This is a genomic window from Klebsiella sp. K-Nf6 (assembly GCF_002806655.1).
Taxonomy (GTDB): Bacteria; Pseudomonadota; Gammaproteobacteria; order Enterobacterales; family Enterobacteriaceae; genus Klebsiella; species Klebsiella variicola.
In genome coordinates this window covers 1-57671 of record NZ_PIBN01000004.1, presented here as the reverse complement: position 1 = coordinate 57671, position 57671 = coordinate 1, and the positions used below count along the sequence as shown (strand labels likewise).

Genomic DNA, 57671 nt, shown 5'->3' with positions numbered 1-57671 from the left:
TAATGACCGCCCCGAGCTCCGCGGCCTGAACCAGCAATCGCAGATGGCCGAGATGGAACGGCGTTTCCCGCACGCAGAGCACCAGCGGACGACGCTCCTTCAGCACGACATCGGCCGCCCGCGTCAGCAGGCCATCCGTATAGCTATGGACAATGCCAGAGAGCGTTTTCATTGAGCAGGGTAAAATCACCATCCCGGCGGTTTTAAACGAACCGGAAGAGATACTGGCGGCGATATCGCGGGCGTCATGCACCACATCGGCCAGCGCCTGCACGTCGCGCACGCTGAAGTCGGTCTCGAGGGCCAGCGTTTGCCGCGCCGCCTGGCTGAGGATCAGATGGGTTTCAATCTCCGGCACACCCCGCAGCACCTGCAGCATCCGCACGCCATAGATAGCGCCGCTGGCGCCAGAAATGCCAATAATCAGTCGTTTCACGTTCTGTTACCCCTTGCGCGTGTGCCGCAGACTTTGCCGGATTATAGCCTCTGGCGCAACCATTGAGGCACCACCAATGGGATAAAAAAAGGCCCGCCGTCCCTCAGGAACGGCAGGCCCGCGATGCGCGAAGGGGTTAACCCTCGTTGTGCATCTCCAGATTTTCGACTTCGTTCTGCAGCTGTACCGCTTTGGCATCATCGTTACGCAGGGAGTCAAGGTAGTCGAGGTACTGTTGGTCGACATCCCGGGTGACGTACACGCCGTTGAACACCGAGCATTCAAACTGTTGAATATCCGGGTTCTCCGCGCGCACCGCGTCGATCAAATCGTTGAGATCCTGGAAAATCAGGCCATCGGCGCCGATGATCTGGCGGATCTCATCCACTTCGCGGCCATGGGCGATCAGTTCGTTGGCGGTCGGCATATCGATACCGTACACGTTCGGGAAACGAATTTCCGGCGCAGCGGAGGCCAGATAAACCTTTTTCGCCCCCGCTTCGCGCGCCATCTCAATGATCTGCTCAGAGGTGGTGCCGCGTACAATGGAATCATCGACCAGCAGCACGTTCTTATCGCGGAATTCCGCACGGTTGGCGTTGAGCTTACGACGAACAGATTTACGACGCAGCTGCTGACCCGGCATGATAAACGTCCGGCCGACGTAGCGGTTCTTCACGAAGCCCTGACGATAAGGCTTGTCGAGAATGCGGGCGATTTCCAGAGCGATGTCGCAGGAGGTCTCCGGGATCGGGATAACGACGTCAATATCCAGATCTTCCCACTCACGGGCAATCTTTTCGCCCAGCTTAGTCCCCATGTTGACGCGGGCGCTGTAGACGGAAATTTTGTCGATAAACGAGTCCGGGCGGGCAAAATAGACGTACTCGAACAGGCACGGGTTGCTGACCGGATTATCGGCACACTGACGGGTAAACAGCTGGCCTTTCTCGGTAATATAGACCGCTTCGCCCGGTGCGACATCGCGCAGGAATTCAAAACCAAGCGTATCGAGCGCCACGCTTTCAGACGCCACCATATACTCGGTGCGGCCGTCGCCAACGTCACGTTTACCCAGCACCAGCGGACGAATGCCGTTGGGGTCGCGGAAGGCCACCATGCCATGACCGATAATCATCGCCACGCACGCATACGCGCCGCGGATCTGGCGGTTGGTCGCCGCAATCGCAGCGAAGATGTTGTCCGCTTCCAGCGGGTAGTGGCGGAAGTTATCCAGCTCGCTGGCGAAAATATTGAGGAGGATTTCGGAATCAGAGGTGGTATTGATGTGGCGGCGTTTTTCTTCAAACAGCTTTTTACGCAGCTCGTGTGCGTTAGTCAGGTTGCCGTTATGCGCCAATGTGATGCCATACGGCGAGTTAACGTAAAACGGCTGCGCCTCGGAGGCGCTGGAGCTGCCCGCCGTAGGATAACGCACGTGGCCAATACCCATATTGCCCTGCATACGCTGCATGTGGCGGGCTTCGAATACGTCGCTTACCAGCCCGTTAGCCTTACGCAACCGGAAGCAGTTGTTGGCATCAATGGTGATGATGCCAGCGGCATCCTGTCCACGGTGCTGGAGCACCGTTAGCGCATCATAAATCGACTGGTTAACCGGCATAACACCGGCGATACCGACAATACCGCACATACGTCTTTTCCTCGTTCAGCAACGACCCAAAGTCTATACTTTAGGCAAGAAACTTGACGAGCTTTGCAGGTATTCAAAAAACCATCTGATGACGGGGGTAAAATAGGGAATAAACTGCGACTGATGCCAGTCATCGCTCTTCGCCATCCCGGTAAAAGTGTCAAGGAAGAACAAGATAGCGGCGATGATCAGCACCCCACGTAGCGCGCCGAAGCAGATCCCCAATACCCTGTCGGTACCTGACAAACCGGTCTTCTCCACCAGCTGACCTATCACATAGTTCACGATAGCGCCAACGATGAGCGTCACGATAAACAGCGCCGCAATAGCAATCCCATTTCGAACCCGTTCATCCTCAAAGCCCGTAAACCAGACAGACAGGTCAGCGTAGTAATGGCTGGCGACATAAAACGCGCAACCCCACGTCACTAACGATAAAGCTTCGCGAACAAAGCCGCGGATCAGGCTGACCAGGCAAGAAAGACCCAGCACCGCCATAATGGCGTAATCAATCCAGACCATATACGTCCCACGATTTACGCCCTGTCGTCCAGTTCGGGGCGCATTCTAACAGAAAAAGAAAACGTTTGCGTAGGGATTTCCATGCCCTACAGAAATAAAAATGGCGCTGAAAAAACATTCAACGCCAGACTGCCTTTCGCCTCTTCAGGGCGGCTGAGACAGGGTTTGCGGGGCGTTTCTCCCCGCAACGTTCTCTCCGCATTGCGAAAAAAACAATCAGTTTGGGGTGAAGCCCATCACGACCCCGCTGAGTCCGGAGATCTGTTGCAGATCGCCCAGTTGGCCTTTCAGCTTGTCTTTTGATGCATCCGGGCCGACGAGGATGCGGGTAATTTTACCCTGTACCGGCGTCGAAGGCGACGTATAGACTTTGAAACCCGAGGCCCGTAGTTTACCGACAATCTCATTCACTTTATCGGCGTTCTTCAACGCGCCCAGTTGAACCACATAGGCTTTGCCGGTCGGCGCCGGCAGGGCCGCCTGCTGCTGCTGCTGTGGCTGTTGCTGTTGCGGCTTAGCCGGCTGCGGCGTTGGCGTCGCGGCCTGCTGTTGCGGCTGTGGCTGTGGTTTCGGCTGCGGCTTGGGTTGCGGTTTCGCGGCCACCACCGGCTCCTGAACGTCATCGAAGCTGTTGCTGTTCACCGGAATACGCGACGGATCTAACGATGGCGCGGCGGCATCGCCCGCCCGCACCTCTTCCGCCGCCCCTTCCGGCGGTTGCGAAGGCAACGCCTGGGTCGCCGCTGGCAACATATCCGGTTCATCGCGATCGCCCGGTTTCGGCACCAGTGGGATCGCGGCAAACTCATCCTGGTAATGCTTTTTCTGCCCGTCCAGCAGCCCTGGCAGGATAATCACCCCCAGAGCCACCAGCACGATTGTCCCGACTAAACGGTTCTGAAACTTACTCGCCACCGATTCTCCCCGCGTCTATCTCTTCCATTACCTGCGCTACGGTGTGAAATGAACCACACACCAGCACGGTATCTTCCACTTTAGCGTCAGCCATGGCCGCATGCCACGCCTGCGCCACGCTGGTATAGACTGTGCCGCCACGCAAATGTTCCACCAGTTGCTCCGCCGTCGCTCCGCGCGGGCCTTCCAGCGGCGCACAGTACCAGGCATCGACTTCCGGGGCCAGATTGGCCAGCGTGCCGGCAATGTCTTTATCATGCAGCATACCAATAACCGCCAGCACGCGTCCCGTTTTCGCTAACGTTTTGAGACGCCCGGCGAGATAGGCCGCCGCGTGTGGGTTATGCGCTACATCGAGGATCACCCGCGGGGCGTCGCTGATTATCTGAAAGCGTCCCGGCAGCATCGCATCGCGGATCCCATCGCGGAGGATAGTCTCATCGACAGCAAGCCCGCTGGCGCGCAGCGCCGCCACGGCCGTCGCCGCATTCGGCAACGGCACCTGAGGCAGCGGCAGGCAGCTTAACGCCCCGGCCCCGTCGTGGAAGGACCATGTTTCGCCCTCCACCTCATAGCGCCAGTCGACGCCGCGGCGCTGGAGCAGCGCGCCTTTCTCGCTGGCCACGTCGGCAATGGTGTGCGGCATATCCGGCTCACCCACCACCGCCGGTTTACCGGCACGAAAGATACCCGCTTTTTCCCGGCCGATACTTTCGCGATCCGGCCCCAGCCAGTCGGTATGATCGAGGGCGATGCTGGTGACCACCGCCACGTCAGCATCCACGATGTTAGTGGCGTCGAGACGGCCACCCAGCCCGACCTCAAGGATCACCACGTCCAGCTGCGCCTGCTTAAACAGCCACAGCGCCGAGAGCGTGCCGTACTCAAAATAGGTCAACGATATGTCACCGCGCGCCGCTTCGATTTCAGCAAACGAGGCCGTATGCGCCGCCTCCGGTAGTTCAGCTCCCTGAATGCGCACGCGTTCGGTGTAGCGCACCAGGTGCGGGGAGCTGTAAACCCCCACTTTATAGCCAGCCGCCATCAGGACGGTTTCCAGGGTACGGCAGGTGGTGCCTTTGCCATTGGTGCCAGCAACCGTAAAGACAAACGGCGCCGGTTTGACGATAGCCATCTGCCCGGCGACCTCGCTGACGCGCGCCAGCCCCAGGTCGATGGTTTTACTGTGCAGATGTTCCAGATAAGAAAGCCACGTAGCCAGGGGCGACGTGGCCTGAGGAATAGGATCTTTTTCCATGATGCCCGCAAGAATTGACGGTTAACGCGTATGAATAAAAAAGGGCAGCGCCGCCAGGCCCTGCCCTCTGCTTTATCAGGCCTCTGGTTCCTGATCCGGTGCCGGCGGCACCACCACGCCTTCATTAGGCGCTTCCGAAGCGGGAACCGGCGCCGGCAGGTTCATCAGCTTCGCCAGAATGCTGGCCAGCTTGAGACGCATTTCCGGGCGGCGAACGATCATATCAATCGCCCCTTTTTCAATCAGGAACTCGCTGCGCTGGAATCCCGGCGGCAGCTTCTCGCGTACGGTCTGCTCAATCACGCGAGGACCGGCAAAGCCGATCAGCGCTTTCGGCTCGGCAATGTTCAGATCGCCCAGCATCGCAAAGCTCGCCGATACGCCGCCCATGGTCGGGTCGGTCAGCACGGAGATGTACGGTAATCCGCGCTCCTGCATTTTTGCCAGCGCGGCGGAGGTTTTCGCCATCTGCATCAGCGACATCAGCGCTTCCTGCATACGGGCACCGCCGGAGGCGGAGAAACAGATCAGCGGGCAGTTGTCTTCCAGCGCCTGCTCCACCGCGCGCACAAAGCGTGCACCGACGACGGAACCCATCGAGCCCCCCATAAAGGAGAACTCAAAGGCGGCGGCAACCACCGGCATCTCATAGAGCGTACCTTTCATCACCACCAGCGCGTCTTTCTCGCCCGTCTCTTTCTGAGCGGACGCCAGGCGGTCTTTGTATTTTTTTGAATCGCGGAACTTCAGCACATCTTTTGGCTCAAGTTCGCTACCCAGTTCTACCAGAGAACCTTCATCCAACAGGCTATGCAGGCGATTACGCGCCGACATGCGCATATGGTGATCGCACTTAGGACAAACCTCCAGGTTGCGCTCCAGCTCGGCGCGGTAGAGTACCTGACCGCAGCTGTCGCACTTGGTCCATACACCCTCAGGAATGCTCGCCTTGCGGGTGGGAGTGATGTTGCTTTTAATTCGTTCAATCCAGCTCATTGATAACCTTTCTGCCTGAACCTGGTCGATGCCAGTTTTGTCGTAAGGGGCGCATAATGCCATTTTTGCCTCTTACAGACCATGAATGTTGCACATTAAATCATATCATCCCGGAACATGGGATAAAAAAGTGGTCAAACCGCTGCGCGTGACGACACATGGCCGTCACGCGCAGCGCAGGGCGAGCTACTTCGCCTGCTTTGACGCCGCCCGCTTATGGCGGATGATTTCAATCACGCCGGGCAGGACGGAGAGGACGATGATCGCCACAATCAGCAGCTTCAGGTTCTCCTGCACCACCGGCAGATCGCCAAACAGATAGCCGGCGTAGGTGAACAACAACACCCACAGCAGCGCCCCGACCACGTTATAGGCTGCAAAATGACGATAGGACATATGCCCCATTCCCGCCACAAACGGCGCGAAGGTTCGGACTATCGGCACAAAGCGCGCCAGGATAATGGTTTTTCCGCCGTGACGTTCATAGAAGCTATGGGTTTTATCCAGATAGCTACGACGGAAAATCTTCGAGTTCGGATTACTGAACAGCTTCTCGCCGAACAGTCGGCCAATAGTGTAGTTAACCGCATCGCCGACGATAGCCGCGATAATCATCAGCAATACCATCAGGTGAACATTGAGATCGTTGGTCGGCAGCGCCGAGAGCGCGCCCGCCACGAACAGCAGTGAATCGCCCGGCAGGAACGGCGTCACCACCAGCCCGGTTTCGCAGAACAGAATCAAAAACAGAATGGCATAAACCCAGACGCCGTACTGGGCAACCAGTTCGGCAAGGTGCACATCAATATGCAGGATGAAATCAATTAAAAAGTGAATCAAGTCCATATTTGTCTTTACCCTTAATGACCCTATTAGTCCGCCAGAAACAGCGGGCCCATTGGCAGCACCGGTAAATCATAGTGGGCCGGGTAATCAACCGACACCAGATACAACCCTTCCGCTTTTGCCGTTGCCGCAGCGAGCGTCCTGTCTTTTGCTGCCAGCAGTTCTGCCATCCAGCTCTCCGGCTGGTTTCCGGCGCCGACTTCCATCAGGCTGCCCACAATATTCCTGACCATATGATGTACAAAGGCGTTTGCTTTGATATCCACCACCACATAAGCACCGTAGCGGGTAACGTTAATATGCATCACGTTTCGCCACGGGGTGCGCGACTGACACTGCACCGCGCGAAACGAGGTAAAGTCATTCTCCCCCAGCAGACACTGCGCAGCGCGCTGCATACGCTCGGCGTCGAGCGGCTGGTGAAAATGCGTGACGCCCTGGCTCAACACCGCCGGGCGCAGGCGATGATTATAGATAACGTAACGATAGCGTCGCGCTGTGGCGCTGAACCGGGCGTGAAAATCCGCCGGCACATGTTTAACCCAACGCACCGCGATGTCACCAGGTAAATTCGCATTTACCCCCAGCGTCCAGGCGGCATCTTTACGCTGCGCCCGGGTTTCGAAATGCACCACCTGGCCGGTGCCATGGACACCGGCGTCGGTGCGACCGGCGCAAAATACGCTTACCGGTTCGTTAGCCACCTGCGACAACGCCTTTTCCAGCTTCTCCTGCACGCTGCGCACTTCGTTTTGCCGCTGCCAGCCATAATATTTGCTGCCGTCGTACTCGATGCCCAGCGCGATTTTAAAGATCGGCTGCTGCTCCATCTCAGACATCAGTACAGGTACTCCTCAATCAGCTTCTCGGCGATCTTCACCGCCATCAGCGCGCCACCGAAGCGGACGTTATCCGCGACGGACCAGAACTGAATCTGCTCCGGCATGCCGTAATCGTTATGCACACAGCCGATGGAGAGACGGGCATTGCCGGAAGCGTCGCCAACCTGAGTTGGGAATTCGCCCTCTTCAGAAAGCTCAATTTCTTCGCCGCGAGTAAAGGCGTCGCGCGCCTCTTCCGCTGCCAGCGGACGCATCGCTTCAAAGTTCACCATCTGCGCATGGCCGTAGAAGACCGGCGACTGAACGACGCTGGCGGAAATCATCAGCCCGTCATCCTGAAGGATTTTGCGCGCTTCATCGACGATACGCCGCTCTTCGCGCACGCTCCCTTCACGATCCGGCAGCAGCGGTAGCATATTAAATGCCAGCTGGCGGCCAAAGAAATCGTCTTCATCAACGGGGATCCCGTTCAGCAGCTTGGCGCTCTGCCCTGCCAGCGCATCCACCGCTTTTTTCCCGTGTCCCGAAGCGGAGAGCAGGTTGGTGACGCTGATGCGCGACAATCCGCCCTGATCGATAAGCGGCTTGAGTGCCGTCAGCAGCTGGCTGGTCAGACTATTGGGCACCGCGATCAGGTTGCGATTGCGGTAGTCGCCCAGAACGAACGGGTTCACGTCCGGCACCACCAGCGGCACGTCCGGCTCCAGCGCGAACAGGCCGCTGAGATCGATAACCAGACACCCGGCGTTAGTGGCGTCTTCGATATACGCCGCGCTGGCTTCGACGCCGGCAGCGAAGAAGGCCAGCTGGGCCTGGGTCCAGTCAAACTCGGCGGCGTCCTTGACGATCACCGACTTGCCACCAAAACGCAGATGTTCGCCCGCGCTTTCATTGCGCGCCAGAGCAAAAATCTCCCCCACCGGGAACTGGCGTTCAGCAAGAGTTTCGAGCAGGGCTTCGCCTACGGCGCCCGTTGCGCCCAGTACGGCAATATTCCAGCCTTCAGACATGGTGGTTTACTCCAGAAATAAAGCGGCCCTGCCGGAGTATCCGGCAGAGGCATTAAGAAGACATTAACGAACAGGATGATGCACAGCGTTAAAACCGAGCTGACGCAACAGCGTCGCCGCCTGCGCATCGCTGCACTGTACATACAGCGAAGACCATTCGCGGCGTTCCTGATAGTTTTTACGCAGCTTGTCGAATTCACCGGCGACGCCCGCCACCTTCCGCAGCGGCGCATCATCGCGGCGCACATCATACACCAAATGGACCAGTCTTTTCAGCGTCGGCTGATCGAGCGGGCCATGCAGGGTGATGCGGCCAAATTCCGGCGCCGGCAGCAGGGTATCCAGTGCCACCTGCTGCGGATGGCCGATAAAGGCGCTGTAGGCTTCAAAAACCTGCGTCGTCCCGCGCGCTTTCCCTTCGAGGGTGTAGCCGGCAATATGCGCGGTACCGATATCCACTCGCTTGAGAAGCGCAACGTTAAGATCCGGCTCCGGCTCCCAGACGTCCAGCACCACGCTCAGTGGCTGGCCGGCTTCCAGCCGTTTCAGCAGCGCGGCGTTATCCACCACCGGCCCGCGGCAGGCGTTAATTAAAATCGTTCCAGGCTTCAGTCGGCTAATCAGCGCTTCATCCGCCAGATGCAGGGTTTTATACGGCCCTTCTTTATACAGCGGGGTATGGAAGGTCAGTACATCGGCTTCCTGGACCAGGGCATCGAGGGAGCGGAAATCGCCTTCGTCTCCGCGATCGGCGCGCGGCGGATCGCAGAGCAGGGTTTTGATCCCCAGCGCTTCCAGCCGTTTTTGCAACCGTCCGCCGACGTTGCCGACGCCAACGATCCCGACGGTGCGATCGCGCAGCGCGAAGCCGTCGCGTTCGGCCAGCATCAGCAGCGATGAAAAGACGTACTCCACCACCGCAATGGCATTGCAGCCGGGCGCCGCGGAGAAACCAATCCCTGCCTGCTGCAGCCACGCCTGATCGACGTGATCGGTGCCTGCGGTAGCGGTGCCGACGAACTTAATGGCCTTGCCGGAGAGCAATGCTTCATTGACCCGGGTGACCGATCGCACCATTAAGGCATCCGCATCGGTCAGGGCATCGGCCGGAACCGGACGGCCTGGAACCGCTTGCACATCGCCTAAACGGCTAAAAAGATCACGGGCATAGGGCATATTTTCATCAACGAGGATTTTCACAGTTCAGTACCTGTCTGAGAACGAGAGTTAACCGGGGAAGTGTGCCATAATCTGGCCGCCAGGCATACTCATCACCTGGTTCCAGCACCGCGATATCGAAAGGATGAATCATGACGCACCCCCTTGCAGATATGCCAGACCGTCCTCCGGGGCGAGGTCCATCAGGCACTGCCGCCACCGGCGAACCTTCGCTTTCCATGCAGCAACGCACCGTCCTGGAGCGACTGATCACGCGCCTGGTGGCGCTGACCTCGCAGCAGAATGCGGAAGTGTGGGCCTGCGTCAAGCATGACCTTGGACTGAAAGGCGACACCCCCCTGCTGGCCCGCCATTTCAACGCCGCGGAGACGAGTCTCAATCAGCGTTTAACCATGGCTCAGGACAATCATCATCATCGCCAGACGCTGGCACAGCTCAGCGATCTGCTGGGTCAAGGCAATAACCGTCAGGCGGTCAGCGATTATATTCGTCAACATTATGGGCAAACGGCGCTGCATGCGCTAAGCCAGCCGCAGCTGGAGAACATTCTGCACCTGCTGCAGCGCGGCCAGCTATCGATCCCGCAACCGCAGCAGCGTCCCGCGACCCTGCGCCCGCTCTTGCCGGCGGAGCACAACACGCTTAATCAGCTGGTGACTAAGCTGGCGGCTGCCACCGGCGAACCGAGCAAGCTGATTTGGCAGTCCATGCTGGAACTTTGCGGTGTCAAATCCGGAGAGCTGATCCCGGCGACGCACTTCACGCCGCTTTCATACTGGCTTCAGGCGCGGCAAACGCTGAGTGCACAAAGCTCGCCCACGCTCACCTCGCTGCAGGGAGCGCTCAAGCAGCCGCTGGAGGCCGCAGAGTGGCAAAAGATTGTCGACTTTGCGCGTCGCAGCTGGCAGGTCACCCCGCAGACGACGCTGAGCCCAGCGCAGATCCTGGCGCTGTTGAATAAGGTGTTTGTGCTGCGGGTAGCCCGCGCTCAGGAGACGTTGGCCATCCCGCAGGAAAAGCCCGCGCCGAAACGAGCGTGGGCCGCTAAGCCGTGGCAGCTGGCGCTGGGCGGTGTATTGATCCTGCTCCTTCTGCTGTGGTGGCTGCTGTAGCCCACGTCGCAGGAAAACGCGCCCGCCTCATGCGGGCGCCCGTTAAGTGATTTGCCGGTTACCACCACACCTCGGCCTGAACGCCAACCATAAACTCATCTTTGCTTTCGTCGTTGAACGCAAACTGCGACAACTGGTTATCGAGAATATTGATATACGTTCCATAGAAGCGAATTTCAGGACGTGACCCCAGCAGGCTCGGCCCAACCTTCAGCGCATGGTACAGCGTCGTTTTATACGCTGACTCCTTCAGATCGTCGCCCTGACGGGTGTTGTTTTTCTGGGTAAACCACCCCAGCTCGACCCCGGTCTGGTTCCAGGTGTCCCATATCCAGGCTGGGCGGATCACCGCGCGCAGGCTGTCGAAATCGCTGTGCGCCCCGCTTTCATAGCTATACACATCATTGCCATGGGCCCACACCAGTGAATTCGCCATGATAATGCGATCGGCGAGATACATTTCCCCCTGCGAGATCAGACGCCAGGCCACGCCGTTGGTATGATCGCCATAGTAATAGCGTCCGCTGGCCATGGAGTTACTGGCGCCGGAGAAGTTGGCGAAACTGCTGGCGTACGAGTTGTTCGCCACCTGCAGCGTAAATTCGTTAAAGCCCTTGCGCTCCAGCTCCTGACGAATAATGGCGGTGGCCATCCAGGTATCTTTGAACCGGAAGTAGCTGTTGTTATCCTCGTTTCTCTCCTGCTCGTCATTTTTATTCGCGAATGCATATTTGCCCATTAGCGACAGAGACCCCGACTGCCACAGGGGAATATTGCGATAGCGCAGGTCGACTGAGTTGGTGTTCATCTGAGTGGTTTGTGTGAAATCTCGTGAATATACGTCGACGTCGTTCCTGCTGATGGACGCATCCAGCTGGCCAACCCCCAGCGCCCAGTTCTGGATCCCGACCCCGGCCGCAACGTCGGTGGTCAGTGACTTCCAGTCCAGCATCTGAATTTCATACTCGGGCAGTTTATGTTTGCCGACCCAGAAATCCGCCTCTGGCGCGAACGGCAGGAAACCTTTGGTGGTCAGGTAAATATCACTAAACTGCAAAATGCTGTCGGTATCCTGGCCAGCAAACCAGGCGTCGTTATACTGCTCGCCGACGTTACCGTCGTACGTCACAACGGCATTCGCCGTTTTGCCATCCTGGTTATAGACCCGCTGATTCAACGTTAAGTCGAACCAGCCACTCATTTCATTACCGAAACGACCCAGCGAGCCGGGGGCGTAGGTCTGCGACGATCCGTGATTTGATGTTCCCCAGCCGGAACGGAAGTACCCCTGGTAGCTAAAGCCAATATCATCTTTAACAAATTTACTGATGTCCTTCAGGGTGACGCTTTCCAGTTTCGGCTTCTGGCCTTCGGTATCAATAACCGCCACCTGCTGAGTGGCTTTCACCTGCACCGGGGCCGCTTTTTTACTCAGTTCATTATTTTCATTGGCTATATTTTCCGCCACCGGCGACGTTGTTGTTGGATAACCCGTCGTGACATGACGTTTTTCATTCTCCTTAATACTTTTTTGTAATTCGGCCACCTTACCTTTATAGGTCGATAATTGTGATTGCGTTTTTTGTAGCTCTTTTTTATTCGCCGACAGTTCAGACTCCAGTAATTCCAGACGCTGTTCAATGGTTAATTTAGCCGCCATCACATCACTTGTCGAAATAGCCAGCAGTACCGATAAAGACAATAAGCTCACCTTCAATTGACTTGAATACATAGGGTACCTTTACATATTGTTATAATTGGCCTTCAGCCAGAACGGCTGAAGGCGGGTAAATCAGGCAGAGCGCTCCTGGCGCAGGGCAATAATTTCTTTGGCTAAATCCTGGCACAGCATCGCGGTCATTAAGTGATCCTGGGCGTGCACCAGAATAAGGTTAACGGTGATTTTTCCGCAGCCTTCGTCCTGACCTATCAACGCCGTTTGGATCTTATGCGCTGCCCGACAGGCCGCTTCCGAGCTGGCCATCAAATCCGCTGCCCGCCCCCATTCCCGCTGCCGGGAGGCGGCAATCGCCTCCATGGCGTCTGATCGCGCCTGACCAGCATAAATCAGCAACTCCATGACCGTACTTTCATCTGCAAACATCGCCATCCTCCTGGTCGGTCGCCGCCGCGGTATTGACCTTGTTAGCGGCAATCACAAACGGTAAGTAAATGAGTGTTGAAACCGCGAGGCACAGAATGCCGACAAACAGCGCCAGCCAGTTGCCGCCGGTGCCAAAGAAGGCGATAAGCGGCCCGGGCGTGGTCCAGGGTACGGCGTAAGCAATCGGTGGAATAAACTCCATGCTAATAAAGAAATAACCGATCAGTGAATTCACAAATGGCACCAGAATAAACGGGATCACCAGGATGGGGTTAAGCACAATCGGCAGGCCAAACATCACCGGTTCATTGATGTTAAACAGGCCCGGCACGAAGGCCATTTTTGCCAGGTCACGGTAATCTTTGCGTCGGGAGGCGATAAAGATGGCCAGTAACAGGCCCAGCGTCATACCCGACCCGCCGCAGTTAGCAAACGCATCGTTGATGCCGGTCCAGGTAATGGGGTACGGCGCTCCCCAGGTGCTGCCATGCGAGGCGGCATAGGAGAGATTTTCGAGGTTAGCTTCCGAGAAGATGGTCTCGCGGATGGCGGCCACGGTATTCGGCCCATGGATCCCCAACACCCAGAGGAAATTCGCCACCAGTCCCAGCACCAGAACGGTCACAATGTTGGTCCCCATATCCTTCAGCGGAGCCTGAATAAGGGTATAAATCAGATCGTTAAGACCATTCGGCGAAATACGCGTCAACAGATAGTTGAGGATCGAAAAGAAGATCATCACGAAGAAAATCGGCAACAACACCTTAAAGGAACGCGCCACCGCCGGCGGCACCGCAGCCGGCATCGTGATGGTCACCCTTGGGTTGCGCGCCAGGCGGCAAAAGACTTCGCTGGAAATCAGCGCGACGATAATCGCCACAAACAACCCCTGCGGGCCAAGATATTTGGTCGCCAGATAGGCCTGACCATCGATGATGGTATAAGGCGTGTACACCACAAAAAAGGCGCCGATCGCCGTCAGGCCGCACAGGAGATCGTCCTGCTGATAGCTGATCGCCATATTGCGCGCCACCAGAAAGGTGATCAATATCGCCATGATATTGACCGAACCGTTCATTACCGGGGTGAAAATCTGCTGCGCCTCCGCGAGATGGGGGAATATCGACCCTAAATGCAGAATACTGGCGATAAATCCGTCAGGCGACAAAATAGCAAAGTTGATAAGAATAATCAGCGAACTGGCCATGACGATGGGAAACGAAAGAATAAACGCATCGCGAATCGCTGAAACGTGGATCTGAGAATTTAACTTAATTGCGACAGGCACGAGGATTTTTTCCATGCCACGCTCAAAGGTATCCATGAAACTCATGACGAACCCTTATTCATAATAATTTATTAACGTCATCGTGTTTTTTAGCCGCAGCAGCCCAGGGCAGCAACGAAAGTACCCACACGATAACGGGGATAAATGAGAAAACTATCGGTTTGCCAATAATACCAGCGCACTTTCCAAGACGGCTTTACCGTCCATTTGCCCATAATATTTCATGTCAATCACCGCCACCGGCATTTTCCCCTGGGCCACCTCTTCTATTTCCTTTTTTTGAAAACGGACCTGAGGCCCTAAAAGGACGACATCTACTTCATTGTTCTTAATTTTTTCTTTAGCTTCAGAAATGGCCAGCGCATTGATATTAACCTGAGCCTGAATATTTCCAGCCTGCTCCTGCATTCTTTTCACCAGCATACTGGTCGACATTCCCGCCGCACACACTAACAATATATTTTGCATTACCCCTTCCTGTTTTACTGATGACCTCAATTGACGAGCACTTTAATAATTGTTAATTTTCTTAACCGCGGTTTTGATCACAGTTAGCCATCCTGAAGTGGTGCAGAAGCAAAGCAAAAAATGAACGTCTTGCCCTATATTTAACAACATACGATAGCAAGGCCATGTTTCCAAAGGGATTATGGAGGTTCAAAAGTGGTGTACAAAAATATCGTCAATTTGCTTAAAAACAAAATTAATAGCCCGTTCTACAACATTGGCGATCTTCTGCCGGCCGAAAAAGAGTTGGCAGAACTTTATGATGTTTCACGCAATACGTTACGTAAAGCGCTGAAAACGCTGGAAGAGGATGGTTTAATCGAACGCCGACATGGCTCAGGAACATGGATTAGAAATAAGCATTTCCAGGCGTCGGTGACGCATTTAGACAGTTTTACCGAAATTGCCCGTAATCAGGGAAAAACGCCCTCCAGCCAGATCCTCAAATTTGAGTTACAGCCAGCGTCGGAGGAAATTGCCCGTGGACTGCAATTGCAGCATGGCGAAGCGGTATATTATGCTAAAAGATTGCGTTTTATCGATAATATCGCCATGCAATTAGAGGAAACCTGGCTCTCCGCGACCCGTTTTCCCGATCTGACCATCGCGCATATGAAGAAATCGAAGTTTTCATATATAGAAAACGAATGCGGAGTAAGAATAAATGGATGTTACGAAGCAATAGTGCCGGTACTCCCAACGCCTGAGCTGGCAACTCTCCTGCATATCAGCGCCAAAGATCCGATTATCCGCATGCAGACGCAGGCGATTGATGAACACCACCAGCCTATCGATTACTCCATTCTGTATACTAATATGTTCGAATTCCAGGTGAAGTATTACCTGCCGCGGCAGACGGCGTCCGGCCTGCCCGCGGGCAAGGCCGGACAATAACCTAACCCTGGCGGCGGAAAGAGACGAGGGTGACGATAATCCCCAGCGCCGCGCAGAGAGCGCCAGCAAGGAACACCGACGAGTAGCCCAGCGAGGTCGCCAGCAGGCCGGTTAGCGGCCCGGTCAGGCCATAGGAGATATCCTGAAAGGCCGCATAGCCGCCGAGCGCGGTGCCGCGCACCTGCGCCGGGACGCGCTTCACCACCTCCACGCCGAGTGAAGGGAAAATCAGTGAGCAACCGCATCCCGTTAGCGCCGCGCCAGCCAGCGCCAGCCAGGCATTCGGCGCCAGCCCCAGCAGCGTCAGACCAACCGCCTCTATCAGTAACGAAACCATCGCCACCCTGACGCCGCCAAACCGGTCCGGCATCCAGCCAAACAGAATACGCATCAGCACAAAGGCACCGCCAAACGCCGTCAGGGTAAAGCCGGCCATCGGCCAGTTATGACTGGCGAAATAGAGGGAAACGAAGGTGCCGATCACCGCAAAACCAACGCCCTGCAGGCCCAGACCAATGCCTGGCCGCCAGATCATGCCGATGACGCCCCATAATGAAGGGCGCTCGCCACCGTGAGCCGCCACTTTGCGTACGGTACCGTTAATGAGCCAGGCGACGAGAGGTAATCCCATGGTGACGCAGGCCAGCACCGCCACGCCAAAATGGCTATAGATCAATAATCCCAGTGGGGCGCCCACCGCCAGCGAGCCATACATCGCCATGCCGTTCCATGACATCACTTTGCCGGAGCGGGCCGGCCCCACCAGCCCCATCCCCCAGCTCAGGTTACCGGTCAGCAACTGGCTTTCGCCAAATCCGAGGATCAAGCGCCCCAGCAGCAGCAGGCCAAGCCTGGCGAGCACCGGCAGCGGCAACAGCGCAGCGGCCAGCCATGCCGCGCCGGCCAGGGCACAGGCCAGCATCCCTTGCAGGACGGAGCGTTTAGCGCCGTACTGGTCTGCCAGGCGCCCGGCGTAGCCGCGGGTCAGAACGGTGGCGAGGAACTGGATCCCTACCGCCACGCCAACCACGGTGTTGCCAAACCCCAGCTCCTGATGGACAAACAGCGGGATCACTGGCAGCGGCAAACCAACGGTCATGTAGGTCAAAAAGACGGCAAACGTAATACGGAAGAGCGAAAAATTCGCTGAGGAATGGGATGTTGTTTCAGTAACTGCGGACATGCATTACTCCAGATTCGCAGAGTAAGGCGAGCAAAGCGACACGCCCCCTCCACCTGATTCTCAGGGTTAAGGCGCGTTGGTTGACGTTAAACGCTTACGCATTAGTGGAGAGACTAATGGATCCGCCAGCAGTTTGCCTGCAGGCCCTTACCCTGTCAAGATAACAAAAAAGGGGAGCCGGTGGCTCCCCTCTGCACTTCGCATGCTGATTAATCGTTGTATTTACGCATCACCAGCGTGGCGTTGGTGCCGCCGAAGCCGAAGCTGTTGGACATCACAGTGGTCAGCTTAGCGTCAGTCGGCTTGGTGACGATGTTCAGGCCAGCAGCCTGCTCGTCCAGCTCTTCGACGTTGATGCTCGGCGCGATAAAGCCGTGCTCCAGCATCAGCAGGGAGTAGATGGCTTCCTGTACGCCCGCCGCGCCCAGCGAGTGACCGGTCATCGCTTTGGTTGCAGAGATAGCCGGGCTGTTGTCGCCGAACACTTCACGGATAGCACCCAGCTCTTTCACGTCGCCGACCGGAGTAGACGTACCGTGGGAGTTCAGGTAGTCAATCGGGGTATCAACGCCGTGCATCGCCATCTGCATGCAGCGCACTGCGCCTTCGCCAGACGGGGCTACCATGTCCGCGCCATCGGAGGTTGCGCCGTAACCGACGATTTCGGCATAGATGTGCGCGCCACGCGCCAGGGCGTGTTCCAGTTCTTCCACGACGACCATACCGCCGCCGCCGGCGATAACGAAGCCATCACGGTTCGCATCATAGGTACGGGACGCTTTTTCCGGGGTGTCGTTGTATTTGGTGGACAGTGCGCCCATGGCGTCGAATTCACAAGCCATTTCCCAGCACAGCTCTTCGCCGCCGCCGGCAAAGACGATATCCTGTTTGCCCAGTTGGATCTGCTCTACCGCGTTACCGATGCAGTGGGCGGAAGTGGCGCAGGCCGAGCTGATGGAGTAGTTAACGCCGTGGATTTTGAACGGCGTGGCGAGGCAGGCGGAAACGCCGGAAGCCATCGCTTTGGTGACCACATACGGGCCCACGGCTTTCAGACCACGCGGGCTACGCATGGCATCAGCGCCGAAGACCTGGAATTTCGGGGAGCCGCCGCCGGAGCCTGCAATCAGGCCAACACGCGGGTTGCTCTGGTATGCTTCCGGCGCCAGACCTGCGTCTGCAACGGCCTGTTCCATGGACAGGTAAGCATAGATGGAAGCGTCGCTCATAAAGCGCACTACTTTGCGGTCAATGAGGCCAGTGGTATCCAGTTTGACGTTGCCCCATACGTGGCTGCGCATCCCTGAATCTTTAAGCTCCTGAGAGAAAGTGATCCCTGAACGTCCTTCACGCAGAGATGCCAGGACTTCCTGCTGGTTATTACCGATGCTGGAAACGATGCCCAAGCCAGTAATCACTGCACGTTTCATTCAATACCTCTGTAAGTCGCACTATTTTAAGTTTCGTGTCGCACGATAGCGTACACTTGTACGCCGAACAAGTCCGATCAGACAATTTATGTATAAATTTGCGCCCTCAGGCACACATCGTTAAGATCGTGCTACGCCTTGTAATTCGAGTAACTTACGTGAAACAAAACGTCATACAACCAGCCAACCTGGAATTCAACGCTGAGGGTACACCTGTTTCCCGAGATTTCGACGATGTTTACTTTTCCAATGACAATGGTCTGGAAGAGACGCGCTACGTTTTTCTCGGTGGAAATCACCTGCCGGAGCGCTTCGCCAGCCACTCTCGGCCACTGTTTATCGTCGCGGAGAGCGGCTTCGGCACCGGTCTCAATTTCCTGACCCTCTGGCAGGCGTTTGACGTTTTTGTTCGTGATAACCCGGACGTTACCCTGCAAAGGTTACATTTCATCAGTTTTGAAAAATATCCACTGAAGGCTGAAGATCTCCGCCTGGCGCACCAGCGCTGGCCAGAGCTGGCTCCGTGGGCGGAGCAACTGCAGGCGCAATGGCCGTCGGCCTTCGCCGGATGCCATCGTCTTCTGCTCGACGGTGGACGGGTGACGCTCGATCTGTGGTTTGGCGATATCAACGAGCTGACCAGGGAACTGGATGATTCACTAAACCAGCAGGTGGACGCCTGGTTTCTTGACGGCTTTGCCCCGGCCAAAAATCCCGATATGTGGACTCAGGATCTGTTTAACGCCATGGCACGCCTGGCGCGGCCTGGAGGGACACTGGCTACCTTCACTTCCGCTGGTTTTGTCCGTCGCGGTTTGCAGGAGGCCGGCTTTACCATGCGTAAAAGCAAAGGCTTCGGCCGCAAACGGGAGATGTTGGCCGGAGAGATGGCGCAAGCGCTGAGCTTTCCTGCGCGCGCGCCCTGGTTCGCTCGCAGGAGCAGCGATGCCCGCGAGGCAGCCATCATCGGTGGAGGGATCGCCAGCGCCCTGCTCTCCCTCGCGTTGCTGCGCCGAGGCTGGCAGGTGACCCTCTACTGCGCCGACGACGCCCCGGCGCAGGGCGCCTCCGGCAATCGCCAGGGTGCGCTGTATCCGCTGTTAAGCCAGCACGATCCGGCGCTGGCGCGCTTTTTCCCTGCGGCCTTTACTTTCGCCCGCCGAATGTATGACGCGCTGCCGGTGATGTTCGATCATCAATGGTGCGGCGTCACCCAGCTCGGCTGGGATGAAAAAAGCGCGCACAAAATCGCCCAGATGCTGGCGCTGAATTTACCCCCGGACATCGCCTGCGCGGTGACGGCGGAACAGGTTGTCGGGCTGACCGGCGTCGATACCGGCTGCGGCGGCATCACCTATCCGGCCGGCGGCTGGCTGTGCCCGCAGCAGCTCACCGCCGAGCTGCTGGCGCTGGCGGCAACTCGCGGCCTGCACGTGCGCTATGGTTATCACGTCGAAACACTCAGCATGGAGGGCGATGGCTGGCTGCTCAATCAGCAGCAGCATCATCAGGCGGTGGTGCTGGCCAACGGCCACAGCATCGCGGATTTTGCGCAAACCGCCCAGCTGCCGGTCTACCCTGTTGGCGGCCAGGTCAGTCATATACCTACCACCCCGCAGCTTTCCGCCCTGTGCCAGGTGCTGTGCTACGATGGCTACCTGACGCCGCAGAATCCGCACAATCAGCAGCACTGCATTGGCGCCAGCTACCATCGCGGGAAGACCGACACCACCTTCAGCGAGGAAGATCAGCAGCACAACCGGCAACGGTTGATCGACTGCTTCCCGGACGCGGACTGGACGCAGGACGTGGATATCAGCGCCAATGATGCCCGCTGCGGTGTACGCTGCGCCACCCGCGATCACCTGCCAATGGTCGGTAACGTGCCGGACTATCAGGCAATATTGACGCAATACGCCAGCCTCCACGAACAGCAGGATAACGCCGGTCGCGCGCCGGTCTGTCACAACCTGTTTATGCTTGGCGCGCTCGGATCGCGGGGTCTCTGCACCGCGCCGTTAAGCGCTGAGCTGCTGGCGGCGCAGATGAGCGCTGAACCGCTGCCGCTGGATAGCGATACCCTGGCGGCGCTGAATCCGAATCGTCTGTGGGTGAGAAAACTGCTGAAGGGAAAAGCGGTGAAATAAAACCATGAGGGCAGGCAATTTCCCGGGTACGGCTGACGCCTGACCCGGGCTACAACATGGCTCAGGCCTGATTTTTCGCCTGTTGATACAGGTTATGCCACATCCCCTGCACCAGAATTTGGTCCGGCGGCGACAATTCGCCAGCGCTGATGGCCTTCTCCAGGCTCTGGCTGACCTTACTGTTTACCGCTTCAGCAGAATGCTCGCCCTCCCCTTCCAGCTCAGCCACCGCCAGCGTCAGGTGGCCGCGCAGATAACCGCCGGCAAACAGTTCATCATCACTGGCGTGGTCTACCATGTTGTCAATCAGCGCCAGAATGCGTGATTCAAACTCCGCGATCATCATCTTACCTCTTGTCATGTAATGTGTGGCCTTAGTGCAGGTCTTCCGGCCACGGAAAGTGTTCCGCCGTCAATGTCGGCGTTTGATAATAATGTTGCAATGCGCGAATAAAACGCGCCGGACGTTCGGGGAGCCCTTGTTCAAGCAAAGTCATCACCCGAGCATGGACCCGGCGCTGGAAGGCGATGCGATCGGGCTCAACGTCTCCTTCCAGATTGTCACAGCTGACGTTAAACGGAAATCCCGCCGCCACGCAGAACAGCCACTCATAGGCCTGCGGTTTCACCTCGACGTCCTCAAACTGGCTTTGAGTCATTGCATCGCGGCCGTCCGGGCAGTACCAGTAGCCAAAATCGACTTGTTCGCGGCGCGCTTTGCCGGCGACACACCAGTGAGAAATCTCGTGCAGGGCGCTGGCAAAGAAACCGTGCGCAAACACGATACGGTGATAGAGCGTGTCGTCATCGGCCGGAAGGTAGATCGGTTCATCGTCGCCTTTTACCAGGCGAGTATTAAATTCTTCGGCAAAGCAGCTGTCGAAAAGGTCAATCAACTGCTGATAATGGTGTTGCTGTTGCATTAATGAATTCCCAACCACTGCAAAATCTCAGCCCCGTGGCTGTCATAGAGAAGCTTCGCGCTCATCACCGCCGAGACGATAACGATCATCGGCCGGATCAGCGACTGCCCTTTACTCAGCACCAGCCGGGAGCCGGCGCGAGCGCCAATAAACTGGCCGGCCATCATCACAAAGCCGGTGGCCCAGATGACCTTCCCGCCGATGATAAACAGCAGCAGACCGCCGACGTTTGAGGTCGCGTTCAGCAGCTTGGCATGGGCCGTCGACTTCGCCAGGTTAAATCCGGCCAGGGTGACAAAAGCCAGTGCATAAAACGAACCGGCGCCGGGGCCAAAAAAGCCGTCGTAGAATCCTACGCTGCCGCCAGCAACCAGCGCAAACGGCAGACCGTACAGCCGACGCTGCCGGTCCGCTTCGCCCAGTTTCGGCATCAGCAGAAAATAGAGACCGATGCCGATCACCAGCAACGGCAGGATCTGCTTAAGAATATCGGACTGGACGTGCTGGACCAGCAGCGCACCAGCGGTTGAGCCGATAAAGGTCATCAGAATATTCAGCTTCTGATCGGCGAGGCTGACTACCTTACGGCGGACAAAATAGAGGGTCGCCGATAGCGACCCGCCGCAGGCCTGCAGCTTATTGGTCGCCAGCGCCTGCGCCGGCGGCATGCCTGCCGCCATCAACGCCGGAACGGTCAGTAACCCCCCGCCTCCGGCCAGTGAGTCAATAAAACCGGCCAGGATGGCGACAAAGAAGAGTACCACCAGCACCAACGGCGATACGGCAAACAACTCGATAAAACTATCCATTACAGCACATGCTCATCCAGTAGCGCCTGGCAGGAAGGCGGCAGCGGCGGCGGCGTCTTCTTCACAGGGGGGGTAGACCCGGGTTTAGGTGGTTCGAACCAGCTTTGTAGCTCCGCCCCGCAGCCATCTCCAGCCGGCGGCGGCGCCTGCTCTTCACATTCAAGGCTCCCTGCCGGACAGCGCAGACGAACATGCATATGGGCGCGATGCTGGAACCAGGGACGGACTTTACGCAACCACTGACGGTCGCTGCCCGCGTCCAGGCACAGCTGCTGTTTAATCGCCGGGTTGACGAAAATACGGGTGACCTCGCTATCTTCCGCCGCCAGCTTGATCAGCTGGCTGATTTGCGGGCTCCACAGCGACGGCACCACGTGCTTGCCGTCGCTGGCGACCAGATCCAGCGCCTGCGGCTTCAACAGCTGAGACGATGTCCAGCGCGTTTGCGGCAGCTGGAGGAAAATATCGACATCCAGGCCCGTCTGGTGACTGGCGTGACCGCCGTTAAAGCGCCCGCCCGCCGGCATCCCCATGTCGCCAATCAGCACGGTTCCCATTCCTTTATTGTGCACCTGATTACTCAGGCGCTGAATAAACTGAACCAGATCCGGATGACCGAAGTAGCGACGCTGATCGGTACGCATCACCTGATAGCCGGTGGCGCTCAGAGGGAGCGCCTCGGCGCCCACGATACAGCCATTGGAAAATGCGCCGATTGACTGGGCACTGCCGCCGATCGGCTGGGATATTTTCTGCCACGGCGTCGCGGCCAGGGTACCGGCGCTGGCCAGCAGCGCGAGCAGTGCGATAACGGTGTTTTTCATGGTTACCAGCGTGGAATTGTCGTCGTCACATCGCCATTCTGCGCGCGCTGACGCATAAAGTGATCCATCAGGACGATCGCCAGCATCGCCTCAGCGATCGGTACGGCGCGAATGCCGACACACGGATCGTGACGCCCTTTGGTGATCATCTCCACTTCTTCGCCAAAGCGGTTAATCGTATGACCGGGAACGGTAATACTGGAGGTAGGTTTCAGCGCGATATGGGCAACGATCTGCTGTCCGCTGCTGATGCCGCCAAGAATGCCGCCGGCGTGGTTGCTCTGGAATCCATCTTTGGTGATTTCATCGCGGTTTTCGCTGCCGCGCAGCTTCACCACGTCGAAGCCGTCGCCAATTTCCACCCCTTTCACGGCGTTGATACTCATCAGCGCGTGGGCGATATCGGCATCCAGGCGATCGAAGACCGGCTCGCCGAGGCCCGGCGGTACGCCGTCAGCCACCACCGTCACTTTCGCGCCAATGGAGTCACCCTCTTTTTTCAGGCCGCGCATCAGTTCATCCAGAGCGTCGATTTTATCCGGGTCCGGGCAGAAGAACGGATTCTGCTCGACCTGATCCCAGTCTTTGATGGCCAGCGGAATATCACCCATCTGCGTCAGGCAGCCGCGAATGACAATGCCGAACTTCGCGGCGAGGAATTTTTTGGCAATCGCCCCGGCCGCCACGCGCATCGCCGTTTCACGGGCGGAGGAACGACCGCCGCCGCGATAGTCACGCAGACCATACTTTTGCTCGTAGGTGTAATCGGCATGGCCCGGACGGAACAGATCTTTGATCGCGCCGTAATCCTGCGAACGCTGATCGGTGTTCTCAATCAGCAGACCGATACTGGTCCCGGTAGTAACGCCTTCGAAGACGCCGGAAAGAATTTTGACCTGATCCGGCTCGCGACGCTGCGTGGTGTAACGCGAGGTGCCCGGGCGACGACGATCGAGGTCGTGCTGCAGGTCGGCTTCGGTCAGCGGGATGCCCGGCGGCACGCCGTCGACGATGCAGCCCAGCGCCAGGCCGTGCGATTCGCCAAAGGTAGTGACGCGAAAGAGTTGTCCAATTGTATTTCCTGCCATCACGGCTCCAATCTTTTTCGTTATGTTGGCGTGTTGTTTTTTTAGTCTTTATAAATACCGAAGTGCGCGCGGGCGTCAATCAGCTGCTGTTTGGTCAGCATAAAGACGCCGTCGCCGCCGTTATCAAACTCAAGCCAGGTAAACGGCACGTCCGGATATTGCTCCATCAGATGTACCATGCTGTTACCGACTTCACAAATCAGAATCCCGTCATCGCTGAGATAATCCGGCGCGTTGCCGAGGATGCGGCGCGTCAGCTTCAGGCCGTCGCTACCAGAGGCCAGACCCAGCACGGGCTCATGCTCATACTCTTCCGGCAGATCGGCCATATCCTCTTCGTCCACGTACGGCGGATTGGTGACGATCAGATCGTACTGCAGCTTCGGCAGATCGCGGAACAGGTCGGAGCGGATCGGCGTAACCTGATGGATCAGCCCGTGGGACTCAACGTTGTGCTCGGCGACGGCCAGCGCGTCCGGGGAAATATCCACGGCGTCGACTTCGGCTTCCGGGAAAGCATAGGCGCAGGCGATGGCGATGCAGCCGCTGCCGGTGCACATATCAAGGATATGCTGCGGCTTATGGTTAATCAGCCCGGCAAACTGATTGTTGATCAGTTCGCCAATCGGGGAGCGCGGGACCAGCACCCGCTCATCGACGTAAAACTCATGCCCGCAGAACCACGCTTTGTTGGTCAGATAGGCGACGGGAATGCGCTCGTTCACGCGGCGGATCACCCGCTCAACGATGCGGTGTTTCTCGCTGGAGGTCAGACGCGCAGTCCGCATATCTTCCGGGATATCCAGCGGCAGGTAGAGCGACGGCAGCACCAGCTGTACTGCCTCGTCCCACGGGTTATCAGTCCCGTGACCGTACCAGATATTAGCAGCACTGAAACGGCTTACCGCCCAGCGCAGCATGTCCTGAATGGTATGCAGCTCATTGACTGCCTCATCAACAAAAATTTTATCCACGACAACCTCCAGGGCACACTCTGCTATAAATTCGGCGGCTAGTGTGCCATGAAGACGGCGATAAATCAGCATTCTTGCGTAGGGTGGCTGGGGAAAAAACAGGTTTTCCTTGCCCGAAGGGATATTGAGTCGGGTAAACTAGCGCAAAGTATTAATGAGAGCGGACAATGAAAAAGAAGACATCGCTAAGCGAGGAGGATCAGGCGCTGTTCCGTCAGCTGATGACCGGCACGCGAAAGATCAAGCAGGACACCATCGTTCACCGCCCGCAGCGCAAGAAAATCACCGAGGTTGCCCCGAAGCGTTTGCTGCAGGAACAGGCCGATAACAGCCACTATTTCTCCGATGAGTTTCAGCCGCTACTGAATACCGAAGGCTCAACGAAATATGTCCGCCCCGACGTCAGCCATTTTGAGCTGAAAAAGCTGCGCCGAGGGGATTATTCGCCGGAACTGTTTCTCGATCTGCATGGGCTCACCCAGCAGCAGGCCAAACAGGAGCTGGGCGCGCTGATTGCCGCCTGCCGCCGCGAACATGTGTTTTGCGCCTGTGTGATGCACGGGCACGGCAAACATATTCTCAAACAGCAAACCCCGCTGTGGCTGGCGCAACACCCGCATATTATGGCGTTTCACCAGGCACCAAAAGAGTACGGCGGTGACGCCGCACTGCTGATACTGATTGAGGTAGAGGAGTGGCAACCGCCGGAGCTGCCTTAACGGCGGGCTCCGGGGCCGTCAGATGGCGTTGGCCATCTTGAGATTGCAGGGGCTTTTCTGCCAGAGGTATTCACCCTTGCCGTCGGCGTCCAGCGTCACGCAGGCGATAGCCGAGGTGGTGAACATCGGAGGCGTTTCCCCCGGACACAGCTCTGAGACCAGGTACCCCACCAGCGGCAGGTGGGAGACGACCAGCGCCGTCGCCACGCCTTCATTCGCCAGCGCCTGCAGATAGGCGCTAACCAGGCCTACGTCGCCGCACGGCGTGAGTTCCGGCATCACGTCGACATGTTTCGGCAGGTTCATGCACTCCCCAACAATATCCAGCGTCTGTTCTGCACGCAGATAGGGACTGACAAGAACGCGCTCAATATCCACTTTTTGACCTTTCAGCCAGGTTGCCATCTGACGAGACTCATCACAACCGCATACGGTTAATGGACGAACTGAGTCGCTGGCTGCATCGAGGGCAGCGTCGCCGTGACGCATAATAAAAACTTGCATATTGCACCGCTTTTGTTAACCAGAAGCACCGTAGTTTGGCCTGCGAAGACAATACGCAGGTGACCCGGTGGCCGGGCATTGTGCCTGATCCATTCAACGAATGAAACGCTGTTTTTTACCTCAATGGCGTAAGTATAGTCAATCATTGTTTACAAAACAGCCAATCAACAGCGTCATCCGCAGCCGGATTTATCTTCTTTGACCACAACTTAGGTCAGCCGTTCATCCGCTGGCCAAAAGGTTGTCCCCTGTTCGGCCATGCGTAATAAAGTGTCACAGGGTGTAAAACGTGGGCCGTACTGGGCGGCCAGGCGCTGCAGGATCGCGGCTACTTCACCCGCGCCGATAGTATCCATATACCGGAACGGGCCGCCAAGAAATGGCGGAAACCCTATACCAAAGACGGCGCCGATATCGCCATCGCGCGCGCTACGGATAATCTGCTCATCAAAGCAGCGCGCCGCCTCGTTAAGCATCATCATCACACAGCGTTCCGCCACCTGCTGCGCGGAGAGCCGCGACTGGGGGCGGTCGATGCCGAGCAGCGGATAGACTGCCGGGTCGGGCCGTTTTTTGCTTTTACGCCCTTTTGTCTCATAAAGATAGAAACCACGATTATTTTTTCTACCTTTGCGATCGTCCTTCAAAATCGCGTCAATGATGTTTGCAGGTGGGCTAAAACGTTCTCCAAACGCGCTCTCCAGTACGGGGATAATTTTGGTGCCGGTATCGATACCAACCTCATCCAGTAGCTGGATTGGCCCTACCGGGAAACCGAATTTAACCAAGGCCTTATCAATCTCTTCAACCGGTTCGCCCTCCACCAGCAGGCGCATCGCTTCATTGATATAGGGCGCGAGGATGCGGTTCACATAGAAGCCCGCTTTATCCCCCACCACAATCGGCGTTTTCCCCTGACGTTTAGCCAGTTGCACCACGGTGGCGATAGCCTGCGGATCGGTTCCCTTATGCGGGATCACTTCAACCAGCGGCATTTTTTCCACCGGACTGAAGAAATGCAGGCCGATCACCCGCTCGGGGCGACGGGCCTGGGCGGCAATATCGCCTATCGGTAACGATGAGGTGTTCGACGCAAAGATGGTCTGCGGCCCACTGTATTGCTCCACTTCGCTGACCATCCGCTGCTTCAGGGCCAGGTCCTCAAATACCGCCTCGATCACCACGTCGCGATGAGCAAAGCCCTGATAGTCGGTGGCGCCGGAGATCAGCGCCATCTGGCGATCGCGCTCGCTGGGACGCAGTCGACGCTGGCGGACCTGTTTATTCAGCAGATCCCAGCTGTACTTTAAGGCATGGTTAATGCCACGCGACTGGATATCTTTAATGCGCACCGGCAGCCCGCCCTTACAGGCGGTCACATAGGCGATCCCCCCGCCCATCAGGCCGCCGCCCAGCACCGCAATGCTCGTCAGCGGTCCGGGCTCGGCTTCGGCGCCACGGTCTTTTTTCAGATCGGTACTGGCAAAAAAGATCGAACGCAGCGCTTGCGACTGCGGGGTCATCGCCAGTTCGCCAAACGCGCGAGCTTCTTCGGCGTAACCGCTGCTGCAACCGTGGGCCAGGCCATTCTCGACAACCTGCAGAATTCGCTTCACCGCCGGATAGTTCCCCTGGGTCTTGCGCTGCGTTTGTTTGCCGACGAAATGGAATAACAGATGGCGGCCCAAAGGCCCCGCCAGCACGCGTTCGCGTACGGGCATATCCCGACTGGCCGGTCGCCCCTTCAGCGCCAGCTCCACCGCCGCCTGCAATAAAATCGCCTGCGGAACCACCTCGTCTACCAGACCGGCCTTCAGCGCCTGGCGCGCACGCAGCTGCCTGCCGGTAAGCATCATATCCAGCGCTGTACTGACGCCAATCAGCCGCGGTAAACGCTGCGTTCCCCCGGAGCCCGGCAGCAGGCCAAGCTGCACTTCCGGCAAACCGAGACGGGTTTTTTCGTCATCGCTACAGATCCGGCCATGACAGGCCAGCGCCAGTTCCAGACCGCCGCCAAGGCAGGCGCCGTGGATGGCGGCAATCACCGGGATCGACAAGCCATGGATCTCAGCCATAATCTGCTGTCCCTGGCGCGCCAGCGCTTCCGCTTCCTGCGCGCTGCGGCAGCGGGCAATCATGTTAATGTCTGCGCCGGCGATAAAGTTATCCGCTTTGGCGGAAATAAACACCACGCCGCGCACCGACTTATCATCACGAATCTGGCGTATCAGCCCCCGCACCTGATTGCCGAACTCGGCTTTCAGGGTATTCATTTTCTCATCCGGGGCATCGATGGTGATCACCGCGATCTTGTCCGCACGGACCTCAAGCTTAAAAGCGGAAACAGCATCCATTATTCAGCCTCCACGATCATCGCCGCACCCAGACCACCTGCCGCGCAGGCCGTCACCAGACCGAATCCCCCGCCCCGTCGCCGCAGCTCATGCAGCGTCTGGGTGATCATCCGCGCGCCGGTGGCAGCAAAAGGATGACCGTAAGCAATAGATCCGCCGAGGACGTTAAACTTGCTCTCATCCACCTCACCGGTGGCCTGCGAGCGTCCCAGCACTTCACGAGCAAAGCGCTCGCTTGCCAGACACTGGAGATTGGCCAGCGTCTGCGCAGCAAAAGCTTCGTGCATATCAATAAGCGTCAGATCCGCCAGCGTCAGACCTGCCCGCTCCAGCGCCAGCGGCGTGGACCATGCGGGACCCAGCAGCATATCCTGCCAGACGTCGATGGCGGTAAAGGCATAGCTGCGCAGATAACCCAGCGGCGTCAGACCCAGCTCTTTGGCCCTGGACTCGGTCATCAGGATCACCGCCGCCGCGCCGTCCGTCAGCGGCGTGCTGTTGGCTGCGGTGACGGTGCCATGTTTGCGGTCAAAGGCAGGGCGTAACTTTTGGTAATCTGCGAGGGTTGAATTTTTACGAATATTGTTGTCCTGCTCCAGCGGCTCGCGGAAAGGGGGCGCGTAGGCCGTCATCACCTCAGCTGACAACTTTCCCTCTTCCCAGGCTTTGGCCGCCAGCTGGTGCGAACGATGCGCCAGCGCATCCTGTTGTTCCCGGGTGATGCCCCAACTTTTCGCCATCTGTTCCGCGGTATCGCCCATCCGCAAACCGGTTGAATATTCCGCCACCGCCGGGGGGACCGGCAGCAGGTCGCGCGGCCGCAGACGGGAAAACAGCTTCAGCTTTTGGCTCAGCGTGCGGGCTTTATTGGCATCCACCAGCGTGCGGGCCAGTGTTTTACTGACCCCAATGGGCAATACAGAAGAGGAGTCGGCGCCGCCGGCGATACCGGCGCGGATGCTGCCGGCCATCAGGCTTTCAGCAACATTCGCCACGGCCTGGAAGCTGGTGGCGCAGGCGCGACTGACGCTATAGGCATCGGTGTGCACGCTCATTCCAGTGCCGAGCACGATTTCCCGGGCGATATTCGGCGCCTCCGGCATCTGCACCACCTGGCCAAAAACCAGTTGCTCAATGACGTCCGCGGGAATGTCACTCCGGGCGAGCATTTCGCCAACCACCATTTTCCCTAAATCAACGGCCGGAACGCCATGAAAAACCGTCGCCTGGCGCGCAAATGGCGTGCGTAACCCCCTGACAATGGCAATGCGATCGCCCTGACGGGTGATAAGCGGTAATGCCTGACTCATAACGCTCCCCTGTTAAGCAAAACAACCAAGTGGTCTGACCTGATAACAGTCTTAACTAATTTTTTACATTAAGCCAATCGGGGAAGCGAAAAATTGCGAGCCAAAACACATTGAACAGAAAGGTAACGCCCCTTCTACGGGGCGTTAAACGGAGGGATTAACGTAATCCTAACTGGAAGATCAGCGATTCGGCTTCGCAGCTAAAAATAAAATCGATATCCAGCTGTACGCCGCCGTCAACATCGGTGAAGGTCGGGTTGATTTTGCACGGTTCAGATTGCACATTACGCGCTTTCTCGCTCAGCGCAGCGAGCGTTTGCTCCGCTTCCGCGCGGTTGGCGAACACGCGGCTGTATGAGGCGGTGCAGTCGGTGTTGTCCACAATGGTACCAACATCCATACAGCAGCATACCGGGGTTTCATCAGCGCTACATTTACTCATCGTAGATTTCCTCTGTATAGGCACCTTCGGCGCCAGACAAATAATGTGCCTATTTTACGCCCTGCCCCCGGTGAGCCTCCAGCCGAGAATCACCATCACCGCGTTAAGTGACAGAAATCACACTTAAAAATGATCTAAAACAAAAATCACCCTCTCTGGCTCTTACTCCCCCCGACAATTTTGCCAGCTGGATCGCGTTTCTGTTATCACAATTGAAAAACTTCATAAACAAACTTGCAACAACTCATCTGGTCAGACCTATACTCAGCGCACTGGTCTGATTTCTCTGTTGTAACACAGACCCTACACTTCCGCGCTTCTGTTACGGCATGTAACATAGTTTAAAAAAAAATAACTCAATGAGGTTATGGGCATGAGCCAGAAAACCCGCTTTACCCAATCTGCCCTTGCAGTGGCTGTAGCACTTGTTTCCACCCAGGCCTGGTCAGCAGGCTTCCAGCTCAACGAATTCTCTTCATCAGGGCTGGGTCGGGCCTATTCCGGTGAAGGGGCTATCGCAGACGATGCAGGCAATGCCAGTCGTAACCCGGCATTGATTATGATGTTTGACCGTCCAACTATGTCGGCGGGCGCCGTTTTTGTTGACCCGGGTGTCAATGTCTCCGGCACCTCTCCCACCGGCAAGAGCCTGAATGCGGACAATATCGCCCCGACGGCGTGGGTACCCAACTTCCACTTTGTCGCGCCGATTAACGATCAATTCGGTTGGGGGGCATCCATTACCTCTAACTACGGCCTGGCAACGGAATACAACGACGACTATGCGGCTGGCAGCATGGGCGGTAAAACCGACCTGACCACCGCTAACTTCAACCTGAGCGGCGCCTACCGTCTCGACAGCAACTGGAGCTTTGGCTTAGGTTTTGACGCGGTCTACGCCAAGGCGAAGATCGAGCGCTATGCAGGTGACCTGGGTCAGATTGTCGCAGGCTCTGGCGCGCTGCCGCCAGCGCTGGCAGGCCAGGTGGCGAAGATCCCTGCCGACACGCAGATCGCCCATCTTAACGGTAACGCCTGGGGCTTTGGCTGGAACGCCGGTATTCTCTATGAGCTGGATAAGAACAACCGCTACGGTTTTACCTACCGTTCCGAGGTGAAGATCGACTTCGACGGTAACTACCGCAGCAGCCTGCCGGCGGCCTATAACCAAATCCTCGGCAACTTCGGTCTGCCAGCGGGCACTAACGGCCAGACCACCGGCGGTTCACTGACCCTTAACCTGCCGGAAATGTGGGAGCTGTCGGGCTATAACCGCGTGGCGCCGCAGTGGGCGGTCCACTATAGCCTGACCTACACCAGCTGGAGTCAGTTCCAGGAGCTGAAAGCCACCGGCAGCAACGGCCAGACGCTGTTCTATAAAGAGGAAGGCTTTAAGGATGCCTACCGCATCGCGCTGGGGACCACTTATTATTACGACGATAACTGGACCTTCCGCACCGGTATCGCCTTCGATGACAGCCCGGTGCCGGCCAACAACCGCTCCATCTCCATTCCTGACCAGGATCGCCTGTGGCTGAGCGCGGGTACCACTTACGCGTTCAACAAGGATGCGTCGGTTGACGTCGGTCTTTCCTATATGCACGGCCAGCACGTTGAAATTAAGGAAGGTCCGTATACCTTCCGTTCCGAAGGGACCGCCTGGCTGTACGGCGCCAACTTCAACTACCGCTTCTGATAAGCCGCGCGCAACAAAAAAGGGTGAACAACATGTTCACCCTTTTTTTATCGTTCGCAGATTACTGGGAATCGATGTCTTTCAGTTCATCCTGAATAGCCTGGGCATTCGGGTTGTCCGCCGGGGTCAGCTTACCGCCGTTGGCGATAAAGTCATGACGCTGGAAGTAAGCTTCACGCACCAAAATGTAAGGATCGGAAGACTGACGCAGCAGACCGTCGGAATCCAACAGCTGAGCACGCGTTTCAATCCCTTCGACAGCCCATTTGCCAATCGACATCGGCCAGGTCAACCAGGAGAGCACCGGGTACAGGCCATCGGCCATATCGCCACCTTCATCGCGCAGCGTAAAGCTGCCGTAGAATGGCAGTTGCACATACGGACCATAGCCGACGCCATAATGGCCGAGCGTGCTGCCGAAACGATGCGGTTCAACGCGCTGCAGCTGCGGATTCGCCATGCCCGCGACATCGATCAGACCGCCCATCCCGAGGATGGTGTTCAGGAAGAAACGGGTAAAGTGCACCATACCTTTATAGGGGTCGCCCTGCAGGAAGGAGTTCACCATTACCGCCGGCTCTTCCAGGTTGCTGGTGAAGTTGCTTAAACCATTGCGCGCCGGCTGCGGGACATAGTCACGCCATGCCACTGCCACCGGGCGAAGCACGTAAGGGTCAACCACGTTAAAGTTGAAATTGAACATCGTGCGGTTAAACCCTTCTAACGGGTCTGAACGCCCCTGCGGCTGATCGCCAGAGCTGGAACTGGCACATCCCACCAGCAATGTGGCGCCAAGCGCAAGCGCCGACAGGCGATAATTCATAGGTGTCTCCCTGGTTTTTATGGCTATCGCGAGTTGCCATCCATGACGGAAAGACAACGTTTCCGCCCGTATAGATGTGAGCGATTGTAACAGCACGTTGAACGATGTCTATATCACCCAAGTTGTTGATTTGATCATAGCCTGGGAATAACGAGATCGCGGGGCTCCTATTCTACCGGAGCAACAAAAATCTGACGTTACCATTTTTGCGATTTCAGAGTATGCCCAGCCAGACGGCAGGGAAAGCCGCTACGCTATAACTATATAGATTGATAGCGAGGGCCACGAAATGGATGAACTAGACGATAACAAATTAAAACCAGCGGATGACGAGCGAGAAGTCGAAAGTGAAGAAAAACAGCGCGGAGAGGAAATAGAAGTGGATGAAGATCGCCTGCCCTCGCGGGCGATGGCCATCCATGAACATATTCGCCAGGAAGGGGAAAAAGAGATGGAGCGCGATGCGCTGGCACTGCTGTGGTCAGCCATTGCGGCCGGTCTGTCGATGGGCGCCTCCCTGCTGGCAAAAGGCATTTTTCACGTCAAACTAGAGGGGCTCCCGGGCGGGTTTTTACTGGAAAATCTCGGGTATACCTTCGGCTTTATTATCGTGATCATGGCCCGCCAGCAGCTGTTCACGGAAAATACGGTTACCGCCGTACTGCCGGTGATGCACAATCCCACCCCAGGTAACGTCGGTTTGCTGATGCGGTTATGGTCGGTGGTGCTGGCTGGCAACCTCATCGGTACCGCAGTGGCCGCATGGGCCTTCAATTTTATGCCCGTCTTTGATGAACCCACTCGTCAGGCCTTTGTCAGCATCGCCGAAGACGTAATGAAAAACAGCCCGACGGAGATGTTCGCTAATGCGATTATTTCCGGCTGGCTGGTCGCCACTATGGTCTGGATGTTTCCTGTCGCCGGTGCGGCCAAGATCGTGGTGATTATTCTCATGACCTGGCTTATCGCCCTGGCGGATACGACTCATATTGTGGTGGGATCGGTCGAGATCTTTTATCTGGTGTTTAACGGAAGTCTGCCCTGGAGCGACTTCATCTGGCCGTTCGCCCTGCCGACGCTGGCGGGAAATATCTGCGGCGGGACCTTCATCTTCGCGCTGCTGAGCCATGCGCAGATCCGTAACGATATGAGCAGCAAGCGAAAAGCGGAAGCCCGCGCCCAGGCTGCGGAGAACGCCAAAAACGCCGACCGGGCATAAAAAAGCGCCCTGAGTGGCGAGGGTTTAAGCAGTCAGACGGTATGGCTCTTACTCAGGCGGGCAAAAAACGCTATACTCGCACCGCCTTGTCCCCTTAGTTAAATGGATATAACGAGCCCCTCCTAAGGGCTAGTTGCAGGTTCGATTCCTGCAGGGGACACCATATAAACGTTGCCCGCTATTTCCCCACCATTACCTAAACGCCAGCCATGGCATATTCTTCTCGCCATCATAATTTGCCGAAATTATCCACGTGTGGATTAGCCAGGACAGGAAGGGGCGCCCCAGTCAATCACACAGACAATAAACCGACAAGAACGCGCTTTCTGCGTACAATACCCTTTGGCTTACGCCTTACTTAATAAGCCACTATCCCATTGCAACCTTCTCTGGACGATACAGGAGCCAGGCGTTGATATGAAACAGATTACCCTCAGCGATATGCAGCAGCAGAGCGAAGCGGCGGCCAGTGCCCCGCGCTTGCGTGCCCATCGCAATTTTCATCCCGAACTAAATGACCCGGTACAACGCCTCGCTATTGCGATGGAACCCGGCACCTATATCCGTCCGCACCGGCACAGACATACTTTCGAACTTTTGCTGCCGCTGAAAGGACGCTTTGTGGTACTGAATTTTGATGATAATGGCGTAGTCACCCGCCGGGTGGTGCTGGGTGAAACCTGTACAGCGCTGGAAATGGAAGCCGGTACCTGGCATACGGTGCTCTCACTCGACCCGGGCGGGATGGTTTTTGAAGTTAAGCAAGGTGCTTATCAGCCGCTTGCCGAAGTTGACACCATGGCCTGGGCGCCTGCCGAAGGCCAACCGGGCACCGCAGAGATGATGGCATGGTATGCCATCGCGCAGCCGGGTGACCGTTTCCTGCCAACGCCGCAATAGCATCAGGTATATCAAACAGATGCCACAGTCGTCTGTTTGATTCTCCCCAGCCGGCCATAAAGTTTGTCGAATTGACCGCTACTTTCTTCACACTTCGCGCATACTCACCTTCCGCATTCCTGCTAAAAAGAGAGAAATGGTTATAGTCAGTAAACTATTTTTCTCTACGAATAAGAGATGATAAGATAACGGGATAAAGTAAATACCTGGCAGAACAATAACAGTAGTCAATTTATCGATATATTATTCTCAATGTGAATGGATTTTATTAATCAGCTAAAGGACGTCAGCGGAAAGAATAAATCATTGTAATCGGCTCACTGTTGCTGACCATGACAATTTATTTTTCATCGACATACAATCTTTATGAATATAACAGAACGGAACATCTGGAAGCTAAATAATTTACCGCCAATGGAGTATTGCTCTCTTGCCCGGGCGCAAAAATTATTAAACTGCGAACTTGAAGACATTCTTCACTGGCATGATATTGGCGCGATCAATCTCTGTCTGAAACTCAACCCGACGCGGGGAACCTTAAAAATAGCCGTCCTTTCTCACCAGGAAAAAGACGTGACCGCCGCGCTAAATCCGCTTGCCGCCGAGGCTGTGGAGACTTTCTGGTCACCCCACTCCCATATCCGCAGCATTCTGCGGCTTGATGGCGATATTCCGATAATGGAAACATTACGCGGAAATACGGTGACGCAGTTTAACGTAAAAGTGTCCGCCTCCGGACTTTGGCACCCACATTGTCGGAATTTAATGGCGCTACTGGAGGCGCCTGATGATATTCTTTACGAAAACAGACTCAGCATGATGCTGCCCGACAAACCGTTTGTCTATTGTCATTTCATTCCGGATGCAGACGAATACTCTGCTATATCATTGAACCGAATCTATATCACCAACCAGGCCATTGAGAAAATATATGCTCACAGTATTAGCGCCCGGCCTATGGACGTGACAAAAAATTCGTTGCAGGAACAAACCAGTTACATCCATCAGGAATTAACCGTCCTGCCGCAAAATGAGGTGTTGCTGGAATTTATCCATTATCTTATTCAGTCTCATACCGTATTTAATGAGAAGTTGCAGAATATGGCCGAGCCAGACAAGACTCAGCTCTTTCATCACGTACTGGAAAGGCTCAAAGAAGAGGGCATGCTCCGGGAGAATACCCTGCCCGATGAGGCCGATATCCTCAGCGAAGCCGATCGTTAGTCCAGGCTCGCCGGCAAGTGACGCAGGTCCTCATACAGGGGCCTGGCGGTTTTCCAGCTCAAGCGTTACCGCTATCTCCCGCGCCAGCGCGATGAATTCGCGCGCCGCAGCGCTCTGCCACGCCCCCTGGCGCTGGAGCAAACAGGCCGTTCGCTGCAGCAGCGCGGGTTTAAGCTCAATAGCCACGAGGTCATCATACTGTCCGGCGATCGCCGCCGGCAGTAGCGTCGCGAGCGGCGTGCCGCGAATAACCGTTAGCACGGCGCCGATCGAATTCGCCTCCATCCGCACGTCAGGTTCGAGCCGATGACGGCGACAATAGCGGTCGATCTGCTCCCGGGTGGCAAACTCGCTGCTCAGCAGGATCAGGGGCTGCGCGTCGAGAGCCTGTAGCTGCAGGTGGCTCTCATGAGCCAGCGGATGCGCGCGGCTCACCACCAGCGCGAGGGTTTCCGTCAGCAGCGGCTGAACCACAATATCCCGCGAGAGGCTCTCGTCAAAGGCAATTCCCACATCCAGTTCATCCTCCAGGAGCATCGTTTCCATCCGCTCCTGGTTCATCTCCTGGATAAGCAATTTCACTCCGGGGTAGCGTCGATAGTACGCCTCCACCAGCGGCCCCAGCATGTAAGTGGTAAAGGTCGGCGTCATGGCGATGCGGAGTTTACCACGCTGCAGATCTTCTGTGTCATGCAGGGCGCGCCGCCCCTCCTCAAGATCGCGTAACGCGCGGCGGGCATACTCCAGCCAGATCTCTCCGGCATCGGTCAGGCGGGTATAACGACCAGAGCGGTCGAAGAGCTGAACCTCCAGCATCGCTTCCAGCTGGCGGATCTGCTGTGACAGCGCAGGCTGGGAGACATGGAGCGCCATGGCGGCGCGGGTAAATCCGCGATGTTCTGCCACGGCGATAAAGTAGGAAAGATGGCGCAGGAGCATTCGCTTACCTATAAGCAATTCCAATAGGGTTCATCATAAATAAGTCTTTTAACTTATGAAACAAGATACGTACCCTCTGGTTACCATCCTCTGCGTTTTTCACCATCAACATCATCTTGTGCAGGAGTGACTATGTCCGCTCACGATCGCTATCTCCAGCGCGCATTAGCGCTGGCAAACCAAAACATCGCTGACGGTGGCCGCCCCTTCGGCGCCGTGCTGGTGCGGCATGATGAGATTGTCGCCGAAGGCGTCAATACTTTTCATCTGAACGGTGACCCAACGGCGCATGCCGAACTGAACACCGTTCGCGATCTTGCCGCCAGACTGGGAAGCGCGGTGCTGCGCGAATGCGTCATCTATGCCAGCGGGCAACCTTGTCCTATGTGCCTGAGCGCACTCTATCTAACCGGCGTGCGGGAAGTATTTTTCGCCAACAGTAATCAGGATGGCGAACCCTTTCAGCTCTCGACCGCCGCGATTTATCAGCAGCTGCAGCAGCCGCTGTCCCGGCAGACGCTGCCGATCCACCACTGCCCGCAGCCGGAGGGGCCGGCACTTTATCAGCGCTGGGCTGAACAGCAGCCATGAAACCCATGCGGCGACAGAATCTAATGCTGTGTGTCCTGGTACTCATCGGGATAAACATGCGTCCGCTGCTCACCTCGATAGGCCCCTTGCTGCCTGATATCCGCGCCGCTAGCGGGATGAGCTATACCCTGGCCGCGCTTCTCACCGCCCTGCCGGTCATCGCGATGGGCGTGCTGGCGCTGGCCGCTGGCTGGGTCGATCGCACTGTCGGTCAAAACCGCAGCATTGCGCTGAGCCTGCTGATTATCGCGGCGGGCGCCCTGCTGCGGGAAATCGCCCCACATAGTGGTTTGCTGCTCAGCAGCGCCCTTGCGGGGGGAATTGGCATCGGCATTATCCAGGCCGCCATCCCGGCGGTGATTAAGCGTCTGTTCGCCCGGCGTACGCCGCTGGTGATGGGACTATGGTCGGCGGCGCTGATGGGCGGCGGCGGGTTAGGCGCCGCGTTCACGCCGTGGCTGGCGTCGCACAGTGCGGCCTGGCACCAGGCACTGGCCTGGTGGGCGCTCCCTGCCCTGCTGGCTCTGCTCGGCTGGCTGGCGATTTGCCGGCAATTGCCCCGCGCACCGCATCAGACCAGCGCTTCCCCCCGGGTCGCGATTATTGGCCAGCGCCGCGCCTGGACGCTGGGACTCTATTTCGGACTGATTAATGCCGGCTACGCCAGTCTGATCGCCTGGCTGCCGCCCTACTATATCCAGCTTGGCGACAGCGCCCAGTACAGCGGCTCGCTGCTGGCGCTGCTGACCGTTGGGCAAACCGCGGGGGCGCTACTGCTGCCAGCACTGGCTCGTCAGGATGATCGACGCCAGCTTCTGCTGTTCGCTCTGGCGCTACAGCTCATTGGCTTCTGCGGCTTCATCTGGCTGCCGCAGCACGTCCCAGCGCTGTGGGCCATCGCCTGTGGAGTGGGTCTAGGTGGCGCCTTTCCCCTGTGCCTGGTGCTGGCGCTGGATCACGCCGGACAACCGGCGGTAGCCGGCCGGCTGGTGGCGTTTATGCAGGGTATCGGATTTATCATCGCAGGCCTCTCCCCCTGGCTTTCCGGCCTGTTGCGTAGCCTGAGCGGGAACTACACGCTTGACTGGTCCTGGCATGCGCTCTGCGTCCTGCTACTCATGGCGCTCACACTGCGCTTTATCCCGGCTCACTACCCGGCCGAGTGGCGGCTGCGCGCCTCTGACCAGCATTAAATCGGCGGCGGCGCGTGGCAAAGAAATTGCGCGCGCTCTCGCTGGCCGTCCTCCATTTTGCCCATCGCCAAAATCCGTTTTGACAGCGTCGCTGGCGTGAAATTTATTACCGAGTGAAATTAATGTGTCGCCGAATCACGACACTCGTAAGTAACTAAAAATTAATAAAAAAATGCCCCTTGTTTCCCTCATTTTTTAGGCGTACATTAGCGCCATCTGGAGCACAAAGCGCACAGAATTGCGAGCTGCCGCAGCGTGATTTTTCACCCGCGACAGCTCAGGAAAAACAGAACAATTAATTCATTTGAACGTCGCATAAGCGCGTGGAGTGATGAATCGTGAAATACTTCTTTATGGGCCTCTCTTTTATGGTCATCGTTTGGGCCGGTACTTTTGCCCTGATGATCTAGACTGCAGCGGTGTCAAAAAAAACGGGAGCCCACTGGCTCCCGTTTTTGTTATGGCGTATTCGCCGAAGCGCTAGCTCGCGGCGGGCAGCAAACCATCTGCGCGGAACATCGCCTTGATGCCGCGGATTGCCTGGCGCGTACGGTCCCGGTTTTCAATCAGCGCGAAGCGGACGTGAGTATCGCCATAGTCGCCAAAGCCTATCCCCGGCGAGACGCAGACCTTCGCTTCATTAAGCAACTTTTTCGCAAACTCCAGCGAGCCCATGGCGGCGTAAGGTTCCGGTATTTTCGCCCAGACGTACATGGACGCTTTCGGACACTCCACCATCCAGCCAGCTTCGTGGAGCCCTTTCACCAGCACATCGCGACGGCGCTTATATTGCTCGGCGATTTCACGCACGCACTGCTGATCGCCCTCAAGGGCAGCGATCGCCGCCACCTGCAGCGGCGTGAACGTGCCATAGTCGTGATAGCTTTTGATGCGAGCGAGGGCATTCACCAGGGTCTTATTGCCGACCATAAAGCCAATGCGCCAGCCGGCCATGTTATAGCTTTTCGACAGGGTAAAGAACTCGACGGCGACATCACGCGCGCCGGGCACCTGCATGATGGAGGGCGCTTTCCAGCCGTCATACACGATATCGGCATAGGCCAGATCGTGGACGACCAGGATGTCATACTGCTTCGCCAGGGCGACGACCTTTTCAAAGAAGTCCAGCTCGACGCACTGCGCGGTCGGATTCGAGGGAAAGCCAAGGATCATCATCTTCGGCTTCGGATAGCTCTCGCGGATGGCACGTTCCAGCTCGTTAAAGAAATCCACCCCTTCCACCAGCGGCACCGAGCGCACCTGCGCCCCGGCAATCACCGCGCCATAGATGTGAATCGGATAGCTGGGGTTTGGCACCAGCACCGTGTCGCCATGATCCAGAGTCGCCAGCATCAGGTGTGCCAGCCCCTCTTTCGAACCAATGGTGACGATCGCTTCCGATTCCGGATCGATGTCAACGTTATAGCGTTCTTCATACCAGCGTGAAATGGCGCGACGCAGGCGCGGGATCCCCCGCGAGGTAGAGTAACCATGGGTGTCAGGCCGTTGAGCAACGGTGCAAAGTTTTTCCACGATATGCGGCGGCGTCGCGCCATCGGGATTGCCCATGCTGAAATCAATAATATCTTCGCCGCGCCGGCGCGCAGCCATTTTCAGTTCAGCAGTAATATTAAAAACGTACGGGGGGAGACGATCGATACGCGTAAAACGGCGTTCAGGACTGGATTCAGCCATAGGTTCCTCTAATTAACGTTAGCGCCCGGACCGTCCGAGCGACGCTGCCGCTGTTGCGGCTCGTTTAGAAAATAACCTGAAAAAAATCATGTTGTCGAGAGGCATGATGAAAAATATTCTCTGGCGAAAAAAACGGGTATCGACCGCAGTAAATGCGGCTGTGAGTCGCCGGAATAATTCAGAGTTGCATAAGTGTGATAACACATTGATATCTTTCTTATCACAGATATTTTTCGTTAAAAGGCAAGACTGCGGCTATCGCGGTACTCACCCATTAATCCCCTTTAAAAAGCATGCCTTTTCCTCATTATATTTCTGCGGCTGGTCTTCTGCCGTCAGGTTTTTTATCATGTTCTTTTCTGGCCACTGACGCGGCGCACCCATGCACGAAATTTTTACGATGATGCTGGCGGTCTATGATCGTGCGGCCCTGATGCTTATTTGCCTGTTTTTCCTCATTCGCCTGCGCCTGTTCCGCGAACTGTTGCATAAGTCGGCCCATACGCCGAAAGAGCTGCTGGCCGTGACCGCCATTTTCTCGCTGTTCGCCCTGTTCAGCACCTGGTCCGGCGTCCCGGTGGAAGGTTCGCTGGTGAATGTGCGCATTATCGCCGTCATGTCTGGCGGGATCCTGTTTGGTCCGTGGGTAGGGGCAATTGTCGGGGTAATTGCCGGCGTACACCGCTACCTGATTGATATCGATGGCGTCACCGCCGTGCCCTGCTTTATCACCAGCATTGTCGCAGGCCTGCTGTCAGGATTGATTAACCGTAAAGTGGCCCGCGATCAACGGTGGAAAATCGGTATTCTGGCCGGCATGGTGTGTGAGACCCTGACCATGATCCTGGTAGTGGTCTGGGCGCCTTCCCTGAACCTCGGCCTGGATATCGTCTCTAAAATTGGTATCCCGATGATCCTCGGCAGCGTCTGCATCGGTTTTATCGTGCTGCTGGTACAGAGCGTGGAAGGGGAAAAGGAGGCCAGCGCGGCGCGGCAGGCAAAACTGGCGCTCGATATCGCCAACAAAACCCTGCCGCTGTTTCGTCATGTTAACAGCGATTCTTTGCGCCAGGTATGCGAGATTATCCGCCGCGACATTACCGCCGACGCGGTGGCGATCACTAACACCGAACACGTACTGGCCTACGTCGGCGTGGGGGAAGCCAACTATCAACACCACGACGATGTCATCAGCCCTACCACCCGGCAAGCGATTCGTTATGGGAAAATCATCATAAAAAACAATGATGAAGCCCACCGCACGCCGGAGATCCACTCCTTGATGGTCATTCCGCTCTGGGAAAAAGGCGTGGTGACCGGCACGCTAAAAATTTATTACTGCCACGCCCATCGCATCACCTCGACACTGCAGGAGATGGCGATTGGCCTGTCGCAAATTATCTCCACCCAGCTGGAGGTCTCCCGCGCCGAACAGCTGCGGGAGATGGCCAATAAAGCGGAGCTGCGCGCCCTGCAAAGCAAGATTAACCCGCATTTTTTATTTAATGCGCTGAACGCGATCTCCTCCTCGATTCGCCTTAATCCGGACACCGCGCGCCAGCTCATTTTTAATCTGTCGCGCTATCTGCGCTATAACATCGAATTAAAAGACGATGAGCAGATTGATATCAAACGAGAGCTGTATCAGATCAAAGATTATATCGCCATTGAACAGGCGCGATTCGGCGACAAGCTGACGGTCATCTATGATATTGACGACGACGTCAGCTGCGTGATCCCGAGCCTGCTTATCCAGCCGCTGGTGGAGAATGCCATCGTTCATGGTATCCAGCCCTGTAAAGGCAAGGGGGTGGTGACGATCGGCATTAACGAGTGCGGAAATCGGGTACGCATCAGCGTTCGCGACACCGGCAACGGCATCGATCCCGCCGTCGTCGCTCGCGTGGAAGCCGACGAAATGCCGGGAAATAAAATCGGCCTGCTTAACGTTCATCACCGGGTGAAGCTCCTCTACGGCGAGGGGTTGCATATCCGCACCCTGACGCCAGGAACAGAAATCGCCTTTTATGTCCCCAATCACCACACGCCGCAGGCGCTGACGGAGTCTCTGTTGTCATGAGCGGAGAAAAGATGAAAGTTATTATTGTGGAAGATGAGTTTCTGGCTCAGCAGGAGCTCTCCTGGCTTATCAACACCCACAGCCAGATGGAGATCGTCGGCAGCTTTGACGATGGCCTGGACGTGCTGAAATTTCTCCAGCACAACAAGGTCGATGCCATTTTTCTCGATATCAATATTCCGTCGCTGGACGGGGTTTTGCTGGCGCAAAACATCAGCCAGTTTGCCCATAAGCCTTTTATCGTCTTTATCACCGCGTGGAAAGAGCACGCCGTGGAAGCCTTTGAGCTGGAGGCGTTTGACTACATCCTGAAGCCCTACCAGGAGTCACGCATCATCAATATGCTACAAAAGCTAACCGCCGCCTGGCAGCAGCAAAATAACGTCGCTGCGGGAGCGACCAGCGCGGCGCCACGAGAAAACGACACCATCAATCTGATAAAAGATGAACGAATAATCGTCACTAGCATCCATGATATTTATTATGCTGAGGCGCATGAAAAGATGACGTTCGTCTATACCCGCCGGGAGTCATTCGTCATGCCGATGAACATCACCGAATTCTGCAGCAAACTGCCCACCGCACATTTCTTTCGCTGCCACCGCTCGTACTGCGTGAATCTGAGCAAGATCCGCGAAATTGAGCCGTGGTTTAACAATACCTATGTGCTGCGCCTGCGCGACCTTGAATTTCAGGTGCCGGTGAGCCGCAGTAAAGTGAAAGAGTTTCGCCAGCTGATGAATCTGTAGAGGCGGGAAGTCCCGCCATCCGGGCTACGACGGTAGCCCGGGAGGGATGCGCTTATAACACCTGGCCCAGCGTCTGACGCAGATGCGCGCCGGAGCCCAGCAGGCCCGGGTTTTCATGGACGATCAGGTAAACCGGAATATCCTGAACATAAGCTTTGAAACGGCCTTTGTCTTCAAAACCGCCGCGGAAGCCGGAGGCTTTAAAGAACTCCAGGAAGCGCGGCACGATGCCCCCGGCGATATACACGCCGCCAAAGGTCCCGAGAGTCAGCGCCAGGTTTCCGCCGAAGCGGCCCATAATGACGCAGAACAGCGATAGCGCCCGGCGACAGTCGGTACAACTGTCCGCCAGCGCTCGCTCGGTGACCTCGCGCGGCTGCAGGTTTTCCGGCAGGCGGCCATCAGATTTCACAATCGCGCGGTACAAATTGACCAGTCCGGGACCCGAGAGCACGCGTTCTGCGGAAACATGCCCCAGCTCGGCGCGCAGCTCCTCCAGAATAATCCCCTCTTCTTCGCTGTTCGGCGCAAAATCGACATGACCGCCTTCGCCCGGCAGGCTGACCCAGCGCTTGTCAACGTGCACCAGATGCGCCACGCCAAGCCCGGTTCCGGCGCCATAAACGGCGATCGGTTTGCCCGCTACCGGAGCGCTGCCGCCAAACTGAATGAGGTGCTCGGCTTTCAGCATCGGGATGGCCATGGAAACGGCGGTAAAATCGTTAATTATCTCCAGATGGGCAAAGCCAAGGTTGCGCTTCATTTCAGCGATGGAGAAGGCCCAGGTATGGTTGGTCATCGCTACCCAGTCGCCGGTGATCGGGCAGGCAATGGCGATGCAGCCTTCGTTGACGGTCACCTGGTGCTCCTCCAGATAGACGCGCACCACCGCCTCCAGACTGGGATAATCGAGCCCGGAATAGGTCTTAGCACGAGAGATCTCTCCGCTCGCCAGATCACATAGCGCCAGGCGGGCGTTGGTCCCCCCGACATCTCCTACTAAAGCAAATTTTGTCATTCCGTTACGGCTCCGCTAAAGTCAAAATAATTCTTTTGGCACACTGTAAATTCATGGCGGCTTAACAACAACGTCCAACGCGCAGACGCCCCTTGTTTAGCGACACAGGTCACATTTAGTTTGTAATCTATGCAAGGTAGTCTGTAAACGACGCCTCGGATATCAGACGCCGCCTTAACTTTATCGTTTCAGCACCATTTGCATCGACGGCCCCTACCGACGAAGGCAAAGTAGTGCTTCAGAACTTTGACAAGGACATTTTCATGCTCCATCCTCGCGCCAGAACAATGCTGATCCTGTCGGTGCCGGCCATCCTGATAGGTATCGCCTGCAGTCTGATCCTGATCGGCGCGATGAAGGTTGCCGCGCTGCTACAGCGCGTGCTGTGGAGCAATCTGCCCACCCAGTTGGGGATGAGCGCTGACAGCCCGCTATGGATTATCGCCATGCTCACGGCGACAGGGATCGCCGTGGGCCTGGTCGTCCGCTACAGCCCGGGACACGCCGGGCCGGATCCGGCCACTGAATCGCTCATTGGCGCCCCTATTGCCACCGGCGCGCTGCCTGGGCTGCTGGCCGCGCTGATCCTCGGCCTTGCCGGCGGCGTCAGCCTCGGCCCGGAGCATCCGATTATGGTGGTGAATATTGCGCTGGCCGTCGCCGTCGGCTCACGGCTGTTTCCGCGCGTCAGCTCGCTGGACTGGACCATCCTCGCGGCCTCAGGCACCATCGGCGCCCTCTTCGGCACCCCGGTGGCCGCCGCGCTGATTTTTTCGCAAACCCTCAACAGCAGCAACGAGTCGCCGCTGTGGGATCGTCTTTTTGCGCCGCTGCTTGCCGCCGCCGCGGGCGCGCTGACGACCGGGCTGTTTTTCCACCCGCATTTCACGCTGCCGATCCCCCATTATGGCCAGATGCGCTTCGTCGATATCATCAGCGGCATGATCGTCGCTCTGATTGCTATCGCCGTCGGTATGGTGGCCGTCTGGTGTTTGCCGCGCCTGCACGCCCTGATGCATCGTTTGAAAAATCCTATCCTGACGCTGGGCATCGGCGGGCTGCTGCTGGGGATCCTCGGGACTATTGGCGGGCCCTTAACGCTGTTTAAGGGGCTGGATGAGATGCAGCAGCTGGCTTTCAGCCAGACGCTAACCGCCGCGGATTTTCTGCTCATCGCGCTGGTCAAACTGGCTGCCCTGGTGCTCGCCTCCGCCAGCGGTTTCCGCGGTGGGCGGATTTTCCCGGCGGTCTTCGTCGGGGTGGCGCTGGGGCTGATGCTGCATGCCCACGTGGAAGCTGTACCAGCGGCGATCACCGTCTCCTGCGCGATCCTCGGCATGGTGCTGGTCGTCACCCGCGACGGCTGGCTGAGCCTGTTTATGGCCGCCGTGGTGGTCCCGGATACGACGCTGCTACCGCTGCTGTGCATTGTGATGCTCCCGGCCTGGCTGCTGCTGGCCGGGAGGCCGTTGATGATTGCCAAACGACATACCGACTAAACGCGGCTGTTTCGCTCCTCCAGCGCCTGCGTCACCGCACGCAGGAAATCGGGGATATCCATTTTCGGTAGCATCACTTCGACCAGGGTAAGGGTATCAGAGGTGATGCTTTCCGCCATCGCTTCCCGTAACTCAGCCGTGTGCGTGACCCGCCAGCAGCGAGAAACAACGTCCGGGGCAAAGGCTTCCGGCAGTCGCTGCCAGTCCCACAGGGCGATGTCATTGTAGCGCTGCTCAGGGCCGTGAATCGCCCGCTCCACGGTATACCCTTCGTTATTCAGCAACAGAATAAGCGGTTTTTGCTTATCGCGAAGCATAGAGCCCATCTCCTGAATCGTCAGTTGGGCGGCGCCATCGCCGACGATCAGCACCACCCGCCGCTCTGCCGCCGCGGTTTGCGCGCCATAGGCGGCCGGGAGGGTAAAACCAATCGACCCCCACAGCGGCTGGACGATCAGCGACGCCTCTGACGGTAGCTTCAGCGCCGCGATGCCAAACGCCGCCGTCCCCTGATCGGCGAGGATAATATCGCCGGGGCGCAGCGCATCCTGCACCGTCGACCAGAAATTCTTCTGGGTTAACTCGCCTTCGGCCTCCTCTTCCACTTCCGGCGCCACGACCTGAGGCGCCGCCCACTCCGCCGCCAGCGGGGCGGAAAGCGTCATTAATGCAGCCAGAGCTTGATCCATCGGCACGCCGCTGAACCAGTGGTCGCCAACCCTGACGGCGAAGGGCTGGATCTCTATGGTCTTCTCCCGCGCCAGATGCTGGGTGAATCCCGCGGTGATAGTGTCGGTGAAGCGCGTGCCAATGCAGATGATGGCGTCGGCGTTTTCAATCGCCTCCCGGGTCTGTGGGGCGCTGGCGATCCCGCTGTAGGTCCCGACAAACCCGCGCTGCTGCTCATCAAACAGCCCCTTGCCCATTAGCATGGTGGCATGGGCGATGGGGGTTTTCGCCACCCACTCCCGGAGCGTGTTCTGCAGGCCATAGCGTTGCGCCAGGAAATCCGCCAGCAGAGAAATGCGTCGGCTGCCCCGCAGCAGGCGGCTGGCATGTTCGCGGAACCCCGCTTGCTGGTTTTCATCCGCCGTCGCGGCCTCCACCAGCAAGCGCTGGGCCGGGGCAATCGCTGCCGCTCTGGCGACATCGGCCGGCAGCATCAGATAGCCGGGCCGATGATGCGTCAGCATATCGCGCAGAACACGGTCGATTTCATGGCAGGCATTGCCGGCGGTCAGCAGCGCCTGGCTGCAGGTGATCTGCTCGCTCATGCGGGCGAAATGGCGAAAATCGCCATCGCCGAGGGTATGGTGCAACAGTTCGCCGCGCTGCTGGGCGCCGGTAGAGGGCGCGCCGACGATATGCAATACCGGAATATGTTCCGCATAGCTACCCGCAATGCCGTTCAGCGCGCTAAGTTCGCCGACGCCGTAGGTGGTCAGCAGCGCACCGGCCCCTTTGATGCGCGCATATCCGTCAGCGGCATAGGCCGCATTCAGCTCGTTGGCGCAGCCGACCCAGCCTAATGCGCTGTGCGCGATGACGCGATCGAGAAACTGTAAGTTGTAATCTCCCGGCACGCCGAACAAGCGGTCAATACCGCAGTCGACGAGGCGATCCAGCAGATAATCCCCAATAGTGTAGGTCGGTTGCATGTCCATTATCCTCATTTTGGTGCAGGTGTAATTTGAGTATTGAATAAGCGATCCGCCTGTCCAGAAGGGGGACGATAAAGCCGGTGTAAAGCAATAGTTACGCCCAAAAAGCAGTGTACTCCATGCAGAACATTGATTAGTGTAAACGTATACACACCCTGTTTTATCTGCGGAGGAAGAATGGTTTACCAGGCAAGCACCACGCGATATCAAACGATGGAATATCGTCGCTGCGGTCGCAGCGGCCTTCAGCTCCCGGCGATTTCTCTCGGCCTGTGGCACAACTTTGGCGACGAAACGCGAGTGGAGACCAGCCGGCAGATGCTCCTGCACGCGTTTGACCTTGGCATCACTCATTTCGACCTGGCCAACAACTATGGGCCGCCGCCGGGTTCAGCAGAGAGCAATTTTGGCCGCATTCTGAAAGAGGCGCTCCTGCCCTATCGCGATGAGTTGATTATCTCCACCAAAGCGGGCTACACCATGTGGGACGGCCCTTACGGCGACTGGGGTTCACGTAAATATCTGGTGGCCAGTCTTAACCAGAGCCTGCAACGCATGGGGCTGGAGTATGTCGATATTTTTTATCATCACCGTCCGGACCCACAGACCCCCCTGACGGAAACGATGCGTGCGCTCGATCACCTTGTACGCCAGGGGAAAGCGCTTTACGTCGGGATCTCCAACTATCCGCTGGCCCAGGCGCAGGAAGCGGTGAAGATCCTTAACGACCTCGGTACGCCCTGCGTCATTCACCAGCCCCGCTACTCAATGTTCGAACGCAGTGCGGAAGAGGGGCTGCTGGATTTTCTGCAGACGGAAGGGGTGGGAAGTATAGCGTTTTCACCGCTGGCCGGCGGACAGCTTACCGATCGCTATCTGAACGGTATCCCGGCCGACTCTCGCGCCGCCAGCAGCAGTCGTTTTCTGCAGCCGGAGCAACTGACCGCCGCCCGATTAGAAAAAATTCGTCAGCTAAATACGATGGCGGAAGAGCGCGGGCAGAAGCTGTCGCAGATGGCGCTGGCCTGGGTACTGCGCGAGGAGAAAGTGACCTCCGTGCTGATCGGCGCCAGCAAAACCACGCAGCTGGATGATGCTGTCGGGATGCTGCAGAATCGTCACTTCAGCGCCGAGGAATGCGCGGCCATCGATGCCATCCTTGCGCTGTAAAGCAAATGTTACTTTAGCAAAAAGTGCTCTTTTCTGCGCTTTCGGAGTTCGTCCGATGCGGCGGGTCTTTACCGGCCCGTAATATCAGGTTAACAGGCCGCTTACGGCCCCGATCGTGAAGGAGAAGAGTATGTTCAGGTCACTGATTCTGGCAGCAGTACTGCTGGCCGCAGCGCCACTAGTTGCTAACGCTGGTGAAATCACCCTGCTGCCATCGATAAAATTACAAATTGGCGATCGTGACAATTACGGTAACTACTGGGACGGTGGCGGCTGGCGCGACCGTGATTACTGGCGTCGTCACTATGAATGGCGTGATAACCGTTGGCATCGTCATGACAACGGCTGGCACCGCGGCTGGGACAAGGGCAAAGATAAAGCCTGGGAGCGCGGCTATCGTGCTGGCTGGAGCGACCGCGACGACCACCGCGGCGGCTGGGGACGAGGCCCGGGCGGACGTGGGCATGGCCATCACTAGCAGACTTAAAGGGGAGCCCATTGGCTCCCCTTAATGTTATCCAGCATGGGTAATGAACTACGCCACGCCGAGCAGCGATCCCACGATTAACCAGCCGTTCAGGCTCACGACAATAGTGACAATTGCCCAGCCAGTGCCTCTCACCCAGCGAGTGTTCACCAAATCCCCCATGAGTTTCGCATCGTTGGTGAATATCAGCAGCGGCACCAGGGCAAGCGCAATACCAAAACTCAGCAGCACCTGACTCATCACCAGGATACGCGTAGGATCCAGCCCCAGCAGGATCACCACAAACGACGGCAGCATGGTGACCGCCCGACGAAACCACAGCGGGATATGAAAACGGATAAACCCCTGCATCACAACCTGCCCTGCCAGGGTACCCACTACCGTCGATGATAAACCTGCAGCGACCAGGCTCAGACCAAAGATGGTCGCCGCCGCGTGGCTCAGCAGTGGCTCCAGCGTTCTGTAAGCCTGATCGAGATCGGCGACGCCGGTATGGCCGTTGAAATGGAATGCCGCCGCGGCGGTCGCCATCATCGCCAGGTTGACGAACCCGGCAATGGTCATGGCGATCGCCACATCCCAGCGGGTCGCGTTATAGCGTTCTTTCCGCGTACCGCCGTGCAGATGCTGGGTAAGCGAGGAATGTAAGTAGATAACGTGCGGCATAATGGTCGCCCCCAGTACCCCGGCGGCTAAGAATACCGCCTCGCCGTTGGGCAGCGTAGGGATCACCAGCCCTTTTGTCAGGGGGGCCAGCGCGGGCTGAGAAAAGATCAACTCCACGACATAGGCCACGGCGACAAACAGCAGCAGCCCGCCAATCACCTTCTCCAGCGGTTTTTGCCCGCGCCGCTGCAGCATCAGGATCAGGAAGGTCGCCACCCCGGTCAGCACCGCCCCCTGCAGAAGCGACACGCCCAGTACCAGCTTAAAGCCAATCGCGGCGCCGATAAATTCAGCCAGGTCGGTGGCCATCGCAATGATTTCCGCCTGCACCCAATAGAACCACACCACCGGTCGCGGGTAATGGTCACGGATCTGCTCGGCCAGATTTTTGCCGGTGGCAATGCCCAGTTTGGCAGAGAGCACCTGGATCAGCATCGCCATCAGGTTGGCCCATACCACGACCCACAGCAGCTGATAGCCAAAGCTGGCGCCAGCCTGAATGTTAGTGGCGAAATTACCGGGATCGATATAGCCAATGGCAGCGACGAAAGCGGGCCCCATGAGGGCGAGCTTCACCTTGCGCGCGGCGCGACTACTGCTATTCTCAACGCGACTGCTAGTCATCTTCTGCCTCTGGAAATATAGCCTTTGCTATGTTTCATGCTATCAAAATGCGAATGATTATCAAGTTCATTTAAAATGGAGATAATGATTGCTGTGATAGGCGGGAACAATAGCTGGCCGGAAATGAAAAACGGGCGTTAGAACACGCGAGCGTGCCCAGTACTAAGAGTAGTACAAGAATGCAACTTTTAAAACCTTTACGTAACATAACAAAAGTGGATGTTTGATCACTATTTTTGCCATTGGTCACAGTTCCTTGCAATAGTGTGCAATTGATCTCGTTTTCTTTAAAGCCGTTGCATAGAATGTGCACGGAAATTTAACCTGCCTCATATTTGGAGCAACTATGGACCGCGTCTTGCATTTTGTCCTCGCGATCGTTGTGGTGGCTATACTGGCCCTGTTGGTCAGTCACGACCGTAAAAAGATCCGTATTCGTTATGTTGTTCAACTGCTTGTCATCGAAGTCCTGCTGGCCTGGTTCTTCCTGAACTCCGATATTGGTCTGGGTTTTGTGAAAGGCTTCTCTGAGATGTTTGAAAAACTTCTCGGATTCGCCAACGAAGGGACAAACTTCGTGTTCGGCAGCATGAACGATAAAGGTCTGGCCTTCTTCTTCCTTAAGGTTCTGTGCCCTATCGTCTTCATTTCCGCGTTGATCGGTATTTTGCAGCATATTCGTATCCTGCCGATTGTCATCCGCGCCATCGGTACCGTCCTGTCGAAAATCAACGGTATGGGCAAGCTGGAGTCCTTCAACGCCGTGAGCTCGCTGATCCTCGGTCAGTCGGAAAACTTCATCGCCTATAAAGATATTCTCGGCAAAATGTCGCGCAACCGCATGTACACCATGGCGGCGACGGCGATGTCCACCGTGTCGATGTCCATCGTAGGCGCGTACATGACCATGCTGCAGCCGAAGTATGTCGTCGCGGCGCTGGTGCTCAACATGTTCAGCACCTTTATCGTTCTGTCATTGATTAACCCGTACCGCGTGGAAGAGAGCGAAGAAAATCTGCAGATGTCGAATCTGCACGAAGGTCAGAGCTTCTTCGAAATGCTGGGCGAGTACATTCTGGCGGGCTTTAAAGTCGCGATTATTGTGGCGGCGATGCTGATCGGCTTCATCGCGCTGATCTCGGCGCTGAACGCCCTGTTCGCCACCGTGACCGGCTGGTTCGGCTACAGCATCTCCTTCCAGGGGATCCTCGGCTATATCTTCTACCCGGTTGCCTGGGTGATGGGTGTGCCGGCAAGCGAAGCGCTGCAAGTGGGCAGTATTATGGCCACCAAGCTGGTCTCCAACGAATTCGTCGCCATGATGGATCTGCAGAAAATCGCCTCGACGCTTTCTCCGCGCGCGGAAGGCATTATCTCTATCTTTCTGGTCTCCTTCGCCAACTTCTCGTCTATCGGCATCATCGCCGGGGCGATCAAAGGTTTGAACGAAGAACAGGGCAACGTGGTTTCTCGCTTCGGTCTGAAGCTGGTCTACGGCTCCACGCTGGTTAGCGTGCTGTCCGCTTCGATTGCGGCACTGGTTCTGTAACAGGCGCCAGTCATCTGAGCCGGGCAATGCCCGGCTTTTTTTTACCCGTCATTCGCCCAACGGCTGAGGCTTACCAACCAGGTAACCCTGCAGATAATTCACGCCCAGTTCCAGCAAGCGCGCTTTTTGCGGTTCGCTTTCGACGTATTCCGCCACCACGCTCATCTGTTTCGCCCGCGCCATCTCGACAATTGATTTCACCATGATGGCATCCAGCGGGTCCGTCAGAATGTCGCGGACGAAGCAGCCGTCAATCTTAATGATATCGGCCTGCAGATGCTTCAGTCGTTCATAGTTCGCATAACCGGTGCCAAAGTCATCAATGGCGATAGCGCAGCCAAACGCGCGCAGCGCTTCGAGATTTTGCTGGCTGGTGTCGGCATTGGAGAAGGCCTGCTCTTCGGTCACCTCAATGGTGATAAGATCTGGCGAAATGCGATAGCGTTGAAACAGCGCGATAATCTGCGCTGCGCTGTCCTTTTGCATCAGGGTTGAAGGCAGCAGGTTAACCGAGAATCGCTGGCCAGGATGCAGATGGAGCGCACTGAACAGGGTCTCCAGCACCAGCATGTCAAAACGCTGGCTGAGGTTAAACTGCACAATCAGCGGGATAAACTGATCCGGCATAATGACGCTATCGCCACAGCGCATGCGCGTGAGGATTTCATGATAGCCCTCCCCCTCCGCATTTTGAATCGGTTGCGCATAGAGCACCAGCGCCCGCTCTTTGAGAACCTGCTTGACGCGCATCAGGAGGCGTACCTGCTCGGTGGTTTGATCCACCACCAGTTCCTGCTCCTCATCCAGCGCCAGCACCCGACGTTCACTGCCCGCCTGTTCGGAAAGCCAGCTGAGCTGACCCAGCATCTGGTGCAACGTCTCACCCTGGCCGTCGTCACGGCTCCATGCCGCGCCAAACTCCAGATCCAGCGGCTGATTATGCCAACTGAACTTTTTATGGTTGAGGATCGCGACCATATGGTTCAGCCGCGCAGCTGGGTCCGGTCCGTCGAGTACGAGGATCAATTCGCTGCCGGGCACCTGGAAGACTTTATCCGTTGCCCCCAACAGCGGCTGCAGCGCCCGGATGATTTGCCGTTTACAGTCCACGCCCATCATCAGACCATAATGCCGGCTAAGAAAATCGAGATTATCGATACGCAAGCTGCAGATAGCCTGCAGAGGACCGCTCTGCAAATGACTCACCAGTGCACGAAGGTTAGGTAAACCCGTCAGCGGATCCTCCTCCGCCTGGCTACGCCAGCGGCGTTTATTGCGGTCGCTGCGCGCATAGATGTCGGCCATATAAAACAAACAGATAGTGAAGGAGATCAGGACCGACAGCACAAAGGATAATGAATACTCGCTCTGGACGCCCTGAAGAAAGTTTTTATTATACACCACCAGCAAAAAGGCCGAGACAGACCATGAAATACGCAGCAATGCATGACCAATCCGGCTAATCCCGATGAAATAGACAATAAAAATGACCGGAACTAAATAACCGGCAATAAATTCAGACTGATACGGCGCGCACAGTAACGTTAATAACACTGCCAGCGAGATAAACCAATATAGGGTAAAGGAACGATGTTTGGGTGCCAGCCACGGTAAACATTCCTGCCGCCAGAAGCGGCGAGCATAGCGCGGATTGATAATCATCCGCATTGGATAATAAAGAAACGTCGTAAAAATTAATGCCGCGCTGATTAAACTTTGGATATCTATTACGGTATAAATCAACGGCATACTACCAAAGTAACTGGTAATAGATAATGGAAACGCAAAATATTGCCCGGCGAGGTACATGGTGATTTTCAGCAGCACCGGCGCGAAGAAGCCGCCCCAGAAGATCCGTGCCCCCATATGTTTCGCCGTGGGACCACAGCGCCAGCGCTTGCCCACCATCAGGCGTAAAACAGCGCAGGAGACAAACACAGCAAACAGCTGACAAAAGAGCAGAATAAGCGCCTGCGGTAGCGTTAATTCAATGAGAAAGCTATTGGTGATAGCAAATGCGAGAATTAATGGTGCAATCGCGTAGCGGCCAAAAATAAAAATAACCGAAAACATCACACTGATTGGCAACCAGGCAATATAAATAGAATTGCCATCAATAACCGTTTGCGGTGAAATAAAACGGGCCAGTGGAATGGCAGCTAAACAGATGATAAAGGCCAGCAGAGTTTTTTTGATATTAATGTTAATTTTATCAAGCATTATTGTTAATTAAAACTCCGGCAACCGCATTACGTTTAATGGGGAAATGTTATGTTGCTTATTTAGGGCAGGCAAGGTGAATTATCAGGAAAAAGTCTGAAATTACTTTCGATTTTAATAGCTGGAGATTAACTGACTTAACCAGAAAGTGCTTTACAAGAAGACAGCTAAAAACAAAAACCCCCGCCGAGGCGAGGGTTCTGAATTTTGGTGGAGCTAAGCGGGATCGAACCGCTGACCTCTTGCATGCCATGCAAGCGCTCTCCCAGCTGAGCTATAGCCCCACAGGACCTCTTTACGAACCAAATCTGCTGGGTGCAGAATTTGGTGGAGCTAAGCGGGATCGAACCGCTGACCTCTTGCATGCCATGCAAGCGCTCTCCCAGCTGAGCTATAGCCCCGTAACGTAAAGCGTGTCGTGTTGACGGGCGGCATAATATGAATTCCTCGCTCAGGTGTCAACGGCAAAATTATCCTTCACTATTCAATCGCTGAAAAAGCAGGCAACTCGCTGACATTGCGAGCCTTATCGCAGCCAGAAGTTAAACAGGTCACTTTTTCACGTAAAAGGATGCTATAACATGGGCAGCTAATTCCCATACATTTACTCAGGAAATAGTATGCTCAAGGAACGAATGACACCTGAAGAAATCGCCCATCTGACCGGCTACAGCCGGCAAACCATCAATAAGTGGGTGCGGAAAGAAGGATGGCAAACCTCTCCGCGGCCTGGCGTCCAGGGTGGCAAAGCGCGGCTGGTCCATGTCAATGAGCAAGTCAGGGAGTTTATCCGCAGCGCTCAGCGCGTGGCAGAGACACCGGGCGCCTATTCTACCCACGACAGCGATCTGGAATCGCTGCTGCTGACCCTTAGCAAAGAGCTCACTCCCAGCGAGCAGAAGCAGCTTATGTCGCTGTTGCTACGCGAAGGGATCACCGGATTACTGCTTCGGTTAGGGCTCCGCGATCGGTAAACCATGATGAAACTGAAAGATAAAATGACACCCGCAGAGCTCGCCGACTGCCTGGGACTCGCCAGACAAACGATCAATCGCTGGGTTCGCCAGCAAAAATGGCGCACGGAAGCGATACCCGGCGTCAAAGGAGGACGCGCGCGACTGGTGGTCATCGACAAACCAGTGCTCGAATTTCTGACCAATGCGCCTGCCAGGCGCCATCTGTTTACCGACAATCATTTGGCGGAATCGCCAGGCGCGTATCTGGTCAATGAGGCTGACGTGGTCTGGCGGCAAATCACGGAAACCCTGCAACTGATGACCCCGGCCGAACAGCTGCAGCTTCGCGATCTGCTGGCCCGGGAAGGGATTAGCGGCTTTCTTGCCCGCCTCGGCATCACCAGCCCGGCGTAACAGACAAAAAAACGGCAGGAGTAACCTGCCGTTGTTTCATCCACGTCCCAATCAGGACGCCTGACCTTCACGTTCAGCGATAAAAGCCAGCGCTTTGTTGATACGCTCAACGCTACGGGATTTACCGATAGCGTGGACGGTGACATCAAGCGCAGGAGACTGCCCTGCCCCGGTAACCGCCACGCGCAGCGGCATACCGACTTTACCCATGCCGACTTCCAGCTCATCAGCGGTTGCCTGAATCGCGTGATGGACGTTCTCCGCTGTCCAGTCGCCGATCGCCGCCAGCTTGTCGCGAACCACTTCCAGCGGCTGACGCGCCACCGGACGCAGATGTTTCTTCGCCGCATCGGCGTCGAACTCAGCGAACTCTTCATAGAAGTAGCGGCAGCTCTGAGCAATCTCTTTCAGCGTTTTGCAACGCTCGCCCAGCAGTTTTACCAGCTCGGCCAGCTGTGGGCCATTACGGGTATCGATATTTTCCTGCTCGATGTGCCACTGCAGATGCGTCGCCACGTATTCCGCCGGCAGCGTATTGATGTAGTGATGGTTCAGCCACAGCAGTTTGTCGGTATTGAACGCACTCGCAGATTTGCTGACTGCGCCCAGCGAGAAGAACTCGATCATCTCTTCACGGGTGAAGATCTCCTGATCGCCATGGGACCAGCCCAGACGTACCAGATAGTTAAGCAGCGCTTCCGGCAGATAACCGTCGTCACGATACTGCATCACGCTCACTGCGCCGTGGCGTTTGGACAGTTTTTTACCGTCATCACCGTTGATCATCGACACGTGCGCGTAAACCGGCACCGGCGCATTCAGCGCTTTGAGGATGTTGATCTGGCGCGGCGTGTTGTTGATATGATCTTCACCACGGATCACGTGGGTGATCGCCATATCCCAGTCATCCACTACGACGCAGAAGTTGTAGGTCGGGGAGCCATCGGTACGGCGAATGATCAGATCGTCCAGCTCCTGGTTGCTGAACTCAATCGGTCCGCGGATCTGGTCGTCAAAAATAACCGATCCTTCCTGCGGGTTGGCGAAACGCACGACACACGGCTCATCATCAGTATGATGCTCGTGACTATGGCGGCAGCGGCCATCGTAACGCGGCTTCTCACCGTTCGCCATTTGCTCTTCGCGCAGCGCTTCCAGACGCTCCTTCGAGCAATAGCATTTATAGGCGGTGCCGGCTTCCAGCATCTCATCAATCACGTTGTTATAACGATCGAAACGTTTGGTCTGGAAATACGGGCCTTCATCCCATTCCAGATTCAGCCAGTTCATGCCATCCATGATGGCTTCAATTGCTTCCGGGGTGGAGCGTTCAAGATCGGTGTCTTCAATACGCAGCACAAACTCACCGCCGTGGTTACGAGCAAAAAGCCAGGAATAGAGAGCAGTACGCGCACCGCCAACGTGCAGATAGCCTGTTGGGCTTGGCGCGAAGCGAGTTTTGATTTTCATGAATTGGCCTTACGTTTAATAAAGATGCCGATAGCCGGCAATGTCCGGTGGAAATTATGGGTCAATATTCTAACACCGTGGGCTGATTCCTCAATGTTGTTCCCGTCGGAACGTCACGGTTTGCCATTTTTGTTTATAAATCATGCTATGCCGCCGGTTTTGCGATCGCTTTGTTTAATTTTACGACGAACGAACGAATTCTTTAGAAAAGGCGTTGACTCATTTTCAACTCTCCCTATAATGCGACTCCACACAGCGGGGGTGATTAGCTCAGCTGGGAGAGCACCTCCCTTACAAGGAGGGGGTCGGCGGTTCGATCCCGTCATCACCCACCACTTTCTCGCCAGCTGGATTTTCTGTCAAAATGTGAAGTACCGAAGTGGGTGATTAGCTCAGCTGGGAGAGCACCTCCCTTACAAGGAGGGGGTCGGCGGTTCGATCCCGTCATCACCCACCACTTTCTCGCCAGCTGGATTTTCTGTCAAAATGTGAAGTACCGAAGTGGGTGATTAGCTCAGCTGGGAGAGCACCTCCCTTACAAGGAGGGGGTCGGCGGTT

At 56.5% G+C, this 57671-nt stretch carries 54 protein-coding genes and 5 tRNA genes (1 of these 59 running past the window's edge); 22 read left to right on the top strand and 37 right to left on the bottom strand.

The features are described 5' to 3' along the window. From CWM61_RS08555 to pdxB, 10 genes are all read right to left on the bottom strand, one after another. Window positions 1-436 carry the 5' portion of a UbiX family flavin prenyltransferase gene (locus tag CWM61_RS08555; RefSeq protein WP_074387934.1) on the bottom strand. It extends 149 nt beyond the left edge of the window, so only the first 436 of its 585 coding nucleotides appear in the window; its start codon is at window positions 434-436; its stop codon lies beyond the left edge, outside the window. A 136-nt stretch (window positions 437-572) separates the two neighbouring features. After that, window positions 573-2090 carry an amidophosphoribosyltransferase gene (purF, locus tag CWM61_RS08550; protein WP_100631067.1) on the bottom strand — a complete coding sequence of 506 codons (1518 nt, stop codon included), beginning with the start codon at window positions 2088-2090 and terminating at the stop codon, window positions 573-575. A gap of 33 nt (window positions 2091-2123) precedes the next feature. Beyond that, entirely contained in the window at window positions 2124-2612 is a 489-nt protein-coding gene (gene cvpA / locus CWM61_RS08545; RefSeq protein WP_002913214.1) for a colicin V production protein, read from the bottom strand. Between the two features lie 216 nt (window positions 2613-2828). Next, window positions 2829-3527 (bottom strand): cell division protein DedD, encoded by a 699-nt coding sequence (gene dedD / locus CWM61_RS08540; protein WP_100631066.1) that lies wholly within the window; start codon window positions 3525-3527, stop codon window positions 2829-2831. Beyond that, the gene (folC, locus tag CWM61_RS08535) at window positions 3517-4785 is read right to left on the bottom strand and encodes a bifunctional tetrahydrofolate synthase/dihydrofolate synthase (RefSeq protein WP_100631065.1); all 1269 of its coding nucleotides are present in this window, start codon (window positions 4783-4785) and stop codon (window positions 3517-3519) included. The genes dedD and folC overlap by 11 nt, the downstream gene beginning before the upstream one ends. 75 nt (window positions 4786-4860) lie before the next feature. Next, window positions 4861-5781 (bottom strand): acetyl-CoA carboxylase, carboxyltransferase subunit beta, encoded by a 921-nt coding sequence (gene accD, locus CWM61_RS08530; protein ID WP_061153771.1) that lies wholly within the window; start codon window positions 5779-5781, stop codon window positions 4861-4863. Window positions 5782-5967: 186 nt separating this feature from the next. After that, window positions 5968-6627, bottom strand: coding sequence for a DedA family protein (locus tag CWM61_RS08525; protein WP_061153770.1), 660 nt, complete (start codon window positions 6625-6627; stop codon window positions 5968-5970). 26 nt (window positions 6628-6653) lie between these two features. Continuing rightward, entirely contained in the window at window positions 6654-7466 is an 813-nt protein-coding gene (gene truA, locus CWM61_RS08520) for a tRNA pseudouridine(38-40) synthase TruA (RefSeq protein ID WP_100631064.1), read from the bottom strand. Then, window positions 7466-8479, bottom strand: coding sequence for an aspartate-semialdehyde dehydrogenase (locus tag CWM61_RS08515; protein WP_061153768.1), 1014 nt, complete (start codon window positions 8477-8479; stop codon window positions 7466-7468). Before CWM61_RS08515 ends, truA begins: the two co-directional genes overlap by 1 nt. Window positions 8480-8542: 63 nt before the next feature. Next, window positions 8543-9679, bottom strand: a complete 1137-nt coding sequence (pdxB, locus tag CWM61_RS08510) for a 4-phosphoerythronate dehydrogenase PdxB (RefSeq protein WP_165785258.1) — start codon at window positions 9677-9679, stop codon at window positions 8543-8545. A 110-nt stretch (window positions 9680-9789) separates the two neighbouring features. On the opposite strand from pdxB, the gene flk reads away from it, so the two are divergent. Next, the gene (gene flk, locus CWM61_RS08505; RefSeq protein ID WP_074387929.1) at window positions 9790-10770 is read left to right on the top strand and encodes a flagella biosynthesis regulator Flk; all 981 of its coding nucleotides are present in this window, start codon (window positions 9790-9792) and stop codon (window positions 10768-10770) included. A gap of 58 nt (window positions 10771-10828) precedes the next feature. Here the strand turns inward: flk and CWM61_RS08500 are convergent, their stop codons facing one another. From CWM61_RS08500 to CWM61_RS08485, 4 genes are all read right to left on the bottom strand, one after another. Beyond that, complete coding sequence (locus tag CWM61_RS08500) at window positions 10829-12502, bottom strand: carbohydrate porin (RefSeq protein WP_074387928.1); 1674 nt, start codon at window positions 12500-12502, stop codon at window positions 10829-10831. Between the two features lie 60 nt (window positions 12503-12562). Further along, on the bottom strand, window positions 12563-12874 hold the full coding sequence (locus CWM61_RS08495) for a PTS lactose/cellobiose transporter subunit IIA (protein WP_023340577.1): 312 nt from the start codon (window positions 12872-12874) through the stop codon (window positions 12563-12565). After that, window positions 12861-14207 (bottom strand): PTS sugar transporter subunit IIC, encoded by a 1347-nt coding sequence (locus CWM61_RS08490; RefSeq protein ID WP_061153763.1) that lies wholly within the window; start codon window positions 14205-14207, stop codon window positions 12861-12863. Before CWM61_RS08490 ends, CWM61_RS08495 begins: the two co-directional genes overlap by 14 nt. Window positions 14208-14315: 108 nt before the next feature. After that, entirely contained in the window at window positions 14316-14630 is a 315-nt protein-coding gene (locus CWM61_RS08485) for a PTS sugar transporter subunit IIB (protein ID WP_074387927.1), read from the bottom strand. A gap of 195 nt (window positions 14631-14825) precedes the next feature. Here CWM61_RS08485 and CWM61_RS08480 point away from each other — a divergent pair, with 195 nt between their 5' ends. Next, window positions 14826-15563 (top strand): GntR family transcriptional regulator, encoded by a 738-nt coding sequence (locus CWM61_RS08480; protein WP_100631063.1) that lies wholly within the window; start codon window positions 14826-14828, stop codon window positions 15561-15563. A gap of 1 nt (window position 15564) precedes the next feature. On the opposite strand, the gene CWM61_RS08475 is transcribed toward CWM61_RS08480, so the two are convergent. Together CWM61_RS08475 and fabB are read right to left on the bottom strand one after the other, a co-directional pair. Then, window positions 15565-16746, bottom strand: a complete 1182-nt coding sequence (locus CWM61_RS08475) for an MFS transporter (RefSeq protein ID WP_100631062.1) — start codon at window positions 16744-16746, stop codon at window positions 15565-15567. Window positions 16747-16955: 209 nt separating this feature from the next. Further along, window positions 16956-18176 (bottom strand): beta-ketoacyl-ACP synthase I, encoded by a 1221-nt coding sequence (gene fabB / locus CWM61_RS08470; RefSeq protein ID WP_074387925.1) that lies wholly within the window; start codon window positions 18174-18176, stop codon window positions 16956-16958. A 158-nt stretch (window positions 18177-18334) separates the two neighbouring features. Between fabB and mnmC the strand changes: the two genes are divergently transcribed. Further along, window positions 18335-20323: a bifunctional tRNA (5-methylaminomethyl-2-thiouridine)(34)-methyltransferase MnmD/FAD-dependent 5-carboxymethylaminomethyl-2-thiouridine(34) oxidoreductase MnmC gene (gene mnmC, locus CWM61_RS08465; RefSeq protein WP_100631061.1), complete on the top strand. Its 1989-nt coding sequence runs from the start codon at window positions 18335-18337 to the stop codon at window positions 20321-20323. A 61-nt stretch (window positions 20324-20384) separates the two neighbouring features. On the opposite strand, the gene CWM61_RS08460 is transcribed toward mnmC, so the two are convergent. From CWM61_RS08460 to prmB, 6 genes are read right to left on the bottom strand one after another with little or no spacing between them, the layout of a single operon-like run. Then, window positions 20385-20666 (bottom strand): YfcL family protein, encoded by a 282-nt coding sequence (locus CWM61_RS08460; RefSeq protein WP_008803913.1) that lies wholly within the window; start codon window positions 20664-20666, stop codon window positions 20385-20387. A gap of 31 nt (window positions 20667-20697) precedes the next feature. Then, complete coding sequence (locus CWM61_RS08455) at window positions 20698-21246, bottom strand: elongation factor P hydroxylase (RefSeq protein WP_074387923.1); 549 nt, start codon at window positions 21244-21246, stop codon at window positions 20698-20700. Next, window positions 21246-22055, bottom strand: coding sequence for a sulfite exporter TauE/SafE family protein (locus tag CWM61_RS08450; protein ID WP_008803911.1), 810 nt, complete (start codon window positions 22053-22055; stop codon window positions 21246-21248). Before CWM61_RS08450 ends, CWM61_RS08455 begins: the two co-directional genes overlap by 1 nt. Further along, window positions 22055-22879: a penicillin-insensitive murein endopeptidase gene (gene mepA, locus CWM61_RS08445; RefSeq protein ID WP_100631060.1), complete on the bottom strand. Its 825-nt coding sequence runs from the start codon at window positions 22877-22879 to the stop codon at window positions 22055-22057. The genes CWM61_RS08450 and mepA overlap by 1 nt, the downstream gene beginning before the upstream one ends. A 2-nt stretch (window positions 22880-22881) precedes the next feature. Beyond that, entirely contained in the window at window positions 22882-23967 is a 1086-nt protein-coding gene (gene aroC / locus CWM61_RS08440; protein WP_061153754.1) for a chorismate synthase, read from the bottom strand. A 41-nt stretch (window positions 23968-24008) separates the two neighbouring features. Next, a complete protein-coding gene (prmB, locus tag CWM61_RS08435; protein ID WP_074387921.1) occupies window positions 24009-24941 on the bottom strand; it encodes a 50S ribosomal protein L3 N(5)-glutamine methyltransferase in 933 nt (310 codons plus the stop codon). A 167-nt stretch (window positions 24942-25108) separates the two neighbouring features. Here prmB and smrB point away from each other — a divergent pair, with 167 nt between their 5' ends. Beyond that, window positions 25109-25660 carry an endonuclease SmrB gene (smrB, locus tag CWM61_RS08430; protein WP_061153753.1) on the top strand — a complete coding sequence of 184 codons (552 nt, stop codon included), beginning with the start codon at window positions 25109-25111 and terminating at the stop codon, window positions 25658-25660. A gap of 18 nt (window positions 25661-25678) precedes the next feature. On the opposite strand, the gene sixA is transcribed toward smrB, so the two are convergent. The 4 genes from sixA to CWM61_RS08410 all read right to left on the bottom strand — a co-directional run bounded on the left by sixA (window position 25679) and on the right by CWM61_RS08410 (window position 30270). Then, window positions 25679-26164, bottom strand: a complete 486-nt coding sequence (gene sixA / locus CWM61_RS08425) for a phosphohistidine phosphatase SixA (protein ID WP_008803906.1) — start codon at window positions 26162-26164, stop codon at window positions 25679-25681. 209 nt (window positions 26165-26373) lie between these two features. Then, the gene (gene fadJ / locus CWM61_RS08420) at window positions 26374-28518 is read right to left on the bottom strand and encodes a fatty acid oxidation complex subunit alpha FadJ (RefSeq protein ID WP_100631059.1); all 2145 of its coding nucleotides are present in this window, start codon (window positions 28516-28518) and stop codon (window positions 26374-26376) included. Further along, entirely contained in the window at window positions 28518-29828 is a 1311-nt protein-coding gene (fadI, locus tag CWM61_RS08415) for an acetyl-CoA C-acyltransferase FadI (protein WP_016161604.1), read from the bottom strand. Before fadI ends, fadJ begins: the two co-directional genes overlap by 1 nt. Before the next feature lie 157 nt (window positions 29829-29985). Beyond that, on the bottom strand, window positions 29986-30270 hold the full coding sequence (locus CWM61_RS08410; RefSeq protein WP_012967491.1) for a YfcZ/YiiS family protein: 285 nt from the start codon (window positions 30268-30270) through the stop codon (window positions 29986-29988). A gap of 373 nt (window positions 30271-30643) precedes the next feature. Here CWM61_RS08410 and fadL point away from each other — a divergent pair, with 373 nt between their 5' ends. Then, complete coding sequence (gene fadL / locus CWM61_RS08405; RefSeq protein ID WP_061153750.1) at window positions 30644-31966, top strand: long-chain fatty acid transporter FadL; 1323 nt, start codon at window positions 30644-30646, stop codon at window positions 31964-31966. Window positions 31967-32027: 61 nt separating this feature from the next. Here fadL and mlaA read toward each other — a convergent pair whose 3' ends face one another. Beyond that, entirely contained in the window at window positions 32028-32789 is a 762-nt protein-coding gene (mlaA, locus tag CWM61_RS08400; RefSeq protein ID WP_008803901.1) for a phospholipid-binding lipoprotein MlaA, read from the bottom strand. Between the two features lie 289 nt (window positions 32790-33078). Between mlaA and CWM61_RS08395 the strand changes: the two genes are divergently transcribed. The 4 genes from CWM61_RS08395 (at window position 33079) to CWM61_RS08380 (ending at window position 36132) form a co-directional block, all read left to right on the top strand. Next, window positions 33079-34008, top strand: coding sequence for a formate/nitrite transporter family protein (locus tag CWM61_RS08395; RefSeq protein WP_074387918.1), 930 nt, complete (start codon window positions 33079-33081; stop codon window positions 34006-34008). Window positions 34009-34096: 88 nt separating this feature from the next. After that, window positions 34097-34171 (top strand) — tRNA-Arg (locus CWM61_RS08390). 254 nt (window positions 34172-34425) lie between these two features. Beyond that, a complete protein-coding gene (locus CWM61_RS08385; protein ID WP_074387917.1) occupies window positions 34426-34908 on the top strand; it encodes a WbuC family cupin fold metalloprotein in 483 nt (160 codons plus the stop codon). Window positions 34909-35274: 366 nt separating this feature from the next. Beyond that, window positions 35275-36132, top strand: coding sequence for a hypothetical protein (locus tag CWM61_RS08380; protein ID WP_100631058.1), 858 nt, complete (start codon window positions 35275-35277; stop codon window positions 36130-36132). Window positions 36133-36162: 30 nt separating this feature from the next. Here CWM61_RS08380 and cynR read toward each other — a convergent pair whose 3' ends face one another. Next, entirely contained in the window at window positions 36163-37071 is a 909-nt protein-coding gene (gene cynR / locus CWM61_RS08375) for a transcriptional regulator CynR (RefSeq protein WP_100631057.1), read from the bottom strand. 132 nt (window positions 37072-37203) lie between these two features. Between cynR and CWM61_RS08370 the strand changes: the two genes are divergently transcribed. The 3 genes from CWM61_RS08370 (at window position 37204) to ypdK (ending at window position 39265) form a co-directional block, all read left to right on the top strand. Further along, window positions 37204-37662, top strand: a complete 459-nt coding sequence (locus CWM61_RS08370) for a nucleoside deaminase (RefSeq protein ID WP_100631056.1) — start codon at window positions 37204-37206, stop codon at window positions 37660-37662. Beyond that, window positions 37659-38855 carry a cyanate transporter gene (locus tag CWM61_RS08365; RefSeq protein WP_100631055.1) on the top strand — a complete coding sequence of 399 codons (1197 nt, stop codon included), beginning with the start codon at window positions 37659-37661 and terminating at the stop codon, window positions 38853-38855. Before CWM61_RS08370 ends, CWM61_RS08365 begins: the two co-directional genes overlap by 4 nt. A 338-nt stretch (window positions 38856-39193) precedes the next feature. Further along, entirely contained in the window at window positions 39194-39265 is a 72-nt protein-coding gene (gene ypdK / locus CWM61_RS08360; RefSeq protein WP_099119320.1) for a membrane protein YpdK, read from the top strand. Window positions 39266-39335: 70 nt separating this feature from the next. Here the strand turns inward: ypdK and alaC are convergent, their stop codons facing one another. Continuing rightward, window positions 39336-40550: an alanine transaminase gene (gene alaC, locus CWM61_RS08355; RefSeq protein ID WP_008803894.1), complete on the bottom strand. Its 1215-nt coding sequence runs from the start codon at window positions 40548-40550 to the stop codon at window positions 39336-39338. Window positions 40551-40817: 267 nt separating this feature from the next. Continuing rightward, window positions 40818-40934 carry a hypothetical protein gene (locus tag CWM61_RS29110; RefSeq protein ID WP_162677109.1) on the bottom strand — a complete coding sequence of 39 codons (117 nt, stop codon included), beginning with the start codon at window positions 40932-40934 and terminating at the stop codon, window positions 40818-40820. Here CWM61_RS29110 and CWM61_RS08345 point away from each other — a divergent pair. Next, window positions 40933-42630, top strand: coding sequence for a sensor histidine kinase (locus CWM61_RS08345; RefSeq protein ID WP_061153743.1), 1698 nt, complete (start codon window positions 40933-40935; stop codon window positions 42628-42630). The two genes, CWM61_RS29110 and CWM61_RS08345, sit on opposite strands and share 2 nt — an antisense overlap. A gap of 11 nt (window positions 42631-42641) precedes the next feature. Then, on the top strand, window positions 42642-43379 hold the full coding sequence (locus CWM61_RS08340) for a LytR/AlgR family response regulator transcription factor (protein ID WP_012967486.1): 738 nt from the start codon (window positions 42642-42644) through the stop codon (window positions 43377-43379). Between the two features lie 52 nt (window positions 43380-43431). On the opposite strand, the gene glk is transcribed toward CWM61_RS08340, so the two are convergent. Continuing rightward, window positions 43432-44397 (bottom strand): glucokinase, encoded by a 966-nt coding sequence (gene glk, locus CWM61_RS08335; RefSeq protein WP_012540954.1) that lies wholly within the window; start codon window positions 44395-44397, stop codon window positions 43432-43434. 263 nt (window positions 44398-44660) lie between these two features. Here glk and CWM61_RS08330 point away from each other — a divergent pair, with 263 nt between their 5' ends. Next, window positions 44661-45896 (top strand): ion channel protein, encoded by a 1236-nt coding sequence (locus CWM61_RS08330; RefSeq protein WP_074388006.1) that lies wholly within the window; start codon window positions 44661-44663, stop codon window positions 45894-45896. Here CWM61_RS08330 and CWM61_RS08325 read toward each other — a convergent pair. Further along, window positions 45893-47554 (bottom strand): alpha-keto acid decarboxylase family protein, encoded by a 1662-nt coding sequence (locus CWM61_RS08325; protein WP_100631054.1) that lies wholly within the window; start codon window positions 47552-47554, stop codon window positions 45893-45895. The two genes, CWM61_RS08330 and CWM61_RS08325, sit on opposite strands and share 4 nt — an antisense overlap. Before the next feature lie 180 nt (window positions 47555-47734). Between CWM61_RS08325 and mgrA the strand changes: the two genes are divergently transcribed. Next, the gene (mgrA, locus tag CWM61_RS08320) at window positions 47735-48727 is read left to right on the top strand and encodes an L-glyceraldehyde 3-phosphate reductase (protein WP_074387910.1); all 993 of its coding nucleotides are present in this window, start codon (window positions 47735-47737) and stop codon (window positions 48725-48727) included. Between the two features lie 130 nt (window positions 48728-48857). Beyond that, window positions 48858-49205, top strand: coding sequence for a DUF2502 domain-containing protein (locus CWM61_RS08315; RefSeq protein WP_100631053.1), 348 nt, complete (start codon window positions 48858-48860; stop codon window positions 49203-49205). A gap of 57 nt (window positions 49206-49262) precedes the next feature. On the opposite strand, the gene CWM61_RS08310 is transcribed toward CWM61_RS08315, so the two are convergent. Beyond that, complete coding sequence (locus CWM61_RS08310; RefSeq protein WP_100631052.1) at window positions 49263-50504, bottom strand: Nramp family divalent metal transporter; 1242 nt, start codon at window positions 50502-50504, stop codon at window positions 49263-49265. 346 nt (window positions 50505-50850) lie between these two features. Here CWM61_RS08310 and nupC point away from each other — a divergent pair, with 346 nt between their 5' ends. Beyond that, window positions 50851-52053, top strand: a complete 1203-nt coding sequence (nupC, locus tag CWM61_RS08305) for a nucleoside permease NupC (protein WP_012540950.1) — start codon at window positions 50851-50853, stop codon at window positions 52051-52053. A 48-nt stretch (window positions 52054-52101) separates the two neighbouring features. Here the strand turns inward: nupC and CWM61_RS08300 are convergent, their stop codons facing one another. From CWM61_RS08300 to CWM61_RS08290, 3 genes are all read right to left on the bottom strand, one after another. After that, the gene (locus CWM61_RS08300; RefSeq protein WP_074387908.1) at window positions 52102-54273 is read right to left on the bottom strand and encodes an EAL domain-containing protein; all 2172 of its coding nucleotides are present in this window, start codon (window positions 54271-54273) and stop codon (window positions 52102-52104) included. Between the two features lie 208 nt (window positions 54274-54481). Beyond that, a tRNA-Ala gene (locus CWM61_RS08295) sits at window positions 54482-54557 on the bottom strand. Window positions 54558-54598: 41 nt separating this feature from the next. Further along, window positions 54599-54674: transfer RNA gene (locus CWM61_RS08290), tRNA-Ala, on the bottom strand. Window positions 54675-54893: 219 nt separating this feature from the next. Here CWM61_RS08290 and CWM61_RS08285 point away from each other — a divergent pair. Then, window positions 54894-55247, top strand: coding sequence for a YfeC-like transcriptional regulator (locus CWM61_RS08285; protein ID WP_061153736.1), 354 nt, complete (start codon window positions 54894-54896; stop codon window positions 55245-55247). A gap of 3 nt (window positions 55248-55250) precedes the next feature. Continuing rightward, window positions 55251-55643, top strand: a complete 393-nt coding sequence (locus tag CWM61_RS08280; RefSeq protein WP_100631051.1) for a MerR family transcriptional regulator — start codon at window positions 55251-55253, stop codon at window positions 55641-55643. A 51-nt stretch (window positions 55644-55694) separates the two neighbouring features. Here the strand turns inward: CWM61_RS08280 and gltX are convergent, their stop codons facing one another. Further along, on the bottom strand, window positions 55695-57113 hold the full coding sequence (gene gltX / locus CWM61_RS08275; protein WP_100631050.1) for a glutamate--tRNA ligase: 1419 nt from the start codon (window positions 57111-57113) through the stop codon (window positions 55695-55697). A gap of 259 nt (window positions 57114-57372) precedes the next feature. On the opposite strand from gltX, the gene CWM61_RS08265 reads away from it, so the two are divergent. Both CWM61_RS08265 and CWM61_RS08260 read left to right on the top strand, forming a co-directional pair. Then, window positions 57373-57448: transfer RNA gene (locus CWM61_RS08265), tRNA-Val, on the top strand. A 46-nt stretch (window positions 57449-57494) separates the two neighbouring features. Then, window positions 57495-57570 (top strand) — tRNA-Val (locus CWM61_RS08260). Window positions 57571-57671 lie beyond the last annotated feature (101 nt).

Coding starts and splice junctions, on each gene's coding strand:
- CWM61_RS08525 (WP_061153770.1), bottom strand. CDS start 6,627: ATGGACTTGATTCACTTTTTAATTGATTTCATCCTGCATATTGATGTG.
- fadL (WP_061153750.1), top strand. CDS start 30,644: ATGAGCCAGAAAACCCGCTTTACCCAATCTGCCCTTGCAGTGGCTGTA.
- mlaA (WP_008803901.1), bottom strand. CDS start 32,789: ATGAATTATCGCCTGTCGGCGCTTGCGCTTGGCGCCACATTGCTGGTG.
- CWM61_RS08300 (WP_074387908.1), bottom strand. CDS start 54,273: ATGCTTGATAAAATTAACATTAATATCAAAAAAACTCTGCTGGCCTTT.
- CWM61_RS08490 (WP_061153763.1), bottom strand. CDS start 14,207: ATGAGTTTCATGGATACCTTTGAGCGTGGCATGGAAAAAATCCTCGTG.
- CWM61_RS08380 (WP_100631058.1), top strand. CDS start 35,275: ATGAATATAACAGAACGGAACATCTGGAAGCTAAATAATTTACCGCCA.
- CWM61_RS08345 (WP_061153743.1), top strand. CDS start 40,933: ATGCACGAAATTTTTACGATGATGCTGGCGGTCTATGATCGTGCGGCC.
- gltX (WP_100631050.1), bottom strand. CDS start 57,113: ATGAAAATCAAAACTCGCTTCGCGCCAAGCCCAACAGGCTATCTGCAC.
- CWM61_RS08340 (WP_012967486.1), top strand. CDS start 42,642: ATGAAAGTTATTATTGTGGAAGATGAGTTTCTGGCTCAGCAGGAGCTC.
- purF (WP_100631067.1), bottom strand. CDS start 2,090: ATGTGCGGTATTGTCGGTATCGCCGGTGTTATGCCGGTTAACCAGTCG.
- CWM61_RS08475 (WP_100631062.1), bottom strand. CDS start 16,746: ATGTCCGCAGTTACTGAAACAACATCCCATTCCTCAGCGAATTTTTCG.
- CWM61_RS08325 (WP_100631054.1), bottom strand. CDS start 47,554: ATGCAACCGACCTACACTATTGGGGATTATCTGCTGGATCGCCTCGTC.
- fabB (WP_074387925.1), bottom strand. CDS start 18,176: ATGAAACGTGCAGTGATTACTGGCTTGGGCATCGTTTCCAGCATCGGT.
- CWM61_RS08500 (WP_074387928.1), bottom strand. CDS start 12,502: ATGTATTCAAGTCAATTGAAGGTGAGCTTATTGTCTTTATCGGTACTG.
- glk (WP_012540954.1), bottom strand. CDS start 44,397: ATGACAAAATTTGCTTTAGTAGGAGATGTCGGGGGGACCAACGCCCGC.
- cvpA (WP_002913214.1), bottom strand. CDS start 2,612: ATGGTCTGGATTGATTACGCCATTATGGCGGTGCTGGGTCTTTCTTGC.
- cynR (WP_100631057.1), bottom strand. CDS start 37,071: ATGCTCCTGCGCCATCTTTCCTACTTTATCGCCGTGGCAGAACATCGC.
- CWM61_RS08330 (WP_074388006.1), top strand. CDS start 44,661: ATGCTCCATCCTCGCGCCAGAACAATGCTGATCCTGTCGGTGCCGGCC.
- accD (WP_061153771.1), bottom strand. CDS start 5,781: ATGAGCTGGATTGAACGAATTAAAAGCAACATCACTCCCACCCGCAAG.
- smrB (WP_061153753.1), top strand. CDS start 25,109: ATGAAAAAGAAGACATCGCTAAGCGAGGAGGATCAGGCGCTGTTCCGT.
- alaC (WP_008803894.1), bottom strand. CDS start 40,550: ATGGCTGAATCCAGTCCTGAACGCCGTTTTACGCGTATCGATCGTCTC.
- CWM61_RS08455 (WP_074387923.1), bottom strand. CDS start 21,246: ATGCAACAGCAACACCATTATCAGCAGTTGATTGACCTTTTCGACAGC.
- fadJ (WP_100631059.1), bottom strand. CDS start 28,518: ATGGATGCTGTTTCCGCTTTTAAGCTTGAGGTCCGTGCGGACAAGATC.
- CWM61_RS08280 (WP_100631051.1), top strand. CDS start 55,251: ATGATGAAACTGAAAGATAAAATGACACCCGCAGAGCTCGCCGACTGC.
- CWM61_RS08385 (WP_074387917.1), top strand. CDS start 34,426: ATGAAACAGATTACCCTCAGCGATATGCAGCAGCAGAGCGAAGCGGCG.
- CWM61_RS08485 (WP_074387927.1), bottom strand. CDS start 14,630: ATGCAAAATATATTGTTAGTGTGTGCGGCGGGAATGTCGACCAGTATG.
- CWM61_RS08315 (WP_100631053.1), top strand. CDS start 48,858: ATGTTCAGGTCACTGATTCTGGCAGCAGTACTGCTGGCCGCAGCGCCA.
- nupC (WP_012540950.1), top strand. CDS start 50,851: ATGGACCGCGTCTTGCATTTTGTCCTCGCGATCGTTGTGGTGGCTATA.
- CWM61_RS08460 (WP_008803913.1), bottom strand. CDS start 20,666: ATGATCGCGGAGTTTGAATCACGCATTCTGGCGCTGATTGACAACATG.
- flk (WP_074387929.1), top strand. CDS start 9,790: ATGACGCACCCCCTTGCAGATATGCCAGACCGTCCTCCGGGGCGAGGT.
- CWM61_RS08450 (WP_008803911.1), bottom strand. CDS start 22,055: ATGGATAGTTTTATCGAGTTGTTTGCCGTATCGCCGTTGGTGCTGGTG.
- truA (WP_100631064.1), bottom strand. CDS start 7,466: ATGTCTGAGATGGAGCAGCAGCCGATCTTTAAAATCGCGCTGGGCATC.
- CWM61_RS08365 (WP_100631055.1), top strand. CDS start 37,659: ATGAAACCCATGCGGCGACAGAATCTAATGCTGTGTGTCCTGGTACTC.
- CWM61_RS08410 (WP_012967491.1), bottom strand. CDS start 30,270: ATGAGTAAATGTAGCGCTGATGAAACCCCGGTATGCTGCTGTATGGAT.
- mgrA (WP_074387910.1), top strand. CDS start 47,735: ATGGTTTACCAGGCAAGCACCACGCGATATCAAACGATGGAATATCGT.
- mepA (WP_100631060.1), bottom strand. CDS start 22,879: ATGAAAAACACCGTTATCGCACTGCTCGCGCTGCTGGCCAGCGCCGGT.
- CWM61_RS29110 (WP_162677109.1), bottom strand. CDS start 40,934: ATGGGTGCGCCGCGTCAGTGGCCAGAAAAGAACATGATAAAAAACCTG.
- CWM61_RS08310 (WP_100631052.1), bottom strand. CDS start 50,504: ATGACTAGCAGTCGCGTTGAGAATAGCAGTAGTCGCGCCGCGCGCAAG.
- fadI (WP_016161604.1), bottom strand. CDS start 29,828: ATGAGTCAGGCATTACCGCTTATCACCCGTCAGGGCGATCGCATTGCC.
- CWM61_RS08515 (WP_061153768.1), bottom strand. CDS start 8,479: ATGTCTGAAGGCTGGAATATTGCCGTACTGGGCGCAACGGGCGCCGTA.
- CWM61_RS08285 (WP_061153736.1), top strand. CDS start 54,894: ATGCTCAAGGAACGAATGACACCTGAAGAAATCGCCCATCTGACCGGC.
- aroC (WP_061153754.1), bottom strand. CDS start 23,967: ATGGCAGGAAATACAATTGGACAACTCTTTCGCGTCACTACCTTTGGC.
- sixA (WP_008803906.1), bottom strand. CDS start 26,164: ATGCAAGTTTTTATTATGCGTCACGGCGACGCTGCCCTCGATGCAGCC.
- CWM61_RS08495 (WP_023340577.1), bottom strand. CDS start 12,874: ATGTTTGCAGATGAAAGTACGGTCATGGAGTTGCTGATTTATGCTGGT.
- CWM61_RS08395 (WP_074387918.1), top strand. CDS start 33,079: ATGGATGAACTAGACGATAACAAATTAAAACCAGCGGATGACGAGCGA.
- folC (WP_100631065.1), bottom strand. CDS start 4,785: ATGGAAAAAGATCCTATTCCTCAGGCCACGTCGCCCCTGGCTACGTGG.
- CWM61_RS08370 (WP_100631056.1), top strand. CDS start 37,204: ATGTCCGCTCACGATCGCTATCTCCAGCGCGCATTAGCGCTGGCAAAC.